39 protein-coding genes are annotated in these 44,986 nt (G+C 71.3%); 19 read left to right on the top strand and 20 right to left on the bottom strand.

Translation table 11 applies throughout. The annotated features are described in order from the left end of the window. Positions 1-332: 332 nt before the first annotated feature. Entirely contained in the window at positions 333-1,118 is a 786-nt protein-coding gene (locus AB0937_RS00195) for a hypothetical protein (protein WP_366708640.1), read from the top strand. Positions 1,119-1,136: 18 nt separating this feature from the next. Here the strand turns inward: AB0937_RS00195 and AB0937_RS00190 are convergent, their stop codons facing one another. Continuing rightward, positions 1,137-1,928, bottom strand: coding sequence for a GAF and ANTAR domain-containing protein (locus AB0937_RS00190; protein ID WP_366708638.1), 792 nt, complete (start codon positions 1,926-1,928; stop codon positions 1,137-1,139). Positions 1,929-2,220: 292 nt separating this feature from the next. Next, positions 2,221-3,564: a tetratricopeptide repeat protein gene (locus AB0937_RS00185; protein WP_366708636.1), complete on the bottom strand. Its 1,344-nt coding sequence runs from the start codon at positions 3,562-3,564 to the stop codon at positions 2,221-2,223. 128 nt (positions 3,565-3,692) lie between these two features. Between AB0937_RS00185 and AB0937_RS00180 the strand changes: the two genes are divergently transcribed. Beyond that, entirely contained in the window at positions 3,693-3,848 is a 156-nt protein-coding gene (locus tag AB0937_RS00180) for a hypothetical protein (protein ID WP_366708634.1), read from the top strand. A 95-nt stretch (positions 3,849-3,943) separates the two neighbouring features. Here the strand turns inward: AB0937_RS00180 and AB0937_RS00175 are convergent, their stop codons facing one another. From AB0937_RS00175 to AB0937_RS00155, 5 genes are all read right to left on the bottom strand, one after another. Continuing rightward, positions 3,944-4,159: a hypothetical protein gene (locus tag AB0937_RS00175; RefSeq protein WP_366708632.1), complete on the bottom strand. Its 216-nt coding sequence runs from the start codon at positions 4,157-4,159 to the stop codon at positions 3,944-3,946. After that, positions 4,138-4,614 (bottom strand): hypothetical protein, encoded by a 477-nt coding sequence (locus AB0937_RS00170; protein WP_366708630.1) that lies wholly within the window; start codon positions 4,612-4,614, stop codon positions 4,138-4,140. The genes AB0937_RS00175 and AB0937_RS00170 overlap by 22 nt, the downstream gene beginning before the upstream one ends. 143 nt (positions 4,615-4,757) lie before the next feature. Next, on the bottom strand, positions 4,758-6,161 hold the full coding sequence (locus tag AB0937_RS00165) for an extracellular solute-binding protein (protein ID WP_366708628.1): 1,404 nt from the start codon (positions 6,159-6,161) through the stop codon (positions 4,758-4,760). A gap of 77 nt (positions 6,162-6,238) precedes the next feature. Further along, entirely contained in the window at positions 6,239-8,764 is a 2,526-nt protein-coding gene (locus tag AB0937_RS00160) for a substrate-binding domain-containing protein (RefSeq protein ID WP_366708626.1), read from the bottom strand. A gap of 3 nt (positions 8,765-8,767) precedes the next feature. Next, a complete protein-coding gene (locus AB0937_RS00155) occupies positions 8,768-9,103 on the bottom strand; it encodes a hypothetical protein (RefSeq protein ID WP_366708624.1) in 336 nt (111 codons plus the stop codon). A gap of 703 nt (positions 9,104-9,806) precedes the next feature. Here AB0937_RS00155 and AB0937_RS00150 point away from each other — a divergent pair. The 4 genes from AB0937_RS00150 (at position 9,807) to AB0937_RS00135 (ending at position 14,253) form a co-directional block, all read left to right on the top strand. Then, the gene (locus AB0937_RS00150) at positions 9,807-10,367 is read left to right on the top strand and encodes a hypothetical protein (protein ID WP_366708622.1); all 561 of its coding nucleotides are present in this window, start codon (positions 9,807-9,809) and stop codon (positions 10,365-10,367) included. 385 nt (positions 10,368-10,752) lie between these two features. After that, positions 10,753-13,158 (top strand): glycoside hydrolase domain-containing protein, encoded by a 2,406-nt coding sequence (locus AB0937_RS00145; RefSeq protein WP_366708620.1) that lies wholly within the window; start codon positions 10,753-10,755, stop codon positions 13,156-13,158. A gap of 11 nt (positions 13,159-13,169) precedes the next feature. Continuing rightward, complete coding sequence (locus AB0937_RS00140; RefSeq protein WP_366708618.1) at positions 13,170-13,625, top strand: hypothetical protein; 456 nt, start codon at positions 13,170-13,172, stop codon at positions 13,623-13,625. After that, positions 13,603-14,253: a hypothetical protein gene (locus AB0937_RS00135; RefSeq protein ID WP_366708616.1), complete on the top strand. Its 651-nt coding sequence runs from the start codon at positions 13,603-13,605 to the stop codon at positions 14,251-14,253. Before AB0937_RS00140 ends, AB0937_RS00135 begins: the two co-directional genes overlap by 23 nt. Before the next feature lie 182 nt (positions 14,254-14,435). Here AB0937_RS00135 and AB0937_RS00130 read toward each other — a convergent pair whose 3' ends face one another. Continuing rightward, the gene (locus AB0937_RS00130; RefSeq protein ID WP_366708614.1) at positions 14,436-15,497 is read right to left on the bottom strand and encodes a hypothetical protein; all 1,062 of its coding nucleotides are present in this window, start codon (positions 15,495-15,497) and stop codon (positions 14,436-14,438) included. Between the two features lie 65 nt (positions 15,498-15,562). Continuing rightward, entirely contained in the window at positions 15,563-16,702 is a 1,140-nt protein-coding gene (locus tag AB0937_RS00125; protein ID WP_366709320.1) for a PP2C family protein-serine/threonine phosphatase, read from the bottom strand. 222 nt (positions 16,703-16,924) lie between these two features. Between AB0937_RS00125 and AB0937_RS00120 the strand changes: the two genes are divergently transcribed. Both AB0937_RS00120 and AB0937_RS00115 read left to right on the top strand, forming a co-directional pair. Then, entirely contained in the window at positions 16,925-17,365 is a 441-nt protein-coding gene (locus AB0937_RS00120; protein ID WP_366708612.1) for a hypothetical protein, read from the top strand. 141 nt (positions 17,366-17,506) lie between these two features. Further along, complete coding sequence (locus tag AB0937_RS00115) at positions 17,507-18,475, top strand: hypothetical protein (protein ID WP_366708610.1); 969 nt, start codon at positions 17,507-17,509, stop codon at positions 18,473-18,475. On the opposite strand, the gene AB0937_RS00110 is transcribed toward AB0937_RS00115, so the two are convergent. Beyond that, positions 18,372-19,721: a PLP-dependent aminotransferase family protein gene (locus AB0937_RS00110; protein WP_366708608.1), complete on the bottom strand. Its 1,350-nt coding sequence runs from the start codon at positions 19,719-19,721 to the stop codon at positions 18,372-18,374. The two genes, AB0937_RS00115 and AB0937_RS00110, sit on opposite strands and share 104 nt — an antisense overlap. A 79-nt stretch (positions 19,722-19,800) precedes the next feature. Here AB0937_RS00110 and AB0937_RS00105 point away from each other — a divergent pair, with 79 nt between their 5' ends. Together AB0937_RS00105 and AB0937_RS00100 are read left to right on the top strand one after the other, a co-directional pair. Beyond that, on the top strand, positions 19,801-20,610 hold the full coding sequence (locus tag AB0937_RS00105; RefSeq protein ID WP_366708606.1) for an alpha/beta hydrolase: 810 nt from the start codon (positions 19,801-19,803) through the stop codon (positions 20,608-20,610). A gap of 43 nt (positions 20,611-20,653) precedes the next feature. Next, positions 20,654-21,655, top strand: coding sequence for an endonuclease/exonuclease/phosphatase family protein (locus AB0937_RS00100; protein WP_366708604.1), 1,002 nt, complete (start codon positions 20,654-20,656; stop codon positions 21,653-21,655). Between the two features lie 70 nt (positions 21,656-21,725). Here the strand turns inward: AB0937_RS00100 and snpA are convergent, their stop codons facing one another. Continuing rightward, the gene (gene snpA, locus AB0937_RS00095) at positions 21,726-22,394 is read right to left on the bottom strand and encodes a snapalysin (protein ID WP_366708602.1); all 669 of its coding nucleotides are present in this window, start codon (positions 22,392-22,394) and stop codon (positions 21,726-21,728) included. A gap of 174 nt (positions 22,395-22,568) precedes the next feature. Here snpA and AB0937_RS00090 point away from each other — a divergent pair, with 174 nt between their 5' ends. Next, positions 22,569-23,528: a LysR family transcriptional regulator gene (locus tag AB0937_RS00090; protein ID WP_366708600.1), complete on the top strand. Its 960-nt coding sequence runs from the start codon at positions 22,569-22,571 to the stop codon at positions 23,526-23,528. A 58-nt stretch (positions 23,529-23,586) separates the two neighbouring features. On the opposite strand, the gene AB0937_RS00085 is transcribed toward AB0937_RS00090, so the two are convergent. After that, positions 23,587-25,683: a PhoX family protein gene (locus tag AB0937_RS00085; RefSeq protein WP_366709319.1), complete on the bottom strand. Its 2,097-nt coding sequence runs from the start codon at positions 25,681-25,683 to the stop codon at positions 23,587-23,589. A 279-nt stretch (positions 25,684-25,962) separates the two neighbouring features. On the opposite strand from AB0937_RS00085, the gene AB0937_RS00080 reads away from it, so the two are divergent. From AB0937_RS00080 to AB0937_RS00060, 5 genes are all read left to right on the top strand, one after another. Next, positions 25,963-28,155, top strand: a complete 2,193-nt coding sequence (locus AB0937_RS00080; protein WP_366708598.1) for a VWA domain-containing protein — start codon at positions 25,963-25,965, stop codon at positions 28,153-28,155. A 158-nt stretch (positions 28,156-28,313) separates the two neighbouring features. Next, positions 28,314-30,029, top strand: coding sequence for a methionine--tRNA ligase (gene metG, locus AB0937_RS00075; RefSeq protein WP_366708596.1), 1,716 nt, complete (start codon positions 28,314-28,316; stop codon positions 30,027-30,029). 164 nt (positions 30,030-30,193) lie between these two features. Next, positions 30,194-30,559: a PH domain-containing protein gene (locus AB0937_RS00070; protein ID WP_366708594.1), complete on the top strand. Its 366-nt coding sequence runs from the start codon at positions 30,194-30,196 to the stop codon at positions 30,557-30,559. Between the two features lie 110 nt (positions 30,560-30,669). Beyond that, entirely contained in the window at positions 30,670-31,551 is an 882-nt protein-coding gene (locus tag AB0937_RS00065; RefSeq protein ID WP_366708592.1) for a hypothetical protein, read from the top strand. Positions 31,552-31,719: 168 nt separating this feature from the next. Further along, entirely contained in the window at positions 31,720-31,992 is a 273-nt protein-coding gene (locus AB0937_RS00060) for a hypothetical protein (RefSeq protein ID WP_366708590.1), read from the top strand. A gap of 28 nt (positions 31,993-32,020) precedes the next feature. Here the strand turns inward: AB0937_RS00060 and AB0937_RS00055 are convergent, their stop codons facing one another. Both AB0937_RS00055 and AB0937_RS00050 read right to left on the bottom strand, forming a co-directional pair. Next, positions 32,021-32,230: a DUF397 domain-containing protein gene (locus AB0937_RS00055; protein ID WP_366708588.1), complete on the bottom strand. Its 210-nt coding sequence runs from the start codon at positions 32,228-32,230 to the stop codon at positions 32,021-32,023. After that, on the bottom strand, positions 32,227-33,102 hold the full coding sequence (locus AB0937_RS00050; protein WP_366708586.1) for a helix-turn-helix transcriptional regulator: 876 nt from the start codon (positions 33,100-33,102) through the stop codon (positions 32,227-32,229). The genes AB0937_RS00055 and AB0937_RS00050 overlap by 4 nt, the downstream gene beginning before the upstream one ends. Positions 33,103-33,221: 119 nt before the next feature. Between AB0937_RS00050 and AB0937_RS00045 the strand changes: the two genes are divergently transcribed. Continuing rightward, entirely contained in the window at positions 33,222-33,653 is a 432-nt protein-coding gene (locus AB0937_RS00045; protein ID WP_366708584.1) for an ATP-binding protein, read from the top strand. 386 nt (positions 33,654-34,039) lie between these two features. Here AB0937_RS00045 and AB0937_RS00040 read toward each other — a convergent pair whose 3' ends face one another. The 3 genes from AB0937_RS00040 to aspS form a co-directional block, all read right to left on the bottom strand. After that, the gene (locus tag AB0937_RS00040) at positions 34,040-34,459 is read right to left on the bottom strand and encodes a hypothetical protein (protein ID WP_366708582.1); all 420 of its coding nucleotides are present in this window, start codon (positions 34,457-34,459) and stop codon (positions 34,040-34,042) included. A 270-nt stretch (positions 34,460-34,729) separates the two neighbouring features. Further along, entirely contained in the window at positions 34,730-35,701 is a 972-nt protein-coding gene (locus tag AB0937_RS00035) for an intradiol ring-cleavage dioxygenase (protein ID WP_366708580.1), read from the bottom strand. Between the two features lie 131 nt (positions 35,702-35,832). Beyond that, positions 35,833-37,596 carry an aspartate--tRNA ligase gene (gene aspS, locus AB0937_RS00030; protein ID WP_366708578.1) on the bottom strand — a complete coding sequence of 588 codons (1,764 nt, stop codon included), beginning with the start codon at positions 37,594-37,596 and terminating at the stop codon, positions 35,833-35,835. A gap of 179 nt (positions 37,597-37,775) precedes the next feature. Here aspS and AB0937_RS00025 point away from each other — a divergent pair, with 179 nt between their 5' ends. Continuing rightward, entirely contained in the window at positions 37,776-39,914 is a 2,139-nt protein-coding gene (locus AB0937_RS00025; RefSeq protein ID WP_366708576.1) for a SpoIIE family protein phosphatase, read from the top strand. Positions 39,915-40,090: 176 nt separating this feature from the next. Here the strand turns inward: AB0937_RS00025 and AB0937_RS00020 are convergent, their stop codons facing one another. The 3 genes from AB0937_RS00020 to AB0937_RS00010 form a co-directional block, all read right to left on the bottom strand. Continuing rightward, a complete protein-coding gene (locus tag AB0937_RS00020) occupies positions 40,091-41,170 on the bottom strand; it encodes an AI-2E family transporter (RefSeq protein ID WP_366708574.1) in 1,080 nt (359 codons plus the stop codon). An 84-nt stretch (positions 41,171-41,254) separates the two neighbouring features. Beyond that, positions 41,255-42,232, bottom strand: coding sequence for a pirin family protein (locus AB0937_RS00015; RefSeq protein ID WP_366708572.1), 978 nt, complete (start codon positions 42,230-42,232; stop codon positions 41,255-41,257). 175 nt (positions 42,233-42,407) lie between these two features. After that, positions 42,408-43,910, bottom strand: a complete 1,503-nt coding sequence (locus AB0937_RS00010) for an MFS transporter (protein WP_366708570.1) — start codon at positions 43,908-43,910, stop codon at positions 42,408-42,410. Positions 43,911-44,062: 152 nt separating this feature from the next. On the opposite strand from AB0937_RS00010, the gene AB0937_RS00005 reads away from it, so the two are divergent. Then, a complete protein-coding gene (locus tag AB0937_RS00005; protein WP_366708568.1) occupies positions 44,063-44,794 on the top strand; it encodes a TetR/AcrR family transcriptional regulator C-terminal domain-containing protein in 732 nt (243 codons plus the stop codon). Positions 44,795-44,986 lie beyond the last annotated feature (192 nt).

Here is a 44,986-nt window from a genome sequence, read left to right as displayed (position 1 = left end):
GGGCCCGCCGAGACCAGAGCTCCCGGCATCCACCAAGACCAGAGCTCCAGGGCCCGCCGAGACCAGAGCTCCCGGCATCCACCAAGACCAGAGCTCCAGGGCCCGCCGAGACCAGAGCTCCCGGCATCCACCAAGACCAGAGCTCCGGGGCCCACCGAGACCAGAGCTCCAGGGATCCGCAAGAGCCGCCGGGGCTCCCGGTCCGCTCACCCGGACGGCCCGTATCGCTGGTGGCCGGGCGTTCGCGGTGGTGCCGTAGGAGCACGTACCCGATCTTGGAGAGCCGCCCCGTCCGCAGGCCCCTCCATGAGCCCCCCGCAGGAGGCACCCCGATGACCCACCCCGCGGCCACCCGTGCCCTCCTGGCCTGCACGCTGTCGGCGAGCGCCCTGCTGGTCACGGCCGGCTGCTCCGTCGGGGACGAGCCGCGGCCCCGGTGGTTCTCCGCCTCCGCGTCCGCCTCCGGCGCGTCCCCCGCCGTCGAGCAGCCGTCCGGTTCCGGAGCCGCCCTCACCGAGGCGCAGGCCCGCGCCGCACTGGTCACCGAGGCCGATCTGGGGGAGCCGTGGGTACCGTCCCGGGGCGCGCAGACCTGGCGGGACGGGCTGCTCAAGGCGACCACGGAGGGCCGGGACTGCCAGCGGCTGCTGGACGTCCTCTACACGGAGGAGCCCTTCGGCAGCCCCAAGGGCCCGCAGGCGACGTCCGCGCTCGACGACGGTGACACCGACGCCCAGTTGCGGTACCGGGTCGCCGCCCACCCCCCGGCGGACGTGGACCGCACGCTGGACTGGATGAAGTCGCTGCCCGGCACATGCGGTGAGTTCACGGCGGCGACCACCCGCGGCGGCATCCAGGGCGTGGAGGTCCACGACCTGCCGCTGCCGCCGGTCGGGGACGCCCGGCAGGCTCTGCGGGTCATGCTGGCCGGCGAGACGGAGGAGGGGGAACTCACGTACCTCACCATGGACATCGCCGCCGTCCGCGTCGGCCAGGAGGCGATCACCCTCACCAACGCGGGCCTCGACGAGGTGTACGCCGAGGTCACCCAGCAGGCCGCGCAGCTCGGGGCGCAGCGCCTGGCGGAGATCAGGAAGCAGGGCAGGGCGCAGATCTGACAGCCCGCTCCCGGCAGGTCAGTACCGGTCGAACCGCGTGCGGTGGGCGATCACGTCCCGCGCCACCTCGAGGGCCGTGCGCCCGTGCGCGAAGGCGTCCGCCCGCAACCGCGCGAGCGCGTCGTCCGCGGCCACGCCCAGCTGCGCCATGATCATGCCGACGGCCTGGTAGACCTCGTCGTGGTCGCTGGCCAGGCCGCTCAGCCAGTCCTCCCCGTCCGGTGTCCCGGGCTCGTCGCCGCGCGGCAGTGCCATCAGGGCCACGGTCATGACACCGGCCACGACGCGCGCCATGTGCAGCTCGCGGTCGGTGAGCCCGCCCGGGCGGTCGCGGTACAGGTCGAGCGTGCCGACGCACACCGGGCCGCTGCCCAGCGGCACCGCGTACACCGCCCGCACCCCGGCCTCCGTCGCCTGCTGGGCGAAGACCGGCCACCGCCCGGCGTCCCGGCCCGTGGTCAGATCACAGGCGAGTACGGGCGCGCCGTCCTCCAGCGCGCTCTGGCACGGGCCGTCGCCCAGCGTCGCCTGGATCTGCGCCAGGTGCGCGGCCTGCTCGCTGCTCGCGCTCAGCTGCACGGGCATCCCCTCGCTGCGCAGCGACACGCTCGCGCCGATCACCGGCAGCAGTTCCACCGCCACCTCGCACAGCCGGCCCGGCACCTCTCCGGGCGCGGCGCCCCGCATGCCCCTGGCGATGGCGTCGGCGGCCCACGCTCCGTCCGGGTCCGGGCCGTCACCCCCGGCGCGGCCAGGTCCCCGGTCGCCGTCGTGGGCGTCTCCGGGATCGTCACTGGGCCGCACGACCACCGCCTCCTTCGCTCACCGCGGCTTGCGCCGACACCGGTTTCCGGGCGGAGCCACGGCGGGGCCGGGCCACGTGCGCCCTGCGGGGCCGTGGTGCGGCCGGCCGTACTCTCCGGCCCGGTGCCCGCCGCGCACCGGGCCGGGACCCTGGGGAACCGTGCCCCGACTACCCGTTGAGGGTGGGGCAAAACACCTGCCCGGAGCCGCCGGCACGGGGTACGGCCTCAGCGTTTCCCGTACGGGTCGTCCGGCCGCGGCATCCGCCGCGCGGAGTAGGCCGCGAAAACCTGGTTCCTCACAGAGGGGGCTGTGCGGGAGCGGGTCCGAGGGTGGTGGTGCCGGGGGCCGTGCGGTGTCCGAGGCCCGTCCGGTACGCGTCCAGGGCGGCCTCCACCCGCCCGGTCCGCCGCAGCAGGTCGCCCAGCAGCCGGCACAGGTCGGCCAGGTCACCGGCGGCGCCGGCCCGCTCCAGCAGACTCAGGGCACGGACGTAGTGCTCCTCGGCGTCGTCGGTGCGGCGGGCGTCCTCGGCGATGATGCCGAGCAGCCGGTGCGCGGCGGCGGCGTGCACGGCGCCGCGCTCGGGGGACAGCTGCCCGAGGACGTCGTGCAGCAGGGCCGCCGCCTCCTCGGACCTGCCGCGCCGGTGGAGCACGTCGGCCAGTTCGACGGTGACCTGGCTGCTGTAGAGGGCGGCGCGCTGGGCCGACAGCATGCCGAGGGCCTGCCGCAGTTCCTCCTCGGCGCGTTCCAGCCGGCCCTCCTGGGCGTAGACGTAGCCGCGCATCCAGTGGCAGTTGGCCAGTTCCGTGCGGAGCTGGAGGCCGCGGTAGAGCTCGGCGGCCTTGGCCAGGGAGGCGTCGGCCTCGGCGAGGCGGCCCTCGGCGACCAGGGTGCGGGCGACGGACCGGTGCATGCGGGCGACCAGGGCGGGATCGCCGGACCGCGGGGCGAGGGCCAGGGCGAACTCGGCGGCCTGGGCGGCGCGTGCGTGGGCGCCCATGTCCATGTACGGGCCGATGGCGCTGGCGTAGAGCAGCAGCAGGGCGTCCGGGTCGTGCAGTCCGCCGCGGTTGAGTTCGTCGAGAGTGGTCTCCAGCAGGTAGACGGCGTAGCGGAGTTCACCGGCGAGGTAGTGGGCCACGGCCCGGCCGCGCAGGGCCGGGACACGGGCGGGCAGGGGGGCGCCGGCCAGGCACTCCTCGGCCCGCTCGAAGTACTGCCGCCCGGCCACGAGCTCGCCGGTCTCCAGGGCGCACTCGCCGAGCCCCAGCAGGGCGGCGGACCGCTCGGCTGCCAGGGAGTGCGTCTCGGCCTCGACGAGCAGTTCGGCGTACTGCGCGGCCGCCGCCTCGGCGTCACCGGCGGCGAAGGTGCGCTGGGCCTCGGTCAGCCGCAGCCGCAGGCCGGTCACGAGCCGGGCCGAGCGTCCGCCGGCGAGCTCCTCGAAGGCGACGCCGAGCCGCTCCGCGAGATGCCGCAGGGCGTCGTCGGAGGGCCGCACCCGGCCCGACTCGAGGGTGGAGATGTAGGCGGGGGTGTACACGGGTTCCGCCAACTGCCTTTGCGTCAATCCGCGTTCCACCCGCAACCGCTGCACCCGGCGGCCGATGGTCCCCGGATCGTCACGCTCCCCCACGCCAACTCCCCCTGCGGCTCTTGCCGTTCGCCCTGGACTGCCCCTAGGTTAAACGGAGTGTTAAGCAGGATTGTCGAACCTGCTTAATACGTTGCCGCCGTAGTCGCCGCCCCTGTTGCGAGGTCGCCGTGCTCGAACGCACACGCACCGCCGAGCGGTACGCCCGAGGCTTCACCGCCGCCCTCGTCGCCGTGGTGACCCTCTTGCTGGCAGCGAACGCGGGGCCGGCCCGGGCCGAGACGCCCCGCCCGGGCTCGCAGGCCGTGGCGGACTCCGCCCGGTGAGGGAGAGTGCGAGAGCGGTCACTTCATCGCCTTGAGCCGGCTGCGGGGTGTGGGGACATCACAGGAGCCGGGTGGAGTGCGTCGCGCGGGGCGCCTCAGGCCCCGTCGCCGCGCGAGCGGACGTACCGCCACCCGAAATAGCACACCCCCACCGCCCCGCCGGCCACGCCGATCGCGCACGCCGCCGTCGCCCAGGTGGCCATGTCCTGGGTGATCCACAGCAGGCTCACCGCGACCAGGGCCAGGGAGATCAGGAGTCGTTCTCCGTGGCCCGGTCCGTTGCGGCCGGTCAGTCCCCGGTGGCCGTGCACTTGTACGTCACGCCCTTCATCCTGATGTCGCGCCATCCCGCCTTCACCGAAGCCTCGGCGGGCGCGACATCGGTTCCGCCACCCCCGCCACTCTCCTTCTTCCGGCAGTAATAGCCGAGTGCGTCGAGCTTCTTGATGTCGCTCATCGCCTGGTACTTCTTGTAGGACGCGATCATGGCCGCGCGCTTTTCCGCGGGCGTGGCCTCCTTCGCCTTCGTGTAGGCGTAGCACCCGATACTCGCACCGATCCCCACCCACGAGGCACCCTTGGCCAGGGCCTTGGTGAGACCTGCCGCGCCGCTGCCGATCCCCAGGACCGCGCAGATCTCGTCCGCTCCGGCGCGCACCTGCGGCTGCGCCGGTGCCGCCTGTGCCGTCTGTGCGCCGACACCGCACAGCGCGCCGGTCATGACGAAGGCGATGACAGAAGAAATTCCCTTGCTTCGTACGCTCACGAAGACCGTCCCCGATTTTGAATTGCATGCCGAACTGGCATGGTGAACTGCATGGCGAATTGCATGGTCAGTGCGAAATTGAGGCTACCCACGGGGAACGGACAGCCGCAATGGAGGAAGTGTGAACATCACCGGGAGGAAATTCAACCGGGCAAAACCTTTTTCAGCGCCTCGTCAAGACTCTTCGCCACCTGTGCGTCCCGTGGCCGGGGCGCACCGGGCGGGCGGGGGCCGCACAGGGCGTCGAGTTGGGTGATGAGGGTCTGTGTGACGGCGCCGTACAGGGGCGTACGGGGGCGTTGGACGGCCTCGCTCAGGGCCGGCAGCAGGACGTCACGGGAGTAGCTGACGCCGCCCGCGAGCAGGTCGGGTGCCTTCAGTTCGGCGCTCTCGCCCGTCGGGGACGCCGATGCGCTCCCGGAGTACGCGGAGGCATGCCGGCACTCCGGGGTGGTGCCGGGAGCCTGGTACGCGGAGGTGCGCGTCGCGGCGAACCCGGCGCGCAGCAGGCAGCGTTCACTGTCCGGGTCGGTCAGGAACGCGATCAGTTCGGCGGACTTCGCGGCGCGCTGCTGGGAGGTGGAGGAGGTGACGGCCAGGTTCTGTCCCCCGAGCACGGCCTTGCCGGGCAGCCGGGTCACCCCGAGGTTCCCCCTGAACGTCTCGTACAGGGCCGGGTAGACGTACGGCCAGTGCCGCAGGAACGTCGTGCGGCCCTCCGCGAAGGCGCTGAGCGATTCGGCCTCGCGCGACCCGGAGGCCTCCCCGAGCAGGTACGGCGACGCCGTGCGCTCCCGCAGTTCGGTCATGCCGGCCGTCAACCGCTCCTCGTCGGCGGCGTACCGGCCGTCCTCGTCGGTCAGCGCGAAGTCCGGGACGGCCGAGGCGAACGCCTCGATCGCGTTGACCGTACGGCCCTCGTAGGCGGCGAGCTGCGTGGTCCAGCCGTCCTTGTACCCCCGGGGCTTCGGCCGGTCGTTGACGGTGTCGATGAGGTCCCGGAGGTCGTCCCAGGTCACGCCGCCGCTCAGGTCGGTGCGGGAGGTGCCGATGCTGCGCAGGTGGTCCTTGCGGTAGTACAGCAGGCCCACGTCGCTGTTGAAGGGCACCGCGTACCGCTGGCCGTCCCAGAACGACGTGCGGTCGACGGACGGGATGATGTCGGCGGGCGACTTCACCGCCGTGCCGGTCAGCGGGCGGATCAGCCCGGCGGCGGCGAACTCCGGGATCCAGGTCACGTCCAGGTTCACCACGTCGTACTCGGCGCCGCCCGACTGGAGCGCGCCGAGCAGCTGGCTGCGCTGCTGGTCCGCGGAGCCGGGCAGCTCCACCAGGCGGGCCCGGTAGCCCTGTTCGCCCTCCTTGGCGTTCCAGGCGTCGATGAGCTGCTGGCGGATGCCGTTCTTGCCGGTGACGTCCTGGCCGCTGGCCACCACGATCCGGGGCGGCTCGGTTCCCTGCGGCTGCTGCTCCCTCGCGTCCCCGGCGGTGCAGGAGGTGAGCGCGAGCAGCGACGACAGCGACAGTGCGGCAGCCGTCAGGCGCACGGCGGCCCTCAGGCGTACCGCGGCTGTCAGGCGTACCGCGGCCGTCACGTGTACCGCGGCTGTCAGGCGGCGGGCCATCATTCCACCCCCGATCCGGTGCGGGCGACCTCGTCCAGGAGGGCGGGCACCAGGTCGTCCCCGACGTCCAGGCAGCGGCCCCGGCCGGCCGCGGCGATGCGTGTGGCGGGGCGGCCCCGGTCGCAGCCCGAGTTGCGCAGGGACACCATGACGACCGGCACCCCCGCGTCGCCGCCGGCCCGGTCAAGGACCTCCTCCAGGGCCTTGCCCGTCAGCCGGCCGTCGTCCTCGCCGTCGGTGAGGTACACGATCAGCTGCGGCTGCTCGTCACCGGTGCCGCGCTCCCGCATGAACGCCAGCGCGTCCAGCAGCGCCCCGTGCGGATCGGCCTCGGCGTCCCGCACCTCGGCGCGGTCCAGGGCGCGTTCGGCGTCGGGGCGCTCGTGGGTACCGAAGTCCAGCAGTTCGGTGTGGGTGCGCCCGCCGGTGCCGTGCACCGCCCACACCCCGTACTCGTCCTCCCCGCCCAGTCCGGGCAGGGTCTGCTTCAGGATGCCCGGGCCGCCGCTGGAGCCGTCCCAGCGCCCGGCCATCGAACCGGAGCTGTCGAGGAGGAACAGGACCCGGCCGGGACCGTGCGCGTTGCCGTAGCGCTCCAGGGTCAGGTCCATCTCCGAGGGGTCGGCGGCCTTGGCCGGACGGACCGACCCGGCGAGGCCCGCGGGTGCCTCCTCCGCGGCGAGCAGGCCGCGCTCACCGGTCGCCGACCGGAAGCCGTGCCGGCCGAGCACCGCCCGGCCGCCGTCACCGGTCAGCCAGGCGCGGAAGCGGTCCACGGCGTCGTCCCGCGCCTCGGCGTCCCGGTCGCCGTCCTCCCAGCGCACCCGTACGAACGCCGGCTCCAGACCGGGCACGTCGTCGGGGTACGCGGCGACGCGCGGGGCGCGGGTGACCGGGTGGCAGCCGATGCCGCTCTTCAGCAGGAACTCCGGTACCAGCGCCGCGCCGTGGCGGTCCACGGCGTCGTCGGCGGGCAGCGCGCACAGCAGCCGCGCGGCCGAGGGCTCGGGCCGTCCGGCCCGGCCGAGGCGCAGCTCGGCGGCGCGCGCGTCGGCGTCCTCGCCGTACAGGCCCATCGTGGCCAGCAGCGCCGCGTCGGTCAGTTCCGGCGCGGGACGGTGCAGTTGGGCCTCGCCGTCGACCCGTTCGAGGTCGGTGAGCAGCTGGGACAGCGACCGCCCGGTGGGTTCGAGGCCCGTGCCGAGTGTCTTCGGCACGGCCAGCACGACCGGGGAGTAGGCGATCGGCTCGGCCTCCGCCTCCAGCCGGGCGAAGAGGCGGTCCTCCCGCGCCGCCGCCACGTTGACCCGGTCGAGGTCGGCGCGGGTGGCGGGGATCCACACGTCCGGCTGCGGGCCGACGTCCCGCTGCGGGTTGTCGTCCTCGCGCGGCTGCTGCCAGGCGTCGGTCCGCTTGCCGAGCGCGGTCACGACGGCCGCGGCACCCGCGCTGTAGACGGTGACGCCGCTGCGCCGGCAGCCGTCGCCGGTGGTGTTGAGGTCCGAGGTGACGTAGGCGTCCGCCGCCGCCCGCACCGCCGGTTCCAGGTCGGGGTCGGTGAGGACGCGCAGTTCCAGGGGCGGTGCGCAGGGGCCGGGGTCGCCGGTCAGGGCCAGGATGCCGTAGCCGCCGGCGCCGGTGGCGAGCAGGGCGAGCAACGCCGCCAGCGTCGTACGGCCGGACCCGGGGACGGCCTTGCGGGCGCGGGCGAGCAGCTCGCGCAGCCGGCTCTGCCAGGAGGCGCCCGGGGGAGGGGGCGGGAGCACGGCGGGGCCCGCGGCCAGCAGCACGTCCGCCTCCGGGTCCCAGGGGGGTGCCAGGGCCTGCGGCCGCTGCGGGTCGTCGTCCTCCGCCTTGTACTTCGCCGCGGCCATCCGCTCCTTCACGGCGGCGTACAGCCGGGACAGCCACACGTCGCCGCCCTCGTCGAGGACACGGGTGAGTTCGCGGGTGAACGGTGTGGCCGCGTCGGCGTCCCCGCCCAGGATGCAGCGGTTGGGCTGGACGCTCATCAGCAGCTGGATCTTGTGCTTCTTGCGCTTCGGATCGTCGAGGTGGTGCCAGATTCCGGCGGCGTTGCCCGCGTAGCAGCAGTCGAGGATCACCACCACCCGCTCGGCGTGGCTCTCGGCGAGCTCGCCCAGCACCTCGCTGAAACGCACCGAACCGGGCAGCCCGTGGCCCATGAGCACCCGCGCGGTGCGCATCTGCAGGTGCAGTTCGCTGCCGGAGGTGGAGGTGACGGCGTGCCCGGCGAAGTAGAGCAGCAGCAGCCCCCTGGCCTCGCGGCAGGCGCGGCGCAGCGCCCCCGTGAAGTCGTCCGGGGTCGGTGAGGCGAGGGCCCTCACCTCACCCGCGCCGAACACCCCGCCCCGGTGCAGCGCGTCCTCCAGGGACGTCCGGTTGTGCCGCACGGCCGGGAGCTGACCGTTCACACCCTGGGGATCCGGTGCGACGTGGTCGTACTCGGACACACCGGCCAGCAGCGCCCGGTTCGCCTTGTCGCGCGGGTCGAAGCGGCTCACCGCCTACTCCCCGTCGGAATCCAGCGGGCGGATCTGCGGCTCGGGGTCGCCGCCCTGCAGCCGGCGGCGGTTGTTCGTCCAGGTCTTCACCGCGCGGGCGGTGTACTCGGTGAGCGCCGCGACGGTGACGAGGTCCCCCAGGATCTCCAGCACCAGGTCGAGGTCGGGCCCGAGCCGTCCCGGGGGTCCGTCGGTGCCGGGCTTCGCCTCGATGCGCAGCTGCCGCCGGGAGACCAGGTCCTCCAGCGGTTCGTCGCGCTCCAGCCACGTCTTCAGAGCTCTGACGTCGTCCATGGTCGCGCCGGCGCCCAGCCGTACGCGCACGCCTAAGACAGCCACTTCGTCCCCCTCTGTCATGTCCGACATCATGACATCGGGTCAGGCTCCCGCGGCAGACCCGTGACGTGACCGGCGCGAGCGATTGCACGTCCCCTTCACGCCACGCGCACACGGCACACACGGCTGAGGGGCCCGTGCACGGTGGGTGTCCGGTTCCCTCGTGGAGCCCGGCCAGCCTCTTCAGCGTCGCCGGAGGGCCGCACCCGGACCGACTCGGGGTCGAGTGCCCGGCTGAGGGGGCGTATCCCACGGGCTGGATGCCGGTCGCTCAGGGGCGGGAATCAGCCAACTGAGCGATCGCCCACCCACAGACGTCTCCCTCGTGCTTCACATGCGTCTCACGGGTCTCAACTGCTCGGCTGCACAAGGGACATGTCACCTCAGCGGCTTCCACCCCGATGAAACGTTCAGGCCATTCCTCGAACTGAACGATCTGTATGTCGGCACTTCGGCTACGTTCGATGCCTATTGCGAGACTTGCACGGGGCAGCACGACCAAACTGCCCCACCAGGCGACCGCCCGACCAGCGGGAGCTTCACCAGGGGGAACATCGCTCATGCCTTGTCGCTGCCTTTCGTGCACACCGATGTGACCCGTGGTGGTCCCTCGCCGGTTGCACCTGTGCCCAATCCCGGCGGAGCGTCTGCGAGATGACGCATATGGTCCTGAATCAGCTCTCCCTCGAACAGGAGCACCTGACTTATGCGCACACTGATACGTTTCACTGCTCCGGCGGCCGCACTCGTCTCCCTTCTCGCCGTCACCCCGCAGGCCATGGCCGATGACCACGGCCCTTCGGGCAGCAGCATGCGCGTCCCCGGGACCAGTGTCGCGTTCTCCGAGAGCGGAGCCCGTGACGCCCAGACGCGTGCGATCGCGGCGGAGAACCCTGCCGCTGTCAGCGCCACCGCAACACTGTGCGGATCCGGGTACGAACTCGAGGCCGCCGAGCAACTCCCGGACGCGCGCCGATTCGGCACCCTGTTCACCTACACGAGATCCACGACCAGCATGTCGGGGGCTTGCGCGGTGTTCGACAACAACCTCGGCACGGCGAAGCACATGAAGCTGAAGCTGTGCCCGAACAAAGCCGGCGTGGCCTGCAAGGTGGACGAGGGAACCTACTCACAGTACGCAGGGCCGGTCAAAGGCGAGGGCAACCACGACGCCGGCTGGAACAATTGTTCCCGAGTGACCGCGATCATGTGGTCGAGCGGCGTCGCGATCATCGACCGAGCCAGGTACGTGGCCCCCTGCGACTGACCATTCCGGGCGTCCGCGTACCAGCGTGCCGTCTTTCGCCCGGCCCCCCCAACTGCGGGCGGGGCCGGGCGCCCACGGCCACGGCCACGGCCACGGAAGATCACCAACAGTGGCGGTGAGCACACCTCCTGCTGGTTCACCGTTCGAGTCACGGGGCCAAGGGGTTTGACGTAACAGCAGGCACAACGCATGGACGCCTGAGCTCGCCCCGTCGGCCTTCGCATCGACGCTCACCTGCGGCCGGCGAGTGGCCGCAACGCACCCGTCGACGCCCTTCGATCATGACAACGACAGCCCAGGACGCCGCGGGCAGGACGTCTCGTGCCATAGGCCGGTGTCGTGTGCATCCGCGCTCCAACCCGTCAAGCAGTCCAGGAGATCCGGCATGGCCGACGAGAAAGTCCTCGAAGCGCAGAAGTGGGTCAACTCGACCTATGCCAGCGTGTCCGGCTACCAGAAGTGCCCAGAAGACGGCAAGGTCGGCTGGCCCACGATGTATTCCTTCATCATGGGGCTGCAGAAGGAGCTGGGCATCAGCCCTGTCGTGGCGAACTTCGGCGACGGCACCGTTTCCAAACTCGCAGCGCTCGGCGAACTCGGAAGCGGCTGGGCAAAGAACAAGAACATCGTGAAGATCATCCGATACGGATTGTTCTGCAAGGGCTACACCGGCGGATACTCCGACACCGGCTTCTACGACCCGGACATCGAGCTTGCTGTCAAGAAGATGCAGAGCAACATGGGCCTCTCGCAGAGCGGCAGCCTCCAGGCGAAGGTGTTCAAGGCGCTGCTCAACATGGATGCCTACGTACTCACTGCCGGTGGGTCGGAGGAGGTCCGCTCCATCCAGCAGTGGCTGAACGGTCGCTACTGGACGAAGAAGACGGTCGACATCGGCCCGGCCGACGGCCACTATTCCCGCAATGTCCAGCAGAACCTGATGAAGGCACTCCAGCTGGAAATCGGCATCGCCGAAGCGGACGCCACCGGCAACTTCGGGGCCGGAACGCAAGCCGGCATCAAATCCAAGGCCGGCGTCTCGGAAGGCTCGTCCGGAATCTTCGTCCAGTTGTTCTCCGCCGCGTGTGTCTTCAACCAGCCGATCGTCACCGTGAACGCAAACGGCGATACCGTTCAGACGAAGACGGTGTTCAAGACATCGTTCGACAGCAATCTGACCAGCTTCGTCACCACCTTCCAGCGGTTCTCCGAAATATCCGCCAATGGCCGTGGCGACTACGCGACATGGGCTCAACTCCTCGTATCGATGGGAGACCCGGACCGACCGGTCACCGCCTCCGACACCGCCTACACGATCACGGCGTCACGCGCCAAGAGAATGTACAGCGACGGGTACCGCTATGTCGGCAGGTACCTCAACGAAGCATCTTCCGGCGGCGGTTCGAAGATGCTTGAAGAAGGTGAAATCTCCAATATCTTCAGTGGTGGACTTCGGATCTTCCCGATCTTCCAGGACAACGGCAGATCCCTGTCCGAGTACTACTGGGGGAACGGGTACACCCACGCGAAGAAGGCCCACGACCAGGCCGTGCACTTCGGTTTCAACCGAGGGACGATCATCTACTTCGCCGTCGACTACGACGCCACCGACGCCGATATGCCGGCCATCCTCGAGTACTTCCGAGGCGTCGCGTCCGGGCTCGGGAGCAAGGGGAAGCGGTACGTGCACGGCGTGTACGGCTCTCGACACGTATGCGCCGAGGTCACCAAAGAGACCTACGCCCGCTACTCGTTCGTGTCCGGCATGTCCTGGGGATTCTCAGGCAACCTCGGCTATCCCCTGCCGGCGAACTGGTCCTTCAATCAGATCAAGGAATACCAGGTCACCAACGGAACAGACACCTTCTGGCTCGACCGGGACGCTCACCGCATCGGCAGCGACCCCGGCCAGAGCAGCGTCAACAGACCGTCGTCACCCGCGGATGAGTTCGTCAACTACATCAAGTCCCTCTATGACTTGGCCAAGGCATACGGCAAGGGCAACCCGAACCAGCTCGTCATGGAATACCTGCGCAGCGACGCGTACGACGACAACCAGTGGCGGGCTCTGATCGGTAAAGTGGACGGCGGCTTCGTCTCCTATGTGAACAGCCGCAACCTGAGTATCTGGCCGGAGTTCAAGGATCCGTTCACCGGTCAGCACCTCGGAATCGAGCACTTGATGGCCACGGCGAACGGCCAGTTCGTCAAACCCAACCCGGCGGGGGGCATCAGTCTCGGTGACGTCGCCGGCTGGGGCGGCGACCTGATGACCCTGTACGGCGAATGGCGGCGGGACCACGACACCTACGCCTCCGGCGCCACCTACATCAACGACAAGATGGGCAAGATCGGCGTCGCGTCCAGCTTCGGCTTCACCGACCTCGTCGAGGACGCCGACGGATACCTCATCGCCCAGGCCGTGCGTGGCGGTAAGAACATCGTCGACGCGGTCCGTGATCACTACCAGGGCAGCGGCGGTCTCACCCGGTTCAGGGACTACCTGAAGCAACGGTTCGGCGGCACCATCAGCGAGGCAGCCGCTCAGGCGAAGAAGATCCTCACGGACGAGCCCGCCAGCGGGGACGGGGTCATCCTGGTGGGCGGCCGCGCGAGCCTGATCCAGAAGTTCGGCGGCGTACCCACCCTGATGCCGCACCTCCTTCCTTCCGACCAGCTCAACGCGTGGTGCAACGCGTTCGGCAACAACCTCGCTCAGCACGCCTCCACGGAAACGCTCCGGCGAGCGCAGTACCAGGCAAACCAGCGGCGTCTCCTCGGAGCGAAGTAGCGTCAGGACGCATGACATTCTTCGCGCTCTTCGGCCCGCCCGCGATCACGCTCCTCCTCTTCGTCATCGGAGTGTTTCCGTACGCGCTGTGGGTGACCAGGAAGAAGCCCTCGCGGACGGCCCGCCTGGCCGCGGTCGGGAGCGCGGCGGCTCTCGCCGCTTACGGTGCCGGAACCTTCTACGGCCTCGCCTACACGAACCCACTTGACCTCTGTGCGACGAAGACCGCCAGTGGCGACTACCTGGACTCCGGGCGGGACTACCGCCTGACGTCAGCGACCGTCCACCATTTCCCCCCGTCCGTCACCTGCCATTGGAGCAGCGGATACAGCACCAACGATGTGTCGTTCTGGGTCACACCTCTGCTTTTCGCGGGGCTGGCCTGCGCCACCGTCTGTTTCACCCTGATACTCATCAACCGCTCTCAGCGCAGAAGGGCCCCCCATGACAACGAGTTTGACGCGTAGACGGGTTCTCGGCCTCGGGGCCGGGGCAGCGATAGCCGTCGCGGCCGCCGGACCGGCACAGGCCGCCCCTGCCGCCGGCGAGCGTGCCTGGACCAAGTGCGAATCGGCAAACGGCTGGCCCATCCTCGATCGCGCCGGAAAGTTCCGGGTCGAAGGCACCAACGTCGACGTTTCCCTGGCGGAGGGAGACGTCGCAACAGTTCTTCTCCACGTGGCCCGCCGGTTCGCCTATGAAGTCGACATGCTTCTGCCCGGTGACCTCCAGGGGCACACGACGGAGCGTGCGATCAGCTCGGCATTCGAGTCGAATTACCTGTCGGGCACGGCCATCGCGATCCGGCCCGTGCACTACCCGCTCGGAGCCGATGTCAAGAACACCGGCATGAGCGAAGCCGAGCAGATCGTCGTCACGGACATCCTCGCGGACTGCGAAGGCGTCATTGCCTGGGGCGGGCATCTGCAGCCGGTGAAACAGTCCCACTTCCAGATCGCCGTCGAGCCCGGAAATCCTCGGCTCAAGCAGCTTGCCGACCGCATCCAGGGCTGGAACAGCGCACCGGGCAGGGGCGCGGGAACGATCGATGCCTTCGCGCCGGCGAGGCGTCGCCGGGCCGCTCGATTCCAGTAGATCCGGGGAACGCCGCCCCGTCTGAGATTCGTGTTCCGGTTCCGGCGGGGCTCGGAGAGCTGCTCACGTGGCTTCGTGCACTTCTTGCGGTTCCGGCTCGCTTTACGTGAGCTGTGCACGCTGGGTGACAGCTGGGGCTGGAACCGGGCTCCGGGAAGGTACCCGAACCGCGACAGGGGTCCTCAGCCCTGGGTCTGCAACTGCCGCATCTGCCGCTGCACATGGTCCAGCGCCCCTTCGCGGCGGCCGGGCACCCGCTCACGCAACGCGGCGAGCGCGGCACCCAGTTCGCGGGCGGGGGCGGGGTCGCGGACCTGGCCCCACTGGTGGTGCGCCCGGTCGACGGCGGCCTCGACGGCGGGGGCGTCCGGCGCCTGCCCGGCGTTCAGGCGGGCGGTGGCGATGGTCAGCCAGGTGCGGCAGCTGCGGGCGGCGTCCCCGGCGAACATCGCCAGGTCGGCCCGTACCTCGGCCCAGTGCAGGGCCTCTTCGGACGCGGGCCCGTGCGCGGCGACGGCGGACTGCTCGTGCCGGGCGGCGAGCGCGTCGGCGTCGGCGTGCCGGCCGGACTGGACGGCGGCGGTGATGGCGGCGTGCGGATCCCCGCCCGTGGGACCGGGCGTGCTCAGCACCAGGTCGGTGCCCGCGCTCTCCGGCGCGATCCGGGTCAGGGCCTGCTGGTGCAACTGCTCGACCGGCGGCCGGAATCCGCTGCGCAGGATCGTCGCGACGGCCTTCATGTACGCCGGCTGCGCGACGCCCCGTCGGGACGGCGGGGGCGCGATGCGACCGTGAACGGCGTTGCCGCGGCCCGAGTCCAGCGGGGTGCCGCGCAGCAGTTGCCAGGTCTCGGTGTCGGCGTGCAGGTCGAGCAGAAGGGTCGTGGCGCCGGCGGGCCTGAGGCGCAGCTCCTCCCGGAACCAGTGCCAGGGGAAGGCGGTGTAGCGGACGGTGGCGGGGGTGGTGCGGGCGAGTGCGAGGTGGGGCAGGCGCTGGCGGCGGTCGAGCTGGAGCTGGCCGGCGACGTACACGGTGAGGGGTCCCGGGGCCGCGGCGGCGGCGCGCAGCCGGGTCAGGACGGCCTGCGGTTCCAGCGGGTCGGCGAGTTCGACGACGTTCGCGGTGTCGGCGCCGGACAGCACGGCGGGCGGTACGGCGGCGAGGACGGGGAGCACGGAGGCGGCGTCCACCAGGCGCCCCCTGCCCACCGGCGAGGCCGCCAGCAGCAGCACGGTTCCGGGCATGGCCCCACCCCCTGTGTCGATCACGTACGTCAGCACGGTATCCGCTGCGGCTGCAAAGGTGGGTCTCAGGACCGCAAACGTCCGCCTTCCGGGGCTTCGCGCCCTGTTCTCCTGCGGAGGGCGAAGACGGTCGTGTCGTCGGCGAGGCTCCCGCCGCCGTGCCGCAGGGTGCCGTCGCGTACGAAGGCGGCCAGGCGGGCCGGTTCGGCGGTGCCCGGGTCCTCGGCGACGGCCCGGGCCACCTCGTCGGCGAGCGGGTAGAACGCCCCGGCGCCGTCCCGGGCCTCGGTCACCCCGTCCGTCACCAGCAGCAGTGTCTCGTCCCCGGCGACCCGCCACCGCCGCGGTCGCGGGGGCCCGGCGCCGAGATCGCCGAAGCCGAGCGGCAGCCCCGGCGCGGCCGCCAGGGTGCGCACGCCGCCGGGCCCGACGGCGAGCGGCGGCTCGTGCCCGAACAGCATCACGTCCACCGCCTCCTCCTCGTCGTCGGGGAAGGCGAGGAGTACGGCGGTGGCGAACCGGTCGCCGTCGAAGCGGCCCAGGGCGACGGTGTGCCCGCGGTGCCGGATCATCCGCGTCTCCAGCCGTTCGGCGACCGTCGTCAGGGCCGCCTCGTGGTACGCGGCCTCACGGAACGTGCCGAGCAGCGCGGCCGCCGCCTCGACCGCGCCCAGGCCCTTGCCCTGCACGTCGCCGACCAGGACGCGGGTGCCGTGCGGGCCGGGCTGGATGTCGTAGAAGTCGCCGCCGACGCGGGCGTGGGCGTCGGCGGTGAGGTAGACGCCGGCGTGGTCGAGGCCGCCCCAGCCGGGCGGCAGCGGACGCAGCACGGTACGGCGGACGGTGTCGGTGACGTCGCTCATGTGCAGCGCGCGGTTCTCGTCGCGCACCCGGACCGCGCAGGCCAGGGTGGCGAGGATGCCGCCGAGGGCGACGAGGACGAAGTCGGCGCGGCCTGCCCGGTATTCGTGGGGCCAGGAGCTGTCGGCGACGACGTACGTCACCAGGGAGAGGACCGCGAAGAGGGCCGTGCCCCACACTCCGCAGATCGAGGCGGCGATGGCCGGGACCAGCACGATCCAGGAGATCATCCGGAACTCGCCGATGGTGTGGTAGTCGGCCACCGCGATGGCGACGAGCAGCAGCAGCGGCGGGAGCCAGGCCACGCTGCGCCCCCGCACCCGCAGCAGCTCCTGCCGCCGCACGGCGTCGGGGCGCCCGGCCCGGGCGTGCCGGACGAGCGGGCCGGGCCGGACGTGCAGGCGGTGCCGGACGGGCAGGCCGTGCCCCCCGCGGTGGCGGCTCACGGCCCCAGCGAAACACGGGGCCGCACCGGCCGCATCCCGTTCGAGGCGCTCGCCGACTTGCCAGGGGCTGTCCTCAGGTGTGCCCTGGTTCCAGGGGCAGGGACAGAGAGGAGAGCTGTCATGGCTCATGCGGCACCCGCCTCACGCAGGATGATCATGCCCGGCCGGAGGCCGGACGTCTTCGGCCCGCGCGTCCACGTCGCCGTGAAGGTCGGCCTGCCCGTGGTGCTCGGGCTCGTCTACGGCTACTGGGCCGCCGCCATCCGGCGCGACGCCGGGCCCATCACCGGCTGGAACCTGCTCTTCGGCTTCCTCACGGCGCTGGTGTTCGCCGTGGTGTTCGCCGCGGTGTGCGCGCTGGCCCCGCTGCTGCCCCGCGAACTGCACGCGGTGTGCTGGTTCGTCTTCTCGGGCTGCTCGGTCGGCTTCCTCTACAGCCAGAGCGGCGCGTCGGTGTACAGCTCCGCCGGTCTGGGGCTGGCGGTGGGGGCGGGCGTCCTCGCGATGGTGTTCTACCGCTACTACACGCACGAGGACGCCCAGGGCCGGCGCATCGGCTGAGGGACACCCGTTCGGGCGAGCCCGGCCGCGGGCCCCGGGCGGCCTCTCGTCGCAGGTGGAGCGCTCCGCCGCACGGCAGGCGGGCGGCCGGACGGTGGCGCAGCGCTCGCGGGCCGGGCCCGGGGGCCGTTGCCTGGAAGGGTGTCCGAGCACGACCGGGCGCCCGGAGCCGGGAAGGCGCCCCCACGATCACGGAACGCCCTGTCGGCCGTTCTGCTGGTCCTCGCGTGCCTGCTCGTGCCGGTCGGGGCGCTCGCGTCCTGGGCGGCCGACGGGCTGACCGACACCGGCCGCTACGTCCGGACGATGGCGCCGCTCGCCGGCGACCCGGACGTGCGGCACGCGGTCGCGGACGCCGTCGGCGACGGCGTCCTGCGGGAGACCGGGCGCCGGGCGGACAGCGGCCCGCGGCCTGCCGCGGTCGAGCCCTTCGTGCACGACGCGGCACGCTCCTTCACCCGCACCGAGACCTATCGCACGGCCTGGGACGCGGCGAACCGGGCCGTCCACGAGGCGGTGCTGCGCGCCCTGCGCGACGACGGCGCCCGCGGAGCCCCGGTCACCGTCGACCCCGCCCCCGTCATCGCCCGGGTCAAGCGGCAACTCTCCGACGATCACGTGCCGTTCGCCCACCGCATCCCGGTCACGCACACGCGGATCCCGGTGCTGCCGGCCGACGACACCGACCGACTGCGCAAGGGGTACCACGTGCTGGACACCGCCGCCTTCTGGCTGCCGCTCGCCGCCGCCGTCCTCGCGGTCGCCGGGATCACCGTCGCCGCGTGCCGCCGCAGGGCGCTCACCGCCCTCGGCCTGGGCACGGCCCTGGGGGGCGCGCTGCTGGTCCTGGCCGTCGCGATCGGCCGCCGTCTGACCCTCGCCGACCTGCCCGACGCCCTGCACCGCCCGGCCGCGGGCGCCGTCTACGACGCCCTGACGGCCACCCTGCGCACGGTGTCCTGGCTGCTGTGCGCGCTGGGCCTGGCGGTGGCGGCCGGCGCCTGGGTCACAGGCCGGTACGGTCCCCGGCTCGCCGCGCGGCGACGTGCGCGAGGGTCCGCAGTGCCCGGCGCAGATCCGGTTCCGGAGCCGACGCGAGCCCGAGCCTGACGGCGTCCGGCGTGTGCCCGGGGGCGACGGCGAAGGCGGGGCCGGGCGTGACGGCGATGCCGTGCGCCGCGGCGGCGGCCGTGAAGGTGTCCGCGCGCCAGGGGGCGGGCAACTGCCACCAGGCGAAGGAGGACGCCGGGCCGGACCGTACGGCGAAGCCGGCGAGTTCCTCGGCGAGGATCCGCTGCCGCCGTGCCGCGTCCGCCCGCTTGGCCGCCACCAGCCGTGCCACCGTCCCCTCCGCGGCCCACCGCACGGCCGCCTCCAGCGCGAACCGCCCGGCGCTCCAGCCGCCCGAGCGCACGGCGTCGGCCACGGCGGCGACCCGGTGCGGCGGCACGACCAGGAACCCGGCGGTGAGCCCCGGAGCGACCCGCTTGGAGAGCCCGTCGACGACGTGGGTGAGGGCCGGGGCGTGCACGGCGAGCGGATCACCGGGCTCCTGGAGGAAGGACCAGATGCGGTCCTCCACGACCGGCAGGTCCAGGTCGTGGACCAGCTGGGCGAGTTGCAGCAGCCGCGGCCGGCTCGTCGTCAGGGACGTCGGGTTGTGCAGGGTCGGCTGCACGTAGAGGGCGGACAGCGGCGCCGTGCGGTGCGCGGCGGCGACGGCCTCCGGGAGCAGCCCGGCCGTGTCCCCGGCCAGCGGCACCAGTGTGATGCCGAGCCGTGCCGCGATCTCCTTGACCAGCGGATACGTCAGCTGCTCCACCCCGACCCGGCCGCCCGGCCGGACCAGTGAGGCAAGGACGGCGGCGATGGCCTGCCGGGCGTTGCCGGTGAACAGCAGCCGCTCCGGCGCGGGCCGCCAGCCGGGGGTGGTGAGCAGTGTGGCCGCCGCCTCCCGCGCGGCCCGGGTGCCGGTGGCGGCCGCCGGTAACAGCGCCTCGGCCAGCACGTCGGGACGCAGCAGCGGCGCGAGGACGGGGGCGAGCAGCTCCGGCTGGCCGGGCGCGGCGGGGTAGTTGAGTTCGAGGTTGACGGGCGCGGCTCCAGGGGGTCCGGGTTCGATGAGCGCCTGCCCCGCCGGTCCGGCCGGTGCGGCCCGTACGAAGGTCCCGCGCCCCACCTCCCCGACGACCAGTCCGCGCCGCACGAGTTCGCCGTAGACCCGCCCGGCCGTCGACGGGGCGATGCCCCGCCGCCGGGCGAACGCCCGCTGCGGCGGCAGCCGTTGGCCCGGCCGGAGCCGTCCGGTGGCGATGTCGTCGGCGATGCGGTCGGCGATGCGCCGGTAGTCACTCATCGGCCGGTCTCCCCCTTGGATTGCACCGAGAGCAAAGATCTTATTGCACTGAGTAGTTGGGCGGCCTAGGGTCGACGCCATGGCACCCTTCCTCGCATACGAGGACAAAGGATCCGATACGCATCGGGTTCCCCTGGTCCTCGTCCACGGCCACCCTTTCGACCGCACGATGTGGGCACCCCAGCTCCACCGGTTCCCGGGTACCCGCCGTGTCGTCGCCCCCGACCTGCGCGGTTACGGCGCCTCCCCGACGACCCCGGCCGTGCAGGACTTCTCCGGGTTCGCCCGGGACGTCGAGGCCCTGCTGGACGAGCTGAAGGTGGAGTCGTTCGTGCTGGCGGGCCTGTCGATGGGCGGGCAGATCGTCATGGACTGCTACCGCCTGTTCCCCGAGCGCGTGCGCGGCCTGGTCCTCGCGGACACCTTCCCGTCGGCGGAGACCCCCGAGGGCGTGCGCACCCGCGACGCCATGGCGGACCGCCTCCTCGCCGAAGGCATGGGCGGCTACGCCGACGAGGTCCTGGAGCGAATGGTCGCCCCGTACGCGTCCGCCGAGGTCAAGGCGCACGTCCACGGCATGATGACCGCCACCGCCCCCGAGGGCGCCGCCGCGGCCCTGCGCGCCCGGGCCCGCCGCCCCGACTACGCCGCCCTGCTGCCGCAGGTCTCCGTCCCGGCCCTGGTCGTCGTGGGAGCCGACGACACCTTCACGCCGGTCTCCGACGCCCGGGCGATGCACGCGGCGCTCCCGGACGCGGAGCTGCGCGTCATCGAGGGGGCGGCACATCTGCCGAACCTGGAACGCCCGGAGGTGTTCGACCAGGCGCTGGAGGAGTTCCTGGCCCGGGTCGACGCCCGGCGGCCCTCCCCCGCCCCGCCCCGTCCCTGAGAGAGGATGCGGGCACCCCATCCCACGAACGGAAGGCCGGGCCTTGGACACCGCCGCTGCCGAGTGGACCGCCAGGGACGACGGGCAGGAGCACCGCCCGTCGGGACGGCGGTTCGGCGCCGGGTGCGCCGGCCTGCTGTTCGCCGCGGTGAGCGTGGTCGTCGGCTTCCGGGTCGCCGACAGCGACGGCTTGACCCCTGTCCCGCAGCTGCTCGCCTTCCTCCCCTGGCTGCTCGTCCCCACCGCCACGGGGCTGCTGCTCACCCTGCTGTCCCGCTGGTGGACCGGAACGGTCTGGGGCGTGCTCCTGCTCGGCCTGCTGGCCTGGTACATCGAGCCGTACGGCAAGGTCGGGGACCCTGTGGGCCGCCCGGTCGCCGACCTCCGCGTCCTCACCTCCAACGTGGAGTTCGGACAGGGCACCGGCTCCCTCGTCACCGCCGTACGCCGTGAGAAACCGGACGTGGTCTTCGTGGCGGAGTGCGACTACGCGTGCGACGCGCTGCTGAAGCGCGACCTCGCCCGGGACTACCCGCACCGCCGGGCCGTGGAGGGCGGCGGCTCCGAGGGCTCCGTCATCCTCAGCCGCTTCCCGCTCCGGCCCACCGAGGGCGTGCGCGGCACGATGGGCATGCCCGGGGCGGTCGCCGACGTCGACGGGCACGCCGTACGGCTCCAGCTCGCCCACCCCATGCCGCCGCTGCCCGGGCAGGTGGACCTCTGGCGCCGGGAGCTGGGCGCCGTGCGCGAGGCGGCGACCGCCGACCCGGGCACTCCCCTCGTCCTGGCCGGCGACTTCAACGCCTCCCAGGACCACGCCGCGTTCCGCCGCATCCTCGACACCGGCCTGAGCGACGCCTCCCGCCCGGACGGCGCCGACCGCACCGTCACCTGGCCGGCCCGGACGGCACCCACGTTCGGCGCGCAGATCGACCACGTCCTCATCTCGCGGGACTTCGGCGCCCGCCGCACCCGCATCCTCGACCTGGCCGGCACCGACCACCGGGCGGTCCTCACGGACCTCACGCTGCACCAGCGCCGCTGACCCGGGCCCGGTCCGCACACGCGGATACGGCCGCCCCTCGTGGCAGGACGGCCGCATCCGCGTGGGGGTCTCAACGAGCCGACTTCTCCAGGGCCTTGTCCATGGCCGCCGCGAAGCCGTTCGCCCACAGCCGGTTGACCCGGGAGCGCTCGGTCGCGTTCGGGACGGCGTTGGTGCAGGAGGGGCCGGGGCCGCCACCGGACATCAGCTCACTGCACGGGCCCGAGTAGTGGTCGGGCAGACCGAGGACGTGACCGGTCTCGTGAGCGGTGACCCGCGTGGAGTCGTACTGCTGGTTCTGCCGGTAGTCCAGGAAGATGTAGCCGCTGCCGTGGCCGTCGGTGGACGCGTACGAGCCGCGGGAGTCGTTGCCCTCCCGGTAGCTGAAGTCGGCCGCCGACGCGGAGCCCGACTGGAGCCGCACGTTCGACACCGAGCTGTTCCATATCTGGGTGCTGCGCGCTATCTGGGCGCTGAACGTGGGCGCCCGGGAGGCGTCGTAGACGACGGTGACGGCCGCGGTGGCACTCGGGTTCGCGGCGCGCTTCTCGGCGACGGACTTCAGGACCGCCTGGAAGAAGGCTCTGCTCGCGTCGGAGCCGGCGGACGCGGCGGACTTCGCGACGAATCCGGCGTGCGGCTCCGCGGCCGGGGACGCCGCGGCGGGGCCGGCCGTTCCGAGTCCGGCCATCGTCAGGCCGAGGCCGAGAACCGCCAGGGAGGACAGGGACTTTCGCATCGAAGGACTCCTCGGGTGGGGGTTGAGTCTCACCGGTGAGTCTCGATGGCTGTGCGGCGCCTGTGATGATGGCAACCAGGGATAGGACGGGGCTATCGACTGCCCAATTCACCTGGTTTAGCGATGAATTATGTGGCTGGTTAACGCCGCGATTCCGCTTTAGCCTCACAGAGCATGGAGCTCGAGGTGAGGCACCTCCGCGCGCTGTGCGCCATAGCCGACACCGGCAGTCTGCACCGCGCCGCCCGGCAGCTGGGCGTCGCCCAGCCGTCGTTGAGCACACAACTGCGCCGGATCGAGCAGGAGCTGGGCGGCCCGCTGTTCCTGCGCTCCCACACCGGCTGCCACCCCACCCCGCTGGGACGTCTGGTCCTCAGCCGCGCCCGCCCGCTCATGGCCGAACTGCACCTGCTGGTCACCGAGGCCAGGGCGGCCGCCACCGGCGGCACCGAGCTCCGCATCGGCTCCACGGCGAGCAAGGCCCTGGCGGGCTGGCTGCGCCGGCTGCGCGCCCGCGGTCAGAACCCCAGCCTCCATATGAACGTCTCCCCGAACGCCCTGCTCCGCATGGTCGCCGACGGGCAGCTCGACGTCGCCTTCGTGCACGAGGTGGAGGGCTGCCCGCTGCGCATCCCCGCCGGCCTCCGGCTGCGCGTCCTGGTGGAGCGCGAACCGCAGTGCGTGTCCCTGCCCGTCGACCATCCGGCAGCCGCCAAACAGGAGGTCGAGCTGGCCGACCTGGCCGCCGACCGCTGGATGATCGACCCCACGGTCGACGGCGAATGGGACGCGGTCCAGCGGATGTTCCGCGAGGCCGGCGTCAGCCCGCACGTCCTGCACGGCGACTACCACACGGCCGACGCCCTGGTCGCGACCGGCGAGGTCGTCACCGTCTGCCAGCCCACCCGCACCCCCGGCCCCGACATGGCGGTGCGCCGCCTGAAGGACGATCCACTCGGCGTACGGCTGCTCGCCGCGGCCCGCACGCAGACCGACCTGGACGGCGTCTACCCCGCACTGGAGGAGGCGTACGGCGAGGTCGCCCGGCAGGCGCCGGCCTACCGGGACTGGCACAAGCGGGACTGGCTGGAACCCGGCGGTCCCCTCAGACCCCCGAGCCCGGCCCTTCCCTGACGGGATGCTGCCGAACGACTCGGACGAACCGCTGCAACCGAACGGCCGGGACCAACCCTCAGACGCCGATGTCGCGCCCGTCGGCACGCCAGACGGCCACCACGGCCGGACGGACGTACGTCCCGGGCCCGTCGGGCCAGCTGCTCGCGGGCTTCTCCACGGACGCGCCGTCGACCTCCCCCGGGTGCTGCACGGACACCAGCACGCGCCGGTCCTGGACGATCGGGCCGCAGGTCTCGGCCCCCTTCGGCACGGTCAGGAACTGCTTGAGCTCCCCGCGCCGCTCGCCCCGGGTCGCCACACCGAACAGGCCGTCGTGCGAGCCGAGCTGGGCACCGTCGGTGGAGATCCACAGGTTGCCGTACGGGTCGAAGGCGACGTTGTCCGGGCAGGAGATCCGGCTGACGGAGTCCTTCGGGAACCCGGCGAAGTAGGTCGCCGGGTCGTCAGGGTCACCGGCGACCAGGAACAACGACCAGCCGAACCGGGTGCTCTCGGGCCGGTTCCACCGCTCGGTGAGCTCCAGCACGTGCCCGTGCTTGTTGGCGTTGCGCGGGTTGGCCTCGTCCGCCCCGGCGTTGGAGCCGACCCCGCGGTTGGTGTTGTTGGTCAGCGCGACGTACACCTTGCCGGTCACCGGGTTGGGCTCGATGTCCTCGGGCCGGTCCATCTTGGTGGCGCCCACCTTGTCGCCGGCGAGCCGCGTGAAGACGAACACCTCCTCGGCGCTCATCCCGGCCACGTGCGAGACGGCGCCCTGCGCGGTGGCGGTGGCCAGCGGGATCCACTCACCGCCCCCGTCGAACTCGCCGTCCTTCGGCAGCCTGCCCGTGCCGTCGATCTCGAGGGCGGGGGAGTCACCGGTGAGCTTGGCGACGTACAGCGTGCCCTCGTCGAGCAGGGAGAGGTTGTGCTCGCGGACGGCCCGGCTGTGGCCGTGCTTCATCCGCTTGCTGCCGACGAACTTGTAGAAGTAGTCGAACCGCTCGTCGTCACCGGAGTACACGACAGGACGCCCGTCGTGCGTCAGCCGCACGGTCGCCGCCTCGTGCTTGAACCGCCCGAGAGCGGTGTGCTTGCGGGGCGTGGACGTGGGGTCGTACGGATCGAACTCCACCACGTACCCGAACCGGTGTACCTCGTTCGGCTCCCGGGCGACGTCGAACCGCTTGTCGAACCGCTCCCACTTGCGCTCGCTGGCGCCGGTGCCGATCCCGTAACGCTTGTCGGTCGCGCGGCTGCTGTGGGCGAAGTACTGGTTGAAGTTCTCCTCGCCGTGCAGGGTCGTGCCCCACGGGGTGACGCCGCCGGAGCAGTTGTTGAGGGTGCCGAGCACCTTGGTGCCGGTCGGGTCCGCGGATGTCCTGACGAGCTCCGACCCGGCGACGGGCCCGGTGAGACGGAACGCGGTGGTGGCGGTGACGCGCCGGTTCAGCCGGTGCCGCGGTACGGCGGTGAGCCTGCCGCTCCCGGGGTCCTCCTCCACGACCACGGCGGACAGCCCGTGCGCGGCCCAGGCGATCTCGGCCTGCTCACGCGTGGGGTTCGCCGCGTCGTACCCCCGGAACATCAGCAGTTCGTCGGTGTACTCGTGGTTGGCGACGAGCAGCTGCCGGTTGCGCTCCCCGGGCAGCGGCAGCAGGGCGAGAAAGTCGCAGTTGTACCCGAACTGTCCGGCCTGGGCCCTGGCGGTCTGCTTCTCCGGGTCGAAGGCGGGCGCACCGCGCAGGATGGGCTCGCCCCAGCGGATGACGACGTTCTGCCGGTACCCGTCCGGCACCGTCACCGCGTCGGCGGTGTTGGGCGCGACCGGCGTGAAACGCAACCCGCGCGCGCCCTTGCCCTTGCGCCGGGCACCCTCGGCGGTGACAGCCGCCGCCGGGGCGCCGGTGGACGGGGCGGCGGCGGCCCGCGGAGCCCGCACGGCACCGGCAGCACCCGCCCCCGCGGCGGCCACGGTCACCACGGCCGCGGCGCGCATCATCGACCGGCGGCCGATCGCACCGGCGATCACGTCACCGACGTACTCGTTGGAGCTGGTGTTGGGCACCTCGTGGAAGCAGGCATCACCACAGCGGAAACGACAGGTCATGGCGGACCGGCCGCCGTGGTGCGAACCGGACGGTGTTCCGATCAACGGCAGCAGCTTGCGCACTTCGCTCTCCCCATGGATGCCCTTGGTGTCCTTGTGACCGTAGGGGCACGCACGTGCGGTGATCGGGCGCACGGGTGAACAACGAATGAACCCCCGGCTGCCGTACGGGGATTGCGGCGATTCAGCCCGGCGACACCTGCTCGGGCCGGATGTCCCCTTGACAGGACAGGCCTGGCACAAGCAACCCTGCCCAAGATCACACAGGAGGGCCGCTAACCTTACGTGTCCGTCCTGGCCAGGGATTGACGGGCTTCAACTCACGCGAAGGGTTGCGCGCACATGGGCATTCTCACTCTCTTGCGGAACGCGTTCGGACGGTCACGCAAGTCACGGACCGCCGAGGCGGAGGGTGCGGCGCGTACGGCGACCGCCGGTGAGACCAGCGGGACCGAGGACCGGACCGCCGAGCACACCGGCCACGACGAGGCCGTCACGCAGGCCGAGACGACACCGACACCTGCACCGGCCTCCGCCCCGGACCCGAAGGTCCCCTCCCCCTCCCCCGAACCGAAGCCCACCCCGACGGCCAACGTCCCCGAACCCCGGACGTCCCCCACCGACGAGCACGACCTCGTCTCGGCGGCCTTCGACAACGTGACGGTCCCGAGCCCGTCCCGCTCGACGGAGGACGAGCAGGACGCCACGGCGGAACGGGGGGAGACGGAGGAACCGGCGACTGCGGAGGATTCGGCGGCTGCGGGGGAACCTGCGGCAGCTGAGGAGCCGGTGGCGGCTGAGGAGCCGGCCGCTGCTGAGGAACCGGCGGGTGCCGGGGAACCTGCGGCTGCTGAGGACCCGGCGGCTGCGGGGGAACCTGCGGCTGCTGAGGAGCCGGCGGCTGCGGGGGAACCTGCGGCTGCTGAGGAGCCGGCGGCGGTTGAGGAGCCGACCGCTGCTGAGGACCCGGCGGGTGCCGGGGAATCGGCCGCTGCTGAGGAGCCGGTGGGTGCCGGGGAACCTGCGGCTGCTGAGGAACCGGCGGGTGCCGGGGAACCTGCGGCTGCTGAGGAACCGGCGGGTGCCGGGGAACCTGCGGCTGCTGAGGAACCGGCGGGTGCCGGGGAATCGGCCGCTGCTGAGGAACCGGCGGGTGCCGGGGAACCTGCGGCTGCTGAGGAACCGGCGGGTGCCGGGGAATCGGCCGCTGCTGAGGAGCCGGCAGCCGACGAGGAGCCGACTGCTGTCGATGAGGCGGCGGTCGTGGCGAAGGCAGCCGACGAGGAGCCGGCGGTTGCGGAGAAGGCAGCCGACGGGGAACCCGAGGCTGTGAAGGAGCCGGAGGCGGCGGAGCCGGCCGAGACGCCCGAAGCGGAGAAGCCGGCCGCAGCCGCCCCGGCGGCGGCGAGCGAGCAGCCGGAGAAGCCCGCGGCCACCCCCACGGACGAGGCGCAGCCCGAGCCCGCCGCAACGACGGACACGAAGGCGGAAGCCGAGCCCGAGCCGAAGGCCGAGACGCCCGCGGAGCCGGAGCCGGAGCCGAAGGCAGAGGCCGGCGAGACGGCGGAGCCGTCGAAGACACCGGCAACGAACACCACGAAGACCACGAAGGTCAAGACGGACAAGACGGACAAGACGGCGACGAAGTCCGAGAAGGCCACCGAACCCACGGCCGCCGAACCCGCGACCCCGGAACCCGCGGTCGCCGAACCCGCAACCCTGGAACCCGCGGCCGCCGAACCCGCTGCCCCCGAACCCGCGGCCGCCGACGGCGGGACCGCCCCGCAGGGGCCACCCGCACCCGACGACGAAAGCCGCACGGGCGGTGCGGGTGGGAAGACGAAGCCGGCCGAAGCCGAAGGCGAGGACGGCCCCGCCCTCCCCCTGACCACCCTCAAGAAGCACGCCCCCGACCTCGCCACCGCCTACCGGGCCGCCACCACCGCCCTCAAGAAGAACGACCTCACCGGCACCCGGGCCAAGGTCTACCTCGTACTCGACCGCTCCGCCTCCATGCGCCCGTACTACAAGGACGGCTCCGCCCAGGCCCTCGCCGAGCAGACCCTCGCCCTCGCGGCCCACCTCGACCCCGAGGCCACCGTCCCGGTCGTCTTCTTCTCCACCGAGCTCGACGGCACCGGCGAGATCACCCTCACCGAGCACGAGAACAAGATCGACGACCTGCACGCGAGCCTGGGCCGCATGGGCCGCACCAGCTACCACGCGGCGGTGGAAGCGGTCCTCGCCCACCACGACAAGACGGCGGACCCCGCCACCCCCGCCCTGGTGGTGTTCCAGACCGACGGCGCCCCGGACGCGAAGACCCCCGCCACCCAGGCCCTCACCGACGCCGCCAAGAGCCACCCGGCCGTCTTCTTCTCCTTCGTCGCCTTCGGAGACCCGGAGAACAAGGCCTTCGACTACCTCCGCAAGCTCAAGGCCCCGAACACGTCCCACTTCCTCGCCGGCGAAACGCCACGCGAGCTCACGGACAAGGAGCTCTACGAGGGCGTACTGGCGAACTGGCGCCCGTAACCCTCCCCGGCTCCCGCAGGCCCCACGACGCCGCCCGCTTCCCACCCCGTAAAACGGGAGGCGGGCGGCGCACCCGTGTCAGCTACGATTTCAAGGTTCCGTAGACGACCGAGACCACGAGATCGTCACCCCACGTAGCGACTTGGGAGCAGCCCGCGATGGCTCGACACCTCATCACCAGCGCCCTTCCGTACATCAACGGGATCAAGCACCTGGGCAACATGGTGGGGTCCATGCTCCCGGCGGACGTCTACTCCCGTTACCTGCGCCAGCGGGGCCACGAGGTCCTCTACATCTGCGCGACGGACGAGCACGGCACCCCCGCGGAGCTCGCGGCCAAGGAGCAGGGCATCCCGGTGGACGCGTTCTGCACCGAGGCGCACCACCAGCAGAAGGCGATCTACGACGGCTTCAGCCTGGCGTTCGACTACTTCGGCCGCAGCTCCTCCCCGCAGAACCACGAGATCACGCAGGAGATCGCGCGCGAGCTGAAGGCGAACGGCTTCATCGAGGAGCGTTCGATCCGCCAGGTGTACTCGAACGCCGACGGCCGCTTCCTGCCCGACCGGTACATCATCGGCACCTGCCCGCACTGCGGCTACGACAAGGCCCGCGGCGACCAGTGCGAGAACTGCACGCGCGTCCTGGACCCGACCGACCTGATCGACGCCCGTTCGGCGATCAGCGGCAGCAGCGACCTGGAGGTGCGCGAGACCAAGCACCTGTTCCTCCTCCAGTCGGCGCTGGCCGGCGAGGTGGAGGCATGGGTCGACGAGCGCGCCGACAACTGGCCCGTCCTCGCCTCCTCCATCGCCCGCAAGTGGCTGACGGAGGGCCTGCACGACCGCGCGATCACCCGTGACCTGGACTGGGGCGTCCCGGTCCCGGCCGACACGTGGCCGGACCTCGCTGCCGAGGGCAAGGTCTTCTACGTCTGGTTCGACGCCCCGATCGAGTACATCGGTGCCACGAAGGAGTGGGCTGACCAGGACCCGGAGAACCGCGACTGGCGCTCCTGGTGGTGGGAGTCGGACGCGAACGTCCACTACACGCAGTTCATGGGCAAGGACAACGTCCCCTTCCACAGCGTGATGTTCCCGGCGACCCTGCTGGGCACCCGCGCCCCGTGGAAGAAGGTCGACGTCATCAAGGCCTTCAACTGGCTGAACTACTACGGCGGCAAGTTCTCCACGTCGCAGCGCCGGGGCGTCTTCACCCACGACGCCCTCGACATCCTGCCGGCCGACTACTGGCGCTACTTCATGATGGCGAACGCCCCGGAGTCGGACGACTCGTCGTTCACCTGGGAGCACTTCACCGCCACGGTGAACAAGGATCTGGCCGACACCCTCGGCAACTTCGTCAACCGCGTCCTGTCCTTCTCCAAGAAGCGCTTCGGTGAGGAGGTCCCGGCGGGCGCCGAGCCCGGCGACGCGGAGGCGAAGCTGGGCGAGGAGATCGCCCGCCTGCTCGCCGAGTACGAGTCCCAGATGGAGGCCATCCAGTTCCGCAAGGCGGCGGCCGCGCTGCGCGCCCTGTGGTCGGCGGGCAACTCCTACCTGGAGGAGAAGGCCCCCTGGCTGGAGATCAAGACCAACCCGGAGGGCGCCGCGCTCACCCTGCGCACGGCGATGAACCTGATCCACCTCTACGCCGTGGTCTCCGAGCCGTTCATCCCGACGTCGGCGAAGAAGATGCGCGAGGCGTTCTCCCTGGAGAACGACACGGCGACCTGGGTCACCCAGGAAGAGGCGAAGTCCCTCACCACCCTCCCCGCCGGCACCCCCTTCACCATCCCACCGGTCCTCTTCGCCAAGCTCACGGACGAGGACCTGGAGTCCTACAAGGAGCGCTTCGGCGGCGAGCCGGCGTAACTCCCGCCCCGCACCCGCCCCTAGGGGAATCTCCTCCTGGGGGCGGACGTGTTTCCCCGATCGGCTCGTCCCCAGGATCATCGCCCTACGAAGGCCTCGGTTCGTAGGATTGAGCAAGGCATCCGGCCGGCCAAACGGTCCGGTCAACCAAACGGGGGGACACCATGGCACTGTTCGGCAACGCGCACACCGTGAACCCGCAGTCGGCCCAGCAGGACTACGCCCGGCTCCTCGGGCACGGCGAGCAGGTCCACGCCGCGTTCCTGCTGATCCGGGACACCATCCTCTTCACCGACCGCCGCCTGATCCTGGTCGACAAGCAGGGCATCACCGGCAAGAAGGTCGAGTACCACTCGGTCCCCTACCGCAGCATCACCCACTTCTCGGTGGAGACGGCCGGCACCTTCGACCTGGACGCCGAGCTGAAGATCTGGATCTCCGGCACCCCGGCCCCCATCGAGAAGACCTTCACCAAGGGCGTCGACATCTACGAGGTCCAGGCGATCCTGACCCAGTTCGTGGCGAGGTAGCCCGGGAACGTTTCTCCCAGGCCCGAAAGAGTGAACGCCTTCCGCCCGCCGGAAAGTACAGTCTTCCGCCCACTTACATAGCCCACATGGTCACATCAGCCCATGGAGGCATGCATCGGATCTTTCAGGAGCGGCCTGAGATCCTTTCCCCGGTCTTCGGAGTGCTGGGCATCGCGTTCCCCGAGAAGGCGGCCGTCTACGCGATCGGCACCGACGTGACGGAAGCCAGGCCCCTGGCTCGCCACATCGACACCGTGCTGCGCATCGGCCCGTCCGACGGGGAGGACTTTCTGCTCGCGGTCGAGGCGCAGGAGAGAAGGGACACCGAAAAGGAATCGAGCCGGCCCTACTACATCTCCTACCTCCAGGCGAAGTACGGCCTGCCGGTTCTCCTGCTCGTCGTCTGCCGCGACCGGGCGACGACCAAGTGGGCGACCGGACCCTTCTCCTGTGGCACGCGTGGCTGGATCGCCCAGATGACGTACCCCTTGGTCGTCGGACCGGACAACCTCCCGGTGATCACCGATCCGAGGACGGCGGCGGAGAAACCGGCGATGGCCGTGTTCTCCGCTCTGGCTCACGCCAACAGCCCCCACATTGACGCCATACTGGACGCGCTGGGCCGTGCCCTCGCAGGGATGGACTGGAACGCCGCCAGCTACTTCTTTCAGTTTCTCGACTCGGGGTTGGGGGACACCCCCGCCGGAGACAAATGGAGGGACATCGTGACGTTCGTCAACTACTTCCCCGGCCGGGGCACGGTGATGGAGAAGGCCTATCTCGAGGGCGAGGCAAGAGGCGAAGCCAAGGCCATTCTCCGCTTCCTCGAAGCACGAGGCGTCTCGGTCCCCCAGGAGGCCCGGGACCGCATCGCCGGTTGTACCGACCTCGACCTCCTGAACCGCTGGCTGGACCGGACGCCCCACGTGCAGAGCGTCGACGAACTCTTCGTCGAGGACGCGGCGCCTGCCGCGGACCGGACCGAAACCTGACCCCGGGGCGATCGTGATCGACGATCCGGACGCCGTACCTGAACTTCACGAGTTGCTCCGATTCACGCTGACATGCGTGGGCTTGGGCATTCCGCCGGAGCGAGTAATGGGCGATTTCCGTTCCGGGCTGGAGAACTGAGACAGCAAGGCTCCCTCTCTCTCCAGGACATGGCCCGCATCCGGGCCCGGGTGGACAACCGGCCCGATGACGAACACGAGGACGAGGAATGGGTCCGGGGGTACACCGCCGGATACAAGGCGGCGTTGGCCGCCGCGGTCCAACGGCTCTTCGAGAATCGTGACATCACGGTCCCCAAGGAGGTCTTCCGCCCCCTCCACCTGTGTCCGGACCCCGACACCCTCACTCGCTGGCTCGACCGCGCTACCACGGTGGACACACCGGAGGAACTGTTCACCGCAGAGGTCGGCACTGAGAAGTAGGGGCCCCGGAGGTCCGGAGCCCACCCGGTCAGCGCCTCGATGCGTGGGCCACGAAGTCCGCCCACGCGCCGGGCGTGATCGCCAGACGGGGGCCTTCCACGTTCTTGGAGTCGCGAACATGCACGGTGCCGGGGGTGACGGCAAGCTCAACGCAGGAGTTGCCGTCATTGCCGCCGCTGTAGCTGCTCTTGAACCACGCCAGCTCTGAGGTGTCCCCGACCGTGCTCTTGCGGATCATGTCTCCCCCAGCAGTTGCTCGATAAAGGCCAGCGACTCCCGCGGAGAGAGCGCCTGAGCCCGGATGGTGCCATACCGCAGCTCAAGGACGCGCAGGTGTTTGAGTTCGGAGGTCGGCCGACCACTGAACGCGCCGTCGGAGCGCCCCACGGCCGTGCCGTCGGGGAACTTCAGCAACTCGATCCGGCCGTCCAGGCCTGAGTGGGTGTCGCAGTCCATCGGCATCACCTGAAGCACGACGTTGTGCAACCGCCCCACCTCCAGCAGACGTTCAAGCTGCTGACGCCACACCATTCTGCCCCCGATGGGGCGCCGCAGGACCCCCTCTTCCAGGACGAAGCTGAGCGCCGGCGCAGGCGACCGTTCGAAGACCGACTGGCGGGCCAGACGAGCGGCCACCATGCGCTCCACATCATCCGGCGAGTAGGGAGGTTGCGCCGCCCCGATCACGGACCGTGCGTGCTCCGGCGTCTGCAACAGCCCAGGGATGATGTGGCACTCGTACAGAGCGATCTCGACCGCCCTGCCTTCCAGCTTCCCCAGTTCCCGAACCTTCTTCGGATACCGGACCCTCTTCACGTCCTCCCAAGCCGCCGCGACGAGCCCACCCGCTCCCAACACGTCGTCGGCCTTGTCCAGATACTCCTGCCGAGGAATCCGCTTCCCGCCCTCGACCTTGTAGACCAGGTCCTCCCCGTATCCGACCGCCGTCGCGAACTCGGCGGCCCGCATCCCCACCGCCTCACGCCGCAGCCTCAACTGCCGTCCCACCGTGGTGATGACGGCCACCCCCCACTCGTCGTCCGGGTCCACCTCCCAGCCCGGCTCGTCCGCTTCCGCACTGAGCTGACGCAGCTCGCCGTCCACCGTCATGCCGCACCCTCCGTCGTACTGCCGACAGCCCGGACAACGGCCGACAAGCCCCGGACAGTCACCCTACGTATCAGCACTGTCACTGTTCACGGTAGGCAGGCACCGCCACGCTCGGTGACGTGAATCAGGAAAAGTCCACCCAACTTCTGTCGCCGACCGAGCACTTCAGCGTCCTGCTGTCGTCCACACCGCGCGGCGCCCGCCTCGCCCGGCTCCTCGCCACGGAGTGGATGCGCACCCGGGAGGTCCCTCACGGCGTCACCGAGGCCGCCGAACACCTCGTCGCCGAACTCGCCACTAACGCCGCCACCCACGGGCGGCTCCCCGGACGCGACTTCCGCCTCGCCCTGCTGGACCGCCGCACGGCCCTCCGCATCGAGGTCACGGACACCCGCGGCAACGAACTCCCCAGCCAACGTCCGCCCGCCCTCGACGCCGAGTCAGGACGCGGCCTCCTTCTCGTCGGGGCCCTCGCCGACCGCTGGGGCGTGCAGCTCGGACCGGTCCCCCGCAAGACCGTATGGGCAGAACTCGACCTACCGAACCCCTGACCAGCGAAAACGACACACGCATCGTGACCCGGCCGCGTGTGCTCCGGTGCCGTCGGCGGTCTTCCCCAAGAAACACGAGAGGGAAGGAAACCGCACCAAGCCTCACCCCTCCCGCCCACGGCGCACGCTCACTCCCGAGAGTGAACATCACCAACTGAGCTGGATTTCGCACCGATTGCCTGCCCTGCGCTCAGCGCAGCACCACGCGGCACGGACAACACAACCCCCGACATGCAACGGCCCTCGCCGGGACGGCAATCCCAGTGCGAGGGCCTGACCACCAAGGAAGAAAGCACCTTCCCGATGGATACCCAAAACCCACCGCGCCCCGGCCCCCGGCCACTGCCGCGACTGCCGAACCGACCTGGTCGGGGGCCGCCCAGCCTCTACCTCGCCAGCAACTCCGCAAGACGGGTAGCGGTCTTCTCGCCCGCCCGCTGCCTGATCAAGCCCTCCTTGGCAGCGGCACGGAGTCGGACCGCCGAGTCGGTCGCCCCGCCCTTGGTCACCCGTGCGGTGACCACGACAGGGTTCAGGCCGCCGGCACCACCGCCTGCGACGACACGGATCGTCCGTTGATCCGCACTGGGTTCCGGCACTGGGTCGACCCTTCGCCCCGCCCGTTCGAGTACCGAGGCAACGCGATCGACGGCGTCTTCGAACGGCAGGGCGACGACCAGATCGATCTCCTGAACGTTCTTCCTCATCAGCTTGGCCACGAAGCGGGTCAAGCCGCCCCAAGCCCCGGCAGCGGCGGCCAGAGCCGCGAGCTCATCGGCCAGGATCCGGTCCTCGTGGTCGTCCACACGCCCCCCGTTCTCGTTCGGTCGACCACGCTTACCACGAGCCCCCGCACCTACCGCACAGCCGCCTCCCCCGAAGCCGCCGCACGCCCACCGGTGGCCAGTTGCTCGCCCCGGTTCGTGTGCCGGACAAACGCCACCCCGCCGAGATTTCCCAGGGAGTTGACCAGGGCCAGACCATGGGACAGGCGTCCATGTATGTGAATGAGGGGCGGACGCGCGGGAACCTCCCGCACCCGTCCGCCCCACACAGCGGCCTCAGCTCGCGGTCACCTACGACGAAGCAGAAGAAGCAGAAGAAGCCGACGCGCCCGGCTGGACCGCGTCCCCCGTGCCGTCCTGCGTCGCCTCGGGGTCGACGCCCATCGTGAGCGTGGCGAGGACACCCTTGGCGATGGCGCCCTTCTTGTACTTCAGCTTCAGCAGCCCGCCCTCGGTGCCGTTGCCCGGGTAGATGGTGTCGTCGTCGAGAGTGGTGCGGGTCGAGGTGTTGGTGGAGTACGGCGCGACCTCGGCCGTGGCCAGCACGGACGCCTCGTCGAAGAAGAGCTGCCCGGTGTGGCAGGTCGAGCCGCCCTCGTAGCCCGCGTCGGTCCAGGTGCCGTTCACGTGCACCTTGGTGTGGATGTGCACACAGCGGCCCTGGTACCAGCCCGGGAAGACCGTACGGAAGACGACCTCGCCCTTCCGGTCCGTCCGCCACGTGCCGCGCAGGTAGCGCTCGTCGTCGGTGGGCTCCTCGTGGCCCCCGCCGCCACCGCCCCCGCCTCCCGGGGGCGGGCCCGTGGGGCTGCCGGTGGGCGTCCCGGAGGGCGGGGTGCCGCCGCCTCCCCCACCGCCCCCGCTGCCCATCGCCTCGTACCCGCTGTACACGCCCAGCGCGTTGCAGTGCCAGATGTCCACCGCGGCGTTCGCCAGCGGCGTGCAGGTGTCGGCGTCGATCACCTTCAGGCGCAGGGTGAGCGGGATGCCCTCCTGGTCCTCGGTGATGTCACGGCGAAGCTTGTCCGCGTCGATGTAGTAGGGGCCCTCGGTCGTCTCGGAGGTCAGCTTGTAGCAGGCCTGAGCGGAGGCCCCGGCCGTCTTGCCCCGGGCGGCCGCCGTCTCCTCGCCGGCGAACGCGCCCGCCGCGAACGAACCGCCGGCCCCCGCCGCCACCACCGCTCCGGCTCCCGCGACGACGACCTTACGGCGCGTCAGATCCCTCTTGTGTTTCGGCCCATGGGCCGTCTCCTGTCCCGTCATGGGAAGGGAAGCTAGGGAGCACGGCTGTCAGGAGCCTGGGTGAGAGCTGGCTGAGAGCCCTGGATACGGAAGTGGCCCGGAACCGGCGCCGGTTCCGAGCCACTCGCAGGCGTCCAGGGGAACGCGATCCCCTACTTGGGCTGCGGCTTGCGCACCGAAAGGTGCAGCTCCTTCAGCCGGGCCTCCTCCAGCTCCGTCGGCGCGCCCATCATCAGGTCCTGGGCGTTGCCGTTGAGCGGGAAGGCGATGGTCTCGCGGATGTTGGGCTCGTCGGCGAGCAGCATGACGATGCGGTCGACACCCGGGGCGATGCCGCCGTGCGGCGGGGCGCCGAAGCGGAAGGCGCGCAGCATGCCCGCGAACTTCTCCTCGACGGTTTCCCGGTCGTAGCCGGCGATCTCGAAGGCCTTGAGCATGATCTCCGGCTCGTGGTTCCGGATCGCGCCCGAGGACAGCTCGACGCCGTTGCAGACGATGTCGTACTGCCAGCCGAGGATGTCCAGCGGGTCCTGGGTCTCCAGGGCCTCCAGGCCGCCCTGCGGCATGGAGAACGGGTTGTGCGAGAAGTCGATCGCGCCCGTCTCCTCGTCCTTCTCGTACATCGGGAAGTCGACGATCCAGCAGAACCGGAAGACGTTCTCCTCGAAGTGCCCGGCGCGCTTGGCGGCCTCGACCCGGACGGCGCCCATGATCTTGGAGACCTCGTCGAACTCGCCCGCGCCGAAGAAGACCGCGTGACCGGCCGCCAGCGACAGGCGCTTGGTCAGCTCGGCGACGTTCTCCTCGGTGAGGAACTTCGCGATCGGGCCGGACAGCGAGCCGTCCTCGGCGACGCGGACCCAGGCCAGGCCCTTGGCGCCCTGCGAGACGGCGTAGTCGCCGAGCTGGTCGAAGAACTTGCGGGGCTGGCCGGAGACGTCCGGCACCGGCAGGGCGCGGACGTGCTTGCCGGCGAACGCCTTGAACTCCGAGCCCTCGAAGATGTCGGTGATGTCGACGAGTTCGAGCTGGGCGCGCAGGTCGGGCTTGTCGGAGCCGTACTTCAGCATCGCCTCGCGGAACGGGATCCGCGGGAACGGCGAGGTGACGTGGCGGCCGCCGCCGAACTCCTCGAACAGCTCGGTCATGAGCTTCTCGACGGGCTGGAAGACGTCCTCCTGCTCGACGAAGCTCATCTCGATGTCGAGCTGGTAGAACTCGCCCGGCGAGCGGTCGGCGCGCGCGTCCTCGTCACGGAAGCAGGGCGCGATCTGGAAGTACCGGTCGAAGCCGGAGATCATCAGCAGCTGCTTGAACTGCTGCGGCGCCTGGGGCAGGGCGTAGAACTTGCCCGGGTTCAGGCGGGAGGGGACGACGAAGTCGCGGGCGCCCTCGGGGGAGGTCGCGGACAGGATCGGCGTCGCCATCTCGTTGAAGCCCAGCGCCGTCATCTTGTGGCGGATCGCCGAGATGACCGAGGTGCGCAGCAGGATGTTCTTGTGCATGCGCTCGCGGCGCAGGTCCAGGAAGCGGTACTCCAGGCGCCGTTCCTCGTTGACCCCGTCCTCGGTGTTGATCGTGAACGGCAGCGGGGCGGCGGCGCCGAGCAGCTCGACCTCACCGACCTCGACCTCGACCTCACCGGTCGGCAGCTCGGGGTTGATGTTCTCGGCGCCCCGGGAGACGACCTTGCCGTCGACGCGGACGGTCGACTCCTTGGAGAGCTTGTCGAGGGCCTCGTAGGCGGGGGTGCCGGGACGGGCCACGAGCTGCGTGATGCCGTAGTGATCGCGCAGATCGATGAAGAGGATGCCGCCCAGGTCGCGCCGATTGTGCAGCCAGCCACTCAGCCGGACGTCGCTGCCGACGTCAGAGGAGCGGAGCTCGCCGCAGGTGTGGGACCTGTACCGATGCATCGTCGTTCATCCAGTCTTCGCTGATCGGGGTCTGTGTTTCACGTGAAACGCCTCCCCAGCGTACCGGGCAGGCGAAGATCGGCTCTCCACAGTTATGGATCGAGTACGCGATCACCGTCGTCCGGGAACCCATCCGCTATCGGTGGCAGCGTTCGAGCACGTCTTCTTAAAGTAGGGCAATGCGCACTGGCGAGCCGCTGCCCGCCGTGGGGGAGGCCCTCGCCGCCCTCGCGACCGGACTGTGGCATTGGGACACCGCCACCGGGCTGGTCACGGTCGATGCCGAGGCCGCCCGGTTGCTCGGGCTGCCCGCCGAGCAGGTCAGCCTCACCGAGGCCCAGGCCCGGGCCCGGCTGCACCCGGTCGACTGGAACGAGATCACCGGCGTGATCCAGCTGGCCGTGGCCGAGGGAACCCTCGCCGAGGTCCGGATCCGGATCATGGACGAGCTGGGCCGGGTCGTCCGGGTCGTCCGCAGCCGCTCCAAGCCGTCGTTCGACCGGGCCCGCAAGGCGTACCGGCTGATCGGCACCCTCCAGGAGGTCACCGAGCCGACGCCGGGCACCCCGGCCGGGCGCAGTGCGGTGACCGGGGACTGGCGGCGATCCCGTGAGGCGTTCCTGCTGGACGCGGGCCGGGCACTGGCCGAGGCACGCTCCACCCAGGAGGTTCTGCGGGTCACCGCCAACCTGTCGATGCCCGGCTTCTCGCCGGACGGTCTCGCGGTGTTCGGGGTGTCGGGCGACCGTCTGACGATCATCGGCCACCACGGTCAGCAGCACGGCACCGAGAGCCCCTTCTCGGACATGCCACTGGACACGGACTACCCGGCCGCCGAGGTGGTACGGACCGGCCGGGCCGTCTACCTGTCGTCCGCCGAGCAGTACAAGGCCCGCTATCCGCTGACCTGGCCCCTCGCCGAGCGCTTCGGCCGCCGTTCCTGGGCGTTCCTGCCGCTGACGGTGGCCGGGCGCACCATGGGCGCGTGGATGGCGGCGTTCACCTACCCGGTGGCGTTCACCCCGGACGAGCGGTCGGTGCTGGCGACGGTGGCGCGGATGCTGGCGCAGGCCCTGACGCGGGCGGGTGTGGCGGAGAGCGAGCGGGCACTGACCGACGGGCTCCAGCGCACGATGCTGCCGAGGCTCGGACCGCAGCGCATCCCCGGCATGAGCGTGGCGGCCCGCTACGTCCCCACCGGCGGCGGACTCCAGGTCGGCGGTGACTGGTACGACGTGATCCCGCTGCCCAGCGGACGGTTCGCTCTGGTCATCGGTGATGTGCAGGGCCATGACGTGCGGGCGGCGGGGCTGATGGGCCAGCTGCGGATCGCGCTGCGGGCCTACGCCTCGGAGGGCCATCGCCCGGACGCGGTGCTGTCGCGCGCCTCCCGCTTCCTGCACGGCATCTGCGACGAGGACCCGACCGACCCGCGCTTCGCGACCTGTGTGTACGTCGAGGTCGACCCGGCGTCGGGGGTGCTGGACATCGCCCGGGCGGGGCATCCGGACCCGGCGATCCGGATGGCCGACGGCACGGTGCTGACCCGGCCGACGTCGGGGGGCCTGCCGCTGGGCATCGACCCGGACGCCGACTACCCCACCACCCGGCTCACCCTGGAGCCCGGCGAGACCATGCTGATCTGCACGGACGGCCTGCTGGAAACCGGCGGCCACGACCTGGAGACCGGCTGGCGGCGGCTGCGCGTGATCCTTGAGGAGCACAAGGGCGATCTGGAGGAACTCGCCGACACCCTGGTACAGGCGGTGCACGGGCCGTCCTCGCACCACACCACCGGCCCGCTGGCGGACCGTCGCGAGGACGACATCGCGATGCTGCTGCTGAGCCGGGAGGGCGGGGGCTGCGGCTGCGGTGACGCGATGACCGTACGGCCTCCGGTGCGGCGCTCGGTGCTGACCGTGGCGCAGGCCGAGCCCGAGCGGGTCGCGGTGGCCCGGCAGCAGCTGCGCGAGCTGCTGCACGACTGGATCTCGCGCGACCAGGTCGACTCGGCGGTGCTGCTGCTGTCCGAGCTGCTGACGAACGTCCTCGTGCACACCGACTCCGACGCGCTGCTGGTCGCCGAGATGACGGGCGAGGTGGGCGGGCGGCGGCTGCGGATCGAGGTCACGGACGCCGGTGACGACCTGCCGCACCGGCGCAGACCCGGGGAGCTGGCCTCCTCCGGCCGTGGCCTGGTGCTGATCGAACTGCTCGCGCACGCCTGGGGGGTGGAGCCGCGCGGCGAGGGCAAGAGCATCTGGTTCGAGCTCCACGAGTCCATGGACGGCACGGGCGACGGGTCCTGGTCGCCGTAGCGGCCCATGACTCCCAGGGGCGGCGTGAGCCGGGGGCTCGCGGGCCCCGCACGGTCACGCCTCCCGCGACGGCGCCGCCCCCCACACGGTCACGTCACGCCACCCACGACGGCACACGGCCCCCGTCCGGTCACGTCACGCCACCCACGACGGCACACGGCCCCCGTCCGGTCACGTCACGCCTCCCGCGACTGCCGTCCGGGCGGTGGTTGCTCCCGGTCTCCGTAGCGCGTGCGCAGTTCCTGGACGACGCCGAAGGCGGCGGCGGTGAGCGGGACGGCGAGCAGCATGCCGAGGACCCCGGCGACGGACGCCCCGGCCGTGATCGTCACCATCACCACCGCCGGGTGCATCTGCACGGTCCGGCTCTGGATCATCGGCTGGAGCACGTGCCCCTCCAGCACCTGCACGGCGAGGACCACGCCGAGCACCCACAGCGCGATGACGAACCCCCGGTCGGCGAGCGCGACCAGCACGGCCAGGGCTCCCGAGATGAACGCGCCGAGGTAGGGGATGTACGCGCCGACGAAGACCAGCGCGCCCAGCCCGGGTGCGCCGGGCACATCGAGGACGAGCAGCCCGACGGTGATGCAGAGCGCGTCGATGAGCGCAATGAGGGTCGTCCCCCGCATGAACCCCTCGACGGCCCTCAGGGCCCGCCGCGCCATGGCCTCCAGGATGTCGGCCGACCCGCGGGGCGCCAGGGAACGCAGCGTCCCGGCGGCCTTGTCGGAGTCGCGCAGGAAGAAGAAGACGAGCAGCAGCGCGAGGACGGCCATGGCGATGGACTCGCCGACCACGCTGACGCCGCTGATCACGCCGGAGGCGGCCGTGCCGCCGAACTTGCCCAGCAGTTCGCGGGCGTTGGAGGCGAGGTCGTCCAGCGAGGTGCCGGCCGCCCCGAAGTGCTCGGAGACGCCCCGGGCGGCCTCCTTGAGGGAGGCGACGATCTCGTCGCCGGTGTCGATGAGCGCGGCGACCACGATGTACACGGCACCGCCGACCACGGCGACCACCGCGACACAGGTCAGCCCGGCCGCGACCGACCGGTGCACTCCGGCCTTCACCAGCCGCCGGTGCAGCGGCCCGAGCAGCGCCGTCCCGAGCAGCGCGAGCAGCACGGGCACGACGGCGGTCCGGAACTCCACGACCAGCCGGATCCCGACGTAGACGACGCCGGCGCCGAGCAGCAGCACGGCGCACCAGGCGGCGAAACGCCGGACGGCTTCGGGGAGCAGCGGGGTGGAGGCCTGCACATGCCCACCCGACCACGCCCCGGGCGGGCCGTCCCGTCAGGGAGGCCCGCCAGGGTGACGGGGCGTCAGCCGCCCCGTCACGCGTCAGCCCTGCGGACCGCCCGCGGTCATGCCGTGCACCGCCGGGATCGTGCCCAGCCGGCCCTTCTGGAAGTCCTCGAAGGCCTGCATGAGCTCGTCCTTGGTGTTCATGACGAACGGGCCGTAGTGGGCCATGGGCTCACGGATGGGCTGTCCGCCGAGCAGGACGACTTCGAGGTCGGGCGTGTGCGCGTCCTGCTTCTCGTCCGCGCGGACGGTCAGCGAGGAACCGGCGCCGAAGACGGCCGTCTGCCCCATGTGGACCGGGCGGCGCTCGGGTCCGACGCTGCCGCGCCCGGCCAGGACGTACGCCAGTCCGTTGAAGTCCTCGCGCCACGGCAGCGTGACCTCGGCACCCGGCGCGATGGTCGCGTGGACCATCGTGATCGGGGTGTGCGTGATGCCGGGGCCCGCGTGCCCGTCCAGTTCACCGGCGATGACCCGCAGCAGCGCGCCGCCGTCGGGGGTGCTGAGCAGCTGGACCGTGCCGCCGCGGATGTCCTGGTAGCGCGGGGCCATCATCTTGTCCTTGGCCGGCAGGTTCACCCACAGCTGGAGGCCGTGGAAGAGACCGCCGGAGACGACGAGGTGCTCGGGTGGGGCCTCGATGTGCAGCAGGCCCGAGCCCGCGGTCATCCACTGGGTGTCCCCGTTGGTGATGGTGCCGCCACCGCCGTTGGAGTCCTGGTGGTCGAAGATGCCGTCGATGATGTAGGTGACGGTCTCGAAGCCGCGGTGCGGGTGCCACGGCGTGCCCTTGGGCTCGCCCGGCGCGTACTCCACCTCGCCCATCTGGTCCATCATGATGAACGGGTCGAGGTGGCGGTAGTTGATCCCCGCGAACGCCCGGCGCACCGGGAAGCCCTCGCCCTCGAAACCGCTCGGAGCGGTCGTGACGGCGAGCACGGGACGTGCCACGGCGTCGGCCGGCGTGGTCACGCGGGGCAGCGTCAACGGGTTCTCGACGGTCACTGCAGGCATGTCGGTTCCTCCTCGTGTACGCCCAGTTTAGTTGAGCGTTGAACTTCCTGCCACCCCAGAACAGAGAAAACCGGGAGGGCATTCCCACCCGGGGGACGGCGCAGCGAACCACGGGAGACCGGCACGGCGAAAGGCCGTCACCCCGCTGCGGGGTGACGGCCTTTGTGCGTTCGCGTCAGGCGACCAGCTCGCGCTCCTCGCCCGCGGCGTCGGCCGGAGCGGGCGCCTTGCGGTCCCGCATGACCAGCGTGGCCACGACCGCCGCGGCCAGGACCCCGAGCGCGCTGATCGTGAAGGTCGTCGACATCGAGGCGGTGAAGGCCTCCCGGGCCGCCCGCACCAGACCCGCGTCACCGCCCGCCACCGTCAGCGCCCCGCCGATGGACTCCCGGGCCTGCTCCGGCGCGCCGGCCGGCATCTCGTCGGTGTAGCCGGAGGTGAGCAGGGAGCCGAGGATCGCGATGCCGAGGGCGGTGCCGGACTGCTGGATGGTGTCGTTGAGGGCGGAGCCGACGCCCGCCTTGTCCTCCGGGATGGTGCTCATCAGCGCGGCCACCGCGGCCGGCATCGCCAGACCGGCACCCAGACCCAGGATCCCCAGCGCCACCGCCGGGACGGTGAAGCCGCTGTCGGCGGTGAGCGTGGTCAGCAGGCCGAAGGAGGCGGCCATCAGCAGCATCCCGCCGAGGATGACGAATCGGTTGCCGAACTTCACGGCGAGCTGCGCCCCGGCCGTGTTGCCGGCCAGCGCGGCGACGGCCAGCGGCAGGAAGGCGAGGCCGGCCTTGACGGCGGACCAGCCGAGGACGAACTGGAGGTACTGGGTCAGCACCAGCAGCAGGCCGGCGTTGCCGATCTGGACGAGCGCCAGGGAGAGCGAACCGCCACTGAAGTTGCGGTGCTTGAACAGGACCAGCGGGACCATCGGCGAGGGGGTCACGTTCTGCCAGGTCACGAAGCCGGCCAGGGCGAGCACCGCGACGGCCAGGACGACCAGGGAGCGGCCTTCGAACGCGCCGTGCTGCGGGATCTCGATGATCCACCACACCAGGGCCGTCATGCCCACCGCCGACAGCACCGCGCCCAGCGGGTCCGGCTTCTGCCACGGCGCCTTCGACTCCGGCATCAGCAGCACGCCGGCCAGCAGCGCGAGCCCGACGATCGGGACGTTGATCAGGAAGATCGCCTGCCAGGCGAAGTGGTCGATCAGCACACCGCCCAGCACCGGGCTGCCGACCAGCCCGAGCATGGACACCGAGCCCCACGCGGCCATGGCCTTGGGACGCTCGTCCTCGTCGAAGACGGTGATCAGGATCGACAGGGTCGACGGCATGATCAGGGCCCCTCCGACACCCATCGCGATCCGCACCGCGATCAGCTCACCCGGAGTGGAGCTGAACACCGCCCCGAGCGAGGCCGCCCCGAACAGCAGCAACCCGATCAGCATCACCCTGCGGCGCCCGAACCGGTCCCCCAGACTGCCGGAGGTCAGCAGCAGCCCGGCGAAGACCAGGGTGTAGGAGTCGAGGATCCACTGCATGGCCTGGGCGCTCGCGCCGAGGTCCTCGGTCAGGGCGGGCACCGCGACCGTCAGCGCCATGTTGTCGACGACCAGGACCAGCGTGCTGAGGCACAGCACGATCAGGATCCACCAGCGCCGTGGATTGCGAGCGTCCATTTCCTCTTCCCCTCCTGCGAACACCGTTCGTGCGAACACCGTTCCTTCGATGCGAACACTGTACGCATGACGGAACAGTGTGCGCAACCCTTGAGTTCTGTACGCTGATTGCGCACGCTGTTCGCACGCAGAGGTTCAACAGGAGGAACCCGATGAGCAGGACGAAGGACAAGAACCCGATCCCGTCCGTATGGACCCGCGAGCAGCGCCGCACCGACCAGCCCGCGCTCAGCCGGGACGCGATCGTCCGCGAGGCGATCGCGATGCTCGACGCGGACGGCATCGAGGCGCTCTCCATGCGCAAGCTCGGCGCACGCCTGAACGCGGGCGCGACCTCGCTCTACCGGCACGTGGCGACGAAGGACGAGCTGATGGAGCTCGCGGTGGACGAGGTCGCCGCCGAGATCCACGTCCCGCGGGCCGGCGCCCCCGACTGGCGCGCGGCCGTGACCGAGGCGGCCGGGTCCTTCCGCACGACGGCGCTACGGCACCCCTGGCTGACCCTGGTACTGGGGCAGGCGGGGCTCGCCTACCTCGGCCCCAACTACATGAACTTCTCGGAGCGGCTGGCGGCCCTGTTCACCGCCGCGGGATTCCCGGAACCGAGCCGGGCGATCGACGCCGTCTTCTCGTACGTCATCGGCATGAGCACGACCGAGGCCGCGTGGCTCACCACGGTCGCCCGCTCCGGCGAGAGCGAATCGGAGTTCGTGGCCCGGCTGCTGCCCGCGGCCCAGCAGGCCTCGGCCGGCTACGACCACTTGGCGGCCGCCGGACCCGAGACCTCCGCGCAGGCCTCCGACCCCGCGAAGCTGCGCGACGACAAGTTCGCCTACGGCCTGGAGGTCGTCCTGGACGGCCTCGCGCTGCGCCTGCCGAAGTGAGCGGGGCCGGCCTCAGCCGCCCGCCGCGCGGACATGGGCTCCAGTGCCGCGGCGGGCAATGTTTGCCCGTGAAGGAGCGGCGTCCGGTGCGTGCTCTCGGCGTGCCGGCCGGAAGCCCTCGTACTGGGCGTACTCGGGCTTTCGGCCGGTGCGGCGAGAGGGCGTGCCGGGCGTCGCGACGGGGCGAACGTT

Origin of the sequence: Streptomyces sp. NPDC047880 (assembly GCF_040706515.1) — a bacterium.
Taxonomy (GTDB): domain Bacteria; phylum Actinomycetota; class Actinomycetes; order Streptomycetales; family Streptomycetaceae; genus Streptomyces.
Note: the sequence above shows the minus strand (reverse complement) of the source record. Positions and strands in the feature narration are given on the sequence as shown.

What these genes read in the sequence shown, in the direction of transcription:
- AB0937_RS00090 (WP_366708600.1), top strand. Translation starts at nt 22,569, where the DNA reads ATGGAGCTCGAGGTGAGGCACCTCCGCGCGCTGTGCGCCATAGCCGAC.
- AB0937_RS00080 (WP_366708598.1), top strand. Translation starts at nt 25,963, where the DNA reads ATGGGCATTCTCACTCTCTTGCGGAACGCGTTCGGACGGTCACGCAAG.
- AB0937_RS00130 (WP_366708614.1), bottom strand. Translation starts at nt 15,497, where the DNA reads ATGCCCGGAACCGTGCTGCTGCTGGCGGCCTCGCCGGTGGGCAGGGGG.
- aspS (WP_366708578.1), bottom strand. Translation starts at nt 37,596, where the DNA reads ATGCATCGGTACAGGTCCCACACCTGCGGCGAGCTCCGCTCCTCTGAC.
- AB0937_RS00050 (WP_366708586.1), bottom strand. Translation starts at nt 33,102, where the DNA reads ATGACGGTGGACGGCGAGCTGCGTCAGCTCAGTGCGGAAGCGGACGAG.
- AB0937_RS00135 (WP_366708616.1), top strand. Translation starts at nt 13,603, where the DNA reads ATGACAACGAGTTTGACGCGTAGACGGGTTCTCGGCCTCGGGGCCGGG.
- AB0937_RS00105 (WP_366708606.1), top strand. Translation starts at nt 19,801, where the DNA reads ATGGCACCCTTCCTCGCATACGAGGACAAAGGATCCGATACGCATCGG.
- AB0937_RS00015 (WP_366708572.1), bottom strand. Translation starts at nt 42,232, where the DNA reads ATGCCTGCAGTGACCGTCGAGAACCCGTTGACGCTGCCCCGCGTGACC.
- AB0937_RS00070 (WP_366708594.1), top strand. Translation starts at nt 30,194, where the DNA reads ATGGCACTGTTCGGCAACGCGCACACCGTGAACCCGCAGTCGGCCCAG.
- AB0937_RS00110 (WP_366708608.1), bottom strand. Translation starts at nt 19,721, where the DNA reads ATGAGTGACTACCGGCGCATCGCCGACCGCATCGCCGACGACATCGCC.
- AB0937_RS00195 (WP_366708640.1), top strand. Translation starts at nt 333, where the DNA reads ATGACCCACCCCGCGGCCACCCGTGCCCTCCTGGCCTGCACGCTGTCG.
- snpA (WP_366708602.1), bottom strand. Translation starts at nt 22,394, where the DNA reads ATGCGAAAGTCCCTGTCCTCCCTGGCGGTTCTCGGCCTCGGCCTGACG.
- AB0937_RS00065 (WP_366708592.1), top strand. Translation starts at nt 30,670, where the DNA reads ATGCATCGGATCTTTCAGGAGCGGCCTGAGATCCTTTCCCCGGTCTTC.
- AB0937_RS00140 (WP_366708618.1), top strand. Translation starts at nt 13,170, where the DNA reads ATGACATTCTTCGCGCTCTTCGGCCCGCCCGCGATCACGCTCCTCCTC.
- AB0937_RS00150 (WP_366708622.1), top strand. Translation starts at nt 9,807, where the DNA reads ATGCGCACACTGATACGTTTCACTGCTCCGGCGGCCGCACTCGTCTCC.
- AB0937_RS00025 (WP_366708576.1), top strand. Translation starts at nt 37,776, where the DNA reads ATGCGCACTGGCGAGCCGCTGCCCGCCGTGGGGGAGGCCCTCGCCGCC.
- AB0937_RS00120 (WP_366708612.1), top strand. Translation starts at nt 16,925, where the DNA reads ATGGCTCATGCGGCACCCGCCTCACGCAGGATGATCATGCCCGGCCGG.
- AB0937_RS00010 (WP_366708570.1), bottom strand. Translation starts at nt 43,910, where the DNA reads ATGGACGCTCGCAATCCACGGCGCTGGTGGATCCTGATCGTGCTGTGC.
- metG (WP_366708596.1), top strand. Translation starts at nt 28,314, where the DNA reads ATGGCTCGACACCTCATCACCAGCGCCCTTCCGTACATCAACGGGATC.
- AB0937_RS00055 (WP_366708588.1), bottom strand. Translation starts at nt 32,230, where the DNA reads ATGATCCGCAAGAGCACGGTCGGGGACACCTCAGAGCTGGCGTGGTTC.
- AB0937_RS00005 (WP_366708568.1), top strand. Translation starts at nt 44,063, where the DNA reads ATGAGCAGGACGAAGGACAAGAACCCGATCCCGTCCGTATGGACCCGC.
- AB0937_RS00060 (WP_366708590.1), top strand. Translation starts at nt 31,720, where the DNA reads ATGGCCCGCATCCGGGCCCGGGTGGACAACCGGCCCGATGACGAACAC.
- AB0937_RS00145 (WP_366708620.1), top strand. Translation starts at nt 10,753, where the DNA reads ATGGCCGACGAGAAAGTCCTCGAAGCGCAGAAGTGGGTCAACTCGACC.
- AB0937_RS00035 (WP_366708580.1), bottom strand. Translation starts at nt 35,701, where the DNA reads ATGACGGGACAGGAGACGGCCCATGGGCCGAAACACAAGAGGGATCTG.